Source organism: Roseovarius lutimaris (assembly GCF_900115165.1).
GTDB lineage: Bacteria > Pseudomonadota > Alphaproteobacteria > Rhodobacterales > Rhodobacteraceae > Roseovarius > Roseovarius lutimaris.
This window is the reverse complement of sequence record NZ_FOVP01000015.1, coordinates 57672-112267: the sequence shown is the minus strand read 5'-3', so window position 1 is coordinate 112267 and position 54596 is coordinate 57672. Positions and strand designations below refer to the sequence as shown.

The window sequence follows — 54596 nt, the reverse complement described above, 5'->3', positions numbered from 1 at the left end:
CCTAGTTCACCGAACATTGCGATCATAATCATCAGGCGCGGTCAGCGGGGCTGCCGGGCATCAGATCGTAGGGATGTTTCCAGCCCGGTGTGTGTTCGATATTGCCGAGCCAGCGGTCGATATTCGGCCAGTCTTTGCGCTCAAACCCGAAAGGTTCGGGGTAGAAAAGATAGCCGCAGCAGCTGAGATCGGCATTGGTCAGGCCGTCGCCCACAATCCAGTCGCGCCCCTCAAGGTGGGTGTTCAACGTGGTATAGGCCGCCTTGAGGCGGCCTTGGGTGAAGGCGATCACCTCGGCCGGGCGCTTGTCCTCGGGCAGAAAGTTCATCAGGAACCGAAGCATGCCGGTCTGGCTGGACAGTTTGTGATTGTCCCAGAACATCCAGCGCATCACTTCGCGCTCCTCAGCCTTGGTTGCGCCGCCGAATTTGCCGGTCTTCTCGGTGATATACATCTGCATGACGCCCGATTGGGTCAGGGTGAGATCGCCATCCACCAGCACGGGCGCCTCACCCATGACATTCAATTCGCGAAATTCCGGAGTACGCGCGGCCCCGCCGAAGAAATCGACGAATTCCGGCTCCCAGTCCAGCCCCGAAAGTTCAAGAGCAAGAGCCGCCTTATAGGCATTGCCACTTTCGCCAAAGCAATAGAGTTTTATGGTCATTTTCCGGCCCCTGATGCTGCGCCTGTGGTGGGCGGGGATTTTGAGTATTTTTGCCAAGAAGAAGCAGAGGATTCACCTGCCATTAACGTTAATGCGATTTGTTTGCGGGTGCGGTACAGGCTGGAGAGCCGATGACCGCCCAAGGAGAAGCCCCGCCCCCTCGCCGGTTTGTGCTGCGCCGGGGGGCGGGGTGGACTGGGCCTTTCTTCTTGGCGAAAATACTCTCGCCGAAGGCAATCCGACAGCAGGGCTTGGGACAGGCTCATACGGTTTTATCCGTCGTAAAGCCACGCGCGATCAGTTCTTTCATGATCTCGTTGGTGCCGCCATAGATGCGCTGCACGCGGGCATCGGCCCACATTTCAGCGATGTCATATTCAGCCATATAGCCATAGCCGCCATGCAATTGCAGGCAGTCATCCAGCACCTCGCATTGTGTATCTGTCAGCCAGTATTTGGCCATCGCCGCCTTTTCGACGCCCAACTCACCGCGCAGGTGTTCGGCGATGCAGTCGTCAAGAAAGGCGCGGGCGACGGCGGTTTTAGTCTGGCATTCCGCCAGTTTGAAACGGGTGTTCTGAAACTGGGTGAGCGGGCCGCCAAAAGCCTGGCGTTCGTTGCAATAATTGATGGTACGGCTCACGGCCCCCTCCAGCGCGCCCTGCGCGCCGCAGGCGATGATGAGGCGCTCTTGCGGCAGCTGTTGCATCATCTGGTAAAAGCCACGGCCCTCTTCACCGCCAAGGATGTTCTCGGGCGGGATTTCGACATTGTCAAAGAACAGTTCCGAGGTGTCCCCGGCATGCAGCCCGACCTTTTCAAGGTTGCGACCGCGGCTAAAGCCCGGCGCGGAGTCGGCTTCAACGACCACCAGCGATATGCCCTTGGCGCCGGCCCTGGGGTCGGTTTTGGCGGCGACGATGATCAGGTCGGCGTGCTGTCCGTTGGTGATAAAGGTCTTTTGCCCCGACAGACGATAGGCATTGCCGTCGCGCACCGCCTTGGTCTTGATGCCCTGCACATCCGAGCCGGCGGCGGGTTCGGTCATCGCAAGCGCGCCGACCATCTCGCCCGAGACCATTTTGGGCAGCCAGCGCTTTTTCTGTTCCTCAGAGCCATAGGCGAGAATGTAATGCGCGACGATGCCCGAATGGATCGGATTGCCCCAGCTTGCAAGATTGGCGCGTGACTGCTCGATACAGATCACCGCCTCATGGCCGAAATCACCGCCAGCGCCGCCATACTCTTCGGGGATCGAGGGGCACAACAGGCCAAGCTCGCCGGCCTGTTGCCAGGTCTCGCGATCCATCTGGCCCTGTTTGCGCCAGCGTTCAAAATGCGGCCCCCATTCATCGGTGATGAATTTCGCCGTCATGTCGGACAGCATCTGGTGCTCGTCGGTCATCCAGTGTGACATTGCCAGCCTCCCCGCTTAGCGTTTGCGCGCGTCCAGTTCTGAATTGAAGACCCGCAGGCGGTGACCAAAGGTATCCTCATTGATCACGCTGTCAAAATTCTCGAAGAGGAAGGACAGTGCCTCGCCCTCGTCCAACCCGGCCTCGGCGGCGAACCTACGCAGGCGGCGATAGCCGTCTTCGGTCATTGCCGCGTTAAAGCGTCGGGTCAGGCGAAAGCGTTTTGGCATCTGTGATCCCTCTCATCATACCGTAGGGTGGGTGAAACCCACGCTGGTTCAGAACTGTTCGGCGTCAAGCTCCATCACAGGGTCGGCCCCCGATTCAATCCGCGCCAGATGCATCGACGTCGCGGGCAGGCGGCGCTTCATGTAGAACCGTCCGGTCGCCAGCTTGGTTTTGTAGAACGCCTCATCCGACGCCCCACCTTCAAGCGCCGCATAGGCCGCCTTGCCCATCCGCGCCCACATCAGCCCAAGGCAGACATGGCCGAAAAGGTGCATGAAGTCATACGATCCTGCAAGGGCGGCATTGGGGTTCTTCATGCCGTTTTGCATGAAATACATCGCCGAGGCCTGAAGATGCTTTGAGGCCTCTTTCAGCGGATCAAGAAAATCGGCCTTAAGCGCCTCGTGGCCCTCGTTTTCCTTGATGAAGGTTTTCACCATCTCAAAGAAGGCCATCACGTGCTTGCCGCCATCCTGCGCAAGCTTGCGGCCGACAAGATCAAGCGCCTGAACACCATTGGCGCCCTCATAGATCATCGCGATGCGGGCATCACGAGTGAACTGCGACATGCCCCATTCCTCAATATAGCCATGTCCGCCGTAAACCTGCTGGGCCAGCACGGTCATGTCATAGCCCTCATCGGTGAGGAAGCCCTTGATCACCGGCGTCATCAGCGAGACCAGCCCCTCGGCGGCCTCGTCATCGCCGCGATGGGACTGATCGATAAGCTGGGCGCCCCAGAGCAGGAAGGCACGCGCACCCTCAATGAACGACTTCTGGTCCAGAAGCGAGCGGCGGATGTCGGGGTGCACGATCAGCGGATCGGCCGGGCCATCGGGGTTTTCAACGCCGGTCACGGCGCGCCCCTGAAGGCGGTCCTTGGCATAGGCGACAGCGTTCTGATAGGCCACATCGGCCTGCGCCAGCCCCTGCATGCCAACGCCGATCCGGGCCTCGTTCATCATGGTGAACATGGCGCGCATGCCCTTATGCTCTTCGCCCAAAAGATAGCCGGTCGCGCCGTCATAATTCATCACGCAGGTCGAGTTGCCGTGGATGCCCATTTTCTCTTCGATCTTGCCGCAGGTCACACCGTTGCGATCGCCAAGGCTGCCATCGTCCTTGACGATGAATTTGGGCACGATGAACAGCGAAACACCCTTGATGCCTTCCGGCCCGCCGGGGATCTTGGCCAGCACCAGGTGGATGATGTTTTCGGCCATGTCATGTTCGCCGGCCGAGATAAAGATTTTCTGACCGGTCAGCTTGAAGCTGCCATCGTCCTGCGGCTCGGCCTTGGTGCGCATCAGGCCAAGGTCAGTGCCGCAATGCGGCTCGGTCAGGTTCATCGTACCGGTCCAGTCGCAGGTGGCCATGCGCGGCAGGTAGGTGGATTTTTGCGCCTCGGTGCCATGCGCCAGAATGGCCGAGGCCGCGCCATGGGTCAGGCCGTGATACATGGTAAATGCCTGATTTGCGGCCGAGAACATCTCGCCCACCGCAGTGCCAAGAACATAAGGCATGTTCTGGCCGCCATATTCCTCGGGCAGGTCAAGCGCTGTCCAGCCGCCGTTGCGCACCTGATCAAACGCGGCCTTGAACCCCGTCGGCGTGCGCACGACACCGTTTTCCAGAACACAGCCCTCGGTATCGCCCACCAGATTGAGCGGCGACAGAACCTCGGATGAAATCTTGCCGGCCTCTTCCAGAACGGCCGAGGTAAACTCGGCGTCAAGCTCGGCGTAGCCGGGGGTGTCGGATGCCGACACATTCAGCACATCATGCAGAACGAATTGCGTGTCGCGGGTGGGGGCGGTGTAGCTTGGCATAGGTCTCTCTCCCTGAAACTATGGTCGCGGCGGTGTTACTCGGCGGCGTCTTTCGTGGTTCTGAGCGACGCGATCATGCGCGTCCCCCAGGTCATCTGTTCGCGAAGGTCGTCAATCGCGGCGTCAAGTTCCTCGCGTTGCTTTTCCATGTCGACCAGCCGTTCGCGGGCCACATCAATGGCGCGGCTGATCTGGGTGAATTGCTGATCGCCCTTGTCATAGAGGTCGAGCAGCTGGCGAATTTCCTCAAGGCTGAAGCCAAAGCGCTTGCCGCGCAGGATAAGCTTGAGCCGGGCGCGGTCACGGCGGGTGAACAGGCGCTTTTGCCCGATCCGCAGGGGAAAGAGCAGCTCTTTTGATTCGTAGAACCGCAGGGTGCGGGGCGTGACATCGAACGCCGTGCACATCTGGCGGATCGTTAGGGTTTCATCACTCATCGGCTTGCCTTTTGTCGCATCTGGTTTGCGGCAATCTGGGTCTCGTTTGTTCTGGTTACAACAGCGCGGCAGGTTTACGTAACCGATACGTCGCGTCACTTTCAGGTTGACGTAAGATCAAGCAAGGTAAGCTGGGGTGGCGGACAATTTTCTTGCGGGCACAACTGCGGATCGGGCGTTAGCCCAGGTTGGCGGCGGTGCTGTCGCGCAGCTTTTTCAGCTCTGCAATCGACTCGTCAAGCTGGGCGCGCTGCTCGGCCAGTTCTGCAAGCTGACGGTCGGCAAGCTCGATCCAGCTTTTCAATTGGGCCTCGGTGCCGTCGTTTTCATAGATTGATAGCCATTGACGGATATCTTCAAGGGCAAAGCCGAATTTGCGACCCCGCAGGATAAGGGTCATCCGGGCGCATTCACGCGGGCCGTAAAAACGCGACCGGCCTTCGCGCGTTGGTTGAAGCAATTCGATATACTCGTAATAGCGCAGGGTGCGCGGGGTCACCTCGTAGGTCGCGCACATTTCCTTGAAGGACAGTCGTTTTTCCGTCATCGTAAAGCCCCCTCTCGCGCCAAGGTTAGGATCAAGCCGGGCCAAGCGCAACCGCCGCCCTTGCAGGTCTTGCGGATTAAGGCCCATAAAGGGCGCAAGAGCATCCCAGAGGGCCAGAGATGAGTGTTGATATCAACAAGATCGCCAAACAGTTCATGGAGGCGCTGCCGCATGCGCGCGCGCTTGGGATGCGGTTACGTCATATGGGTGAGGGCATGGCGGAAATCGAAATGGATTACGATGAGCGCTTTGTCGGCGATCCCGAAACCGGGGTGATCCACGGCGGGGCGGTGTCGGCGCTTATGGATACCTGCTGTGGCGCGGCCGCGATGAGCCATCCCTCGTCGCCCGGCGGCACCGCGACGATTGATTTGCGGATTGACTATATGCGCCCGGCCACGCCGGGGCAAAAGATCAGGGCGCATGCCGAATGCTATCACATCACCCGCTCGGTGGCCTTTGTGCGGGCCCGCGCAATGGATGACGACGACGCCCGCCCGGTGGCGACCGCGACCGGCACCTTTACCGTGGAGGGCAAATAATGGCGCGGCCCCGTCCCGAACCCGTGCAGGTGGTCAAGCAACGCCGCGATGCGGCGCTCAAGGCGCTGGTAGATGGCGTGCCCTATATCCGCTTTCTGGGGGTTCAGTTTGACCGGCGCGGTGATGAGTTGACCGCGATCATGCCGTTCCAGGACAAGCTGATCGGCAACCCGCTTTTGCCGGCCCTGCATGGCGGCGCGACGGCGGCCTTCCTTGAGATCACGGCGATCATCGGGCTAAGCTGGGGCACGCTCTGGGAAGAGATCGAGCGCGGGGCGTTCGATGCCGAGACACTGGTCGGGGGCGATCTTCCGCGCCTGCCCAAGACGATTGATTTCACGGTGGATTACCTGCGCTCTGGTCTGCCGCGCGATGCCTATGCGCGGGCACAGATCAACCGCTCGGGGCGACGCTATGCGTCTGTGCATGTCGAGGCCTGGCAGGACAATCGCGGGCGGCCCTTTGCACAGGCAACGGGGCATTTCCTGATGCCGCGTCGGGATGGCTGACACAGCCGTGTCAATGACCCACAGGCGGGTTCTCAGGATCGCGCTTCCGATTGTGATATCCAATGCGACAGTGCCGATTTTGGGCGCGGTCGATACCGGCGTGGTGGGACAGCTTGGGCTGGCGGCGCCGATTGGCGCGGTTGGCATCGGCGCGGTGATCCTGACCGGCATCTACTGGATCTTCGGCTTTCTGCGGATGGGCACCACCGGCCTGACAAGTCAGGCGCATGGCGCCGGGCAGGTGGGCGAGGTTGCCGCGCTTTTGACCCGCGCCCTGATGATCGGCTTTGCCGGGGGCCTCGCGCTTATCGCGCTTCAGGTGCCGATTTTCTGGGGTGCGTTTCAGCTTTCCCCGGCCAGTGCCGAAGTCGAGGCGATGGCGCGCGACTATCTTGCGATCCGGGTCTGGAGCGCGCCTGCGATGATTGCCCTTTTCGGCATGACCGGCTGGCTTATCGCGCAGGAGCGCACGCGCGCCGTGCTGTTCATTCAGGTACTGATGAATGGCGCGAATATCCTGCTTGACCTGTGGTTCGTGCTTGGCCTCGACTGGGGGGTGGCCGGTGTCGCGCGCGCCACGGTGATCGCGGAATGGAGCGGCCTTGCGCTTGGCTTCTGGTTTTGCCGCGATGCGTTTGCGGTTCCCGCATGGCGCGATTGGCCACGGGTGTTTGATGGCGAACGCCTGCGCAACATGGCGGCGGTCAATAGCGACATCCTTTTGCGGTCCTTGATGTTGCAGGTGATTTTCGTGTCCTTCCTGTTCATGGGAAGCGGCTTTGGCGATGTGACGCTGGCGGCCAATCAGGTGTTGTTGCAGTTCCTGAGCATCACCGCCCATGCGCTCGACGGCTTTGCCTTTTCCGCCGAGGCGTTGGTGGGGCAGGCTTACGGCGCGCGCAACCGTGCGGTATTGCGGCGCTCCGCGATCATGGCAAGCCAATGGGGGCTGGTGGTCTGTGTCGCCCTCGCGATTGGCTTTGCGGTCTTTGGCGGAATGATCATTGATGTGATGGCCAAGGCCCCGGCGGTGCAGGAAACGGCGCGCATCTATCTTGTCTACATGGTGTTGGCGCCGGTTCTGGGACTGGCGGCCTATATGCTCGATGGGGTATTCATCGGCGCCACGCGCAGCCGCGACATGCGCAACATGATGGCGGTCAGCCTTGCAATCTATGGCATTGCGGTCGTCGTGCTCTTGCCGGTGCTGGGCAATCACGGGCTGTGGCTTGCGCTTTTGATAAGCTTTGTCGCGCGCGGCGTCACACTTGGGCTGCGCTATCCGGTGCTGGAGCAGGGGATGACTGGTGAAGGCAGCAACCGCTAGGCCAGCGGCAGGACCAGCGCCACCTGAAGCCCGCCCTGCGGCAGATTGCAAAGCTTTAGCCGCCCACCGGATTGTTCGGCAAACCCTTTCACCATCGACAACCCAAGACCCGGCCCTTCGCCGACCGGTTTGGTGGTGAAAAACGGTTCGGTCACGCGGCTTATCATATCCTCGTGCAGGCCAGGGCCGGTATCTTCGATCAGGATGGCAACCTCGCCGGCTGTCGCAGATGGCGTGGCGCGCAGGCGTATCGTACCACCCGTCGGCATCATCGCATCGCGGGCATTCAGCGCACAATTCAGCAAGGCGGCCTCAAGCAGGTGGCGATCCGTCCTGATCATCATGTCGTCACGCGGAATGGTGAACGCAATCGAAATGCTGTCGGGCAAAAGGCTTTGCAGGGACGCGCGGAATTCGGTCAGGAAGCTGCCAAGCTCAAGATCGCTGCGCATCATCTGGGATTTGCGCGAAAAGGCCAGAAGCTGACGCACCAGATGCGCGGCCCGGTCAACCGAATTGCGCGCCTCGTTCAGCATGACATCGCGGTCTTCGGCCTCTGGCAGCGCGGTCAGAAGGTCAAGATTGCCGCGGATCACGGTCAGGATATTGTTGAAGTCATGGGCGATGCCGCTGGTCAGTTGACCAACCGCGCGCATCTTTTGCGCTTCGGCCTCGGCCTCTTGCGCGAGGCGAAGCCTGGCGCGGGTGCGCATCATCTCAAAGAAGTTGAGAGAGTAATAGGCGTTGATGGCGAGCCCTGCAAAGGCGATGGCGATCATTTCCGAGGGCGTGCCGGATTTGCCGAAATAGGCCAGAACCGCCGCAAGGATGCTCAGGGAAACAAGCACATTGTCACAAATCGCCAGCAATGTAAGCTCGCTGTGGCGGCTAAGGCAATACAGCCCAAGCCCGATGATGCCACAGATCCCGAAGAATTCGTAAACCCTGTTGTCGAGGGTGATCAGATAGATCATCATCACCACGTACCAGCCGGACAGCAGCACGCTCACACACAGGAAAGCCGCATAGGTGCGCAAGCTTCCTGAAAGGCGTCGTGAGGCGAGGGCAAGGATATAAGCCCCGCTCATGCCGATATAGCCAAACCCCCAGATCAGCATGACCGGGTTTTCGGTCTTGATCCAAAGGATCAGGCTTGTCGCGGCAATAATAGCAAAGCGCAGGCCAATTTCGGTAACGGACGAAGCATCGGCACTGCGAAGGCCGTCGATCTGGCGGCTGTAACAGCGCGTCTTGATCATGAGGTGCCTGACGAATACATGAAATACGGAACCGGGTTTTACTAACCTTTAGGATAGGCCGGTTTATGCGCTGTAATCTACTGGCATTCTGTTAATGTGCCGCGATTTGAGCGGATCCACGCGTTTCTTGCAACTCTGGGTTGCGCTCAGTCCGGGGTACGCAAGCGTGAGTTTTGCACAAGCGCCACCGCGATCAGCGGCACGCCCACCGTGAGGGCCGTAACCAGGATAAGAAGAACCCCCAGATCGCTGTAATCGGCGGGTGTTGTCACCGCGCCGGTGACCGGATCGGTGACCTCGCGGGTGATCAGGAACACCTCGTTGAGGTATTTGGTAAACAGCGAGCTTGCCGACAGCGCCAGATTGGTGAACGATGCCATCACCGCAAAGAACGTCGCCTTGAGGTTCGGGGGCGCATTGCGCGCGATCCAGGCCAGCATCGGGATCATCGCGATTTGTCCCAGCGGCGATTCAATGGCGGTGTCGAGAATGGCGATAAAGCGGGCATCGACCACGCCCCCCGTCATCGCGGCGGTGATGTTCTGAATCCCATAGTAAAGCCCGATATTGGGGAGCGACAAAAGCCCCGCCGCCAGCGTCAGAAGCACGACGATATAGACAATCGGCCGGTTGGCCATCAGCGGGCGCAACACCACCATCCCGACCAGTGTCAGAACCGAGGTGATCAGTGACAGGATCGACAAGAATTGTTGATCGAATTTCAGCACGTCAATCTCGAACCAGGTAAGCCCGTCGCCGGGTCGCGGCGTGGCGCGAAAGATGAAGATCACGATGGCGGTGCCGATCAGGGCGCGCGCCGATGCCGGATCAAGCACCGACACCAGCTGACGCATGAGCAAAAGCACAATCGCCATTGATCCGGCAAAGATGATTTCCTGGCCATAGGGCACATTGCCAAGGCCGATGCTCAGCGACAGCGCGACAAACCCTGCGCCGCCGATGAAGTACCACGGGTTCGGGGTGGTTTTCTCGTCCGGGCGTTCAAACAGGGTGTCGGCCTCGGCGTCGCTCAGGCCCCGGCGCAACAGATTGCGGCGCAGGCGGATTTTCTGAACCGCGGCCAAAACCACGCCCGAGACAGACACCAGCGGGATCAAGAGCGCCGCAAGATAGATGTCGGCATAGGTTGCGGATTTCGCGGCAGCGTCCAGCGCCTCGATCCCGGAAAACATGTAGATGTTAAGCACCGCCACCGCGACCGTGCCGGAAATAAGCGCAAAGCGGCCAAGCGTCTGCATGGTGGTGTGCATCGCGCGCGCGTCTTCAAGCGGGATCGCGTCGCCATTGGCGTCAAAGCGGGGCACCGCCTCGACCGACATGGCGTCGGCCACCGCGTCCTGAATGACAAGCCCGCTTGGCGCCAGAAGGTATGAGGTGACGTACCACGCACTTGTCGGCATGACGGCGCGCATGATCTCGGGCTGGGTCAGCACGAGGTACATGATAAAGACCGACAATCCGATCAAGCCTGCGCCGAGATAGACCAAAAGCCATTTCCAGCGCCAGAAAATGTCAACCAGATGCCCCAGCGGCATCTTGAGCGCCCAGGGCAGGCCCGCCCAAAAGGCAAGCCCGGCAAGATAGGCCGCCGAGAGATCAAGGTATTCCTTCACAAAGAAGGTGCCGACAATCATCGTCAGCCCGGAAAATCCGGCGGCGAAATAGATCATCAGCGGCGGCAGGAAGGTCCAGCGCATCTGCCGCCCAAGATCAAAGACAACAGCGTCAATCCAGGTGCCGATAAGTTTTAGCGGGGCCATGCTCTATCTGTCCTGCCTGTGGTTTCCTCAATCTAACGCACGCGCGGGCCTGTGCAATCTCGCGGGCTCAGGGGCCGGGCCAGCGAGCGTTGCTGGCGATTAGGGCGCGGGCGGCTTCCTCTAGAGTGGATTGCGGCAGGATCACAAGCATCTTGGGCGCGGTCAGCGACAGATGCACCGGCCCAAGCGCGGTATTCGAGGTGCCGATTCGCCCGTCCGGGGCAAAGTTCAGCCCGCCGATCGGATAGGCAAGCCCGTCGGAGATGCCCTCGACCGCGCCCATCGGGAAAAGCGAAACCGGGCAGTCGGCCTCAAGGTTGATGTCAATCGACGGCGGCGCCAGAAATACCAGCTCCTCGCGGCCAAGCAGAATGCAGCGTTGCCAAGGGTGACGCACAAGGGTGTTATAGGCGGCAAGCTGATGATCAAGGCGATCCCCGGAAAACCCGATGCCGATGATCAGCGGGCTTGCGATATTGCCAAGGCATTTGTCAAAATCGGTGCTGTCCTGATCGGCAATGGGGTGTTGCGCGGTGCCGGGGATGCGGGCGCGCGCGGCTTCGGAAATGCTGTCAAAGTCGCCGATCACCGCCTGTGGCATGATATCATGGGCAAGGGCGGCATCCGCGCCGCCATCCGCAGCAACCACAATCGGGGCAAGTGCGCGGGCGCGGGCCAAAAGGGTTAACGTGACTGCCGCCCCGCCGATCAGGGTGATTGGTTCATTTTCGCGAACAATCATCGAATTATCACCTTATCGTTGCGCCTAAAGACCAGATGTCACATTCTGACCATGAAATGATACGGTAAAAATCTAGGAATCGGGCGTCTTTGGTCTTGGGTGTCATGGTAAACCCTATCTTTGCAGGCAAGCAAAGCGAGCAATTAATATGGTTGGTTCAAGCAAGATTCTAACAGTCTCCTACGGCACGTTCTCGTGCACGCTGGAAGGTTTTGAGGATTCATTTGATACAATGAAAGCGATTGCGGAATATTTCCGCGATCTGGCGGGGGATGACCGATATTTCGGTGCCGAACCGCCAACCCCGGATGCCGAGATGCTGGCGCGGATCGCCGAGCGGGAAATCGCACGGCGCGTCGAGGCGCATGAGGAGCGCGGCAAGATCGTGCTGCGGGCCGACGCCGAGCTGTCGCAGGCGGTTGCCGTGACCGACACGCCCGAGGAAAAAGCCCCGGTTCCCGAGCCTGAACCACGGCCCGAGGTCGACCAAACGGCCCCCGAAGCGAACGCGGACGAAGGCGAGGTTTCCAAAGACATCCCCCAAGAGATGGCCGCGCCCGCCGCCGTTGAGGTGCCCGAGGGTCTGGAAGAAGAGGCGGTTGCCGAGCCGGAGGCTGTTGACGAAGATCAGGCCGAGACTGAGCCTGTTGAAGAGGAAAAACCTGCCTTGGCCGAGGTTGAGGCCGAAGAGGTCGCGCCAGATCCGAAGCCGGTGCCGGTGCAAGAGCCGCGCGACAGTGAAAGCATCGCCGCCAAGCTTAGCCGGATCCGCTCCGTCGTTTCTAACGACGATCAGAGCTTTGGCGCGGATGAATATAATGAAGACGAGCACGCACAGGACTTTATCGACACAACCGCCGCCGATCTGAATGCGGCCCTGGCCGAAGAAGACGAGGCGCAAAGCCCTGACGACAGCTATTCCATGGTCGAGGTAGACGATGATGAGCTGGCCGCGATCATGGCCCGTGCGAATGCGGATGACGCCACCGATGAGGCGGGCGAAGAGCAAGGCGCGCCACAAGAGGATGAGGCGCAAGAGACGTCGCAAGCCGATGTCGCCGCCGAACCCCCAGCCGAATCCGACGATGACAACGCGTTCGAGGATACGCTCGCCAGTTTGCTGGCCGATGCCATGCCCGCAGAAACAGCAGAGGCCGAACCAGAAGCCGAAGAGACCGCCGAGATCGAAGAGATCCCCGCGCCGGAGGCCGATCTATCTGTGGCCGCCAGTGCAAAAGACGAGCCAACGGTGACACATGCGCGGGTGATCAAGATCAAGCGCACCGAATTTGAAGCGGCTGTGGCAAGTGGGCTTTTCCAGGAAGACGATGACGGCGACGCATCGGACGCAAGCGAAAGCAACCTCTTTGAAGAGGGCGAATCGTTCCTGAGCCCCGAGGAAGAGGCCGAGCTTCAGCGCGAATTGGCCGAGGTTGAAGCTGAGTTTGAAAACGCCCTTGGCGAAGATTTTGCCGATGTTGGTGACGAGGCCGATGATCATGAAGAGGCAGTGCAGGCGAATGCTGGCGATGCCGAGGATGACAGGGCGCCTGAAGAAGAAGCCGCCGTCGAATCCGAGCCTGAAGAGAACCTGGAAGAAGAGCCGCAACAGGGTCGGCGCAGGCTTGAGAATGTCGAAAAACCTTCGGATCTGACGCGGATTTTTGACGAAACGGACAATCAGCTCGATGCACCCGCGTCAAGCCAGCGTCGTAATGCGATCCAGCATTTGCGCGCCGCTGTTGCCGCAACCCGCGCCGAAACCGATGCGGGCGCAAAACTGGGCCGCGGTGTCGACGACACGGCCTATCGCGACGATCTGGCCAGTGTTGTGCGCCCGCGTCGCCCGCAAGTGGTGTCGGATGCCGGGCGCTCTGCCCGCCCCGAGGAAGCACGCCCTGCGCCGCTCAAGCTGGTTGCGGAACAGCGGATTGATACGCCGCGCGAGCCGATTCGCCCGCGCCGTGTCTCGACCACTGACATCGCACCCGATGTTGCCAGCGATGACAGCGATGGCGGATTTAGCGCCTTTGCAGAGGAAATGGGCGCAAGCCAGCTTCCTGAGTTGCTTGAAGCAGCGGCGGCCTATCTTGCCGATGTCGAAGGTCGCCCGCAATTCTCGCGCCCGATGCTTATGGGCAAGTTGAAAGAGGTCGAACAGGAAAGCTTTTCACGCGAAGACGGCCTGCGCTCTTTTGGCCAGCTGTTGCGTCAGGGCAAGCTGCAAAAGCTGTCAGGCGGACGGTTCTCTGTCACCAATGAGACCGACTATCGCGATCCGGGTGCCCGCAACGTCGGGTGATCCCGTTCGGAATATTGCAATTTGAAACCTCCGGCAGGCACTGCCGGGGGTTTTGTTTTGGTGTGCCTGCGGTGATTTGGCCCTTTCTTGCGCTTGCCCGGTCTATAGGATTGCCTGGGTAGTGACGAAAAGGGGCAAGACATGCGGGTGATCGCCCTGAGCGGGGTATTGGTGGTGCTGACGGCAGGCACGCTTTGGGCGCATGCCTCGGAGCAGGGGTTTGTCCTGCTTTTGCCAACGGATGCCTATATCGCGGCCGGTGGTGCCACCGTGGCGGTGACGATCGTGCTTTTGGCGCTCTTGCCCGGCGGATTGGCGGCGGCCTTGTTCCGGCCCGTCGCGGTGTTGGCAACGCGCGGCGTGACCCTGCGCCATCTGATAAGCGTTTTGGCGGCGCTGAGCCTTGGCGTGCTGGTCTGGCGCGGGTTGAACGGGTCACGCGATCCGCTGGTCAATCCGATGCCGCTTTTTGTCTGGGTGGTCTGGTGGATCGCGATGGTCTCGGCGCAGGGTCTGATCTGCAATCACTGGCGCTGGAGCAATCCATGGACCGGACCGGCGGCGATGATCGGGCGTCTGACGGGGATGCGCGCGCCGTTGCGCTATCCGCGCAGGCTTGGGGTTTGGCCGGGGGTGGTGGTTTTTCTGGCCTATGCCGGGTTTTTGCTGGCCGATCCGGCCCCGGCAGATCCGGGGCGACTTGCGGTGATCGTCGGGCTTTACTGGTATGTCACGCTGGCGGGCCTGTTGGTATTCGGACCGGCCTGGATGGTACGGGCCGAGCCGCTGACCGTTCTGATGCGGGCCTATGGGCGCATGTCGCTTCTGGGCCGCGCGCGCGGGCGGCTTGCGATTGGAGTCCCGGGCTGGAAGGTGCTTTGCGGGCCGAAGGAGGGGCTTGGGCTAGCGGTGTTCATCCTTTTGATGCTTGGCAGCGGCAGCTTTGACGGGCTGAACGAAACATTCTGGTGGATGGGTATTCTTGGGATCAATCCGCTTGAATTTCCGGGGCGCTCTGCGGTGATTGTCCCCAATCTGGTCGGGCTTCTGGTGGCCAACGCCGCGCTGATTGCGGGGTTCACCGGCTGTTTGTGGCTTGGCGAGCGGATTGCCGGGGGGACAGAGCCGCTGGCGCGCGTGTTTTGCCGCTATGCGCCGACGATCCTGCCGATTGCACTGGCCTATCATATTGCGCATTACCTGACCTCTTTGCTGGTGGATGGGCAATATGTACTCAAGGCGCTCAACGATCCGCTGGGGCGGGGGGCTGATCTGTTGGGCCTTGCCGATTACCATGTGACCACCGGGTTCTTGAACACGCCCGACACGGTCAAAATGATCTGGCTGGCGCAGGCGGGCACGGTGGTGGCGGGGCATGTGATTGCCATCCTTCTGGCCCACGCCGTGGCGATGCAGCACATTCACAGCACCCGGCGCGCGGTTCTGGGACAGGCCCCATTGGCGTTGTTCATGGTGCTCTATACCGTCTTTGGCCTGTGGTTATTGGCCTCGCCGCGCGGCGCGTGATGCGCAAAAGGCTGGACAAGGGACGGATTGCTTCGCAGACTTGGCCGCAGTCGGCAGATTTGCCGTGTGTTTCAAGATCAGCGCAGAGGACCCCGCCATGAGCACCCCGAACACCCGCCCCGAGACCAGACCTGTCGGCACCACCCGTCGCGGCGCGATGAAAACGCTGGCGGCGGGCCTTGGCGCGGCCAGCCTTCCGATGTGGGCGCGCTATACCAACGCACAGACCGCCGAGCCGATCAAGATTGGCTTTCAGGTGCATCGCACCGGCATCGGCGCGGCCTATGGGCGCTGGTACGGGCGCACCACAGAGGCGGCGGCCAAGTTGATCAATGAGGGCGGCGGCATCAATGGCCGCATGGTAGAGATCGTGGCCGAAGATGATGGCACCGACCCCAAGCGCGGCGCCGAAGTGGTCGAAAAATTCGCCAATCAGCACGGCTGTGATATCGCCTTTGGGACGCTGTTCAGCCATGTGGTCATCGGCTCGGCACCGCGTGCAGGCGAGCTCAAGATGCCTTATTTCGTGGTCTCTGAGGGGCATCACGTCGCCAGCGGCATGTTGAACCGCTATACATTGCAACCCGGCATCACCGATGTCAAAAGCCAGGTGCAGGCGATGGCACCCTACGTGGCGCAGAATTTGGGCAAAAAGGTCACGATGGTGTTCCCGGATTTTGCCTTTGGCCATGATCACCGCGATTTCTTCACTCAGGCGATCGAGGCGCAGGGCGGTGAGGTGCTGGCGCATATCGCCATTCCGCCATCCGAGACGTCTTTTACCAAATACTTCCCGAAAATCCCGCGCGAAACAGAGGTGCTCTATCATGTGATGGTCGGGCCTGCGGTTCTGACCTTCGTGAAAGAGCTTGGCGAGTTTTTCGGCCCCTCGCGCCCGGAAATGTTCGGCTTTATCGACAGCCTTGAAGCGGTGGCCATCGACAGCCCCGGTCTGGAATATCTGGAAGGCACCTATTTGTGGGAGGGCAACCCGCGCCACGCGCAGGTGGATCAGTCAGAGCATGACAAGTTTTTCCGCGCTGCGGTGGGGGTGAATGATGAAGGTGCGTCGATCAGTGATCCAAGCGATGTGTCGACCTATGCGCATATGTTCGGGTGTTGGGAAACGCTTTATGTGGTCAAGGCCGGGATGGAAGCATCCGGGTATCAGGGCACGCAGGACCGCGCCGCTTTGATCGAGGCGGTCGAGGCAATGACCGATATGCCGGAAAGCCGCGCGCACCCACAGGGCGCCAAGCTGTTTAATGGCAAGACCCACCAGGTTTTTGGGCATCAGTATATTTCCAAGGTCACGGGCGGTAAATTGCTTCGCGTTCACAAGACATCCATTGAGGACACGCTTTACCCCGATGAGACCGATTACACGACGCAATCGTTCTGAGGTGGCATTTTCTTTTGTGAAGAAAATGATCCAGAAAATTAGGCGAATTTTCTGGGGCGTTGCGCTTGTTGCCGTGGCGGGCTGTGGTGCGCCGCCACCCCCACCCGAGGCAAGCGATGTAACGCGGCTTGCGGTCGGGATCGGCGCATTGGGTCCCGAGGTTGACCCCGAAGAGGCGCGGCGCGCGGCACAGGTGGCCTATTCGTATTCTCATCAGCTTGCGCAGGAATATGAGATCACCGATCCGCCGATCATCCACAACACCAAGGTCAATATGGGGCTAAAGCCGCGCGGGCTCTGCTGGCATTGGGCACGCGATATCGAGGCGCGCCTCAAACAAGAGAATTTTCAGACGCTGGAACTGCATCGCGCCGTTGCCAATAGCGATAATGCCTTTCGCCTTGAGCATAGCACCGCAGTGATCAGTCGGCGCGGCGATACCTTTGCCCAAGGCATCGTGCTTGACCCCTGGCGCAAGGGCGGAACGCTGACCTGGATGCCCACCAAAGACGACGCTTGGTATAACTGGGAGCCGCGCAACGAGGTGGTCGCCCGCCAACTTGAGCGTAAGCACGGTCAGATCGTCACCGTGACCAAGGATCAGCGCATCGTCATGGGCCAAACCGAGTTTCGCGCGCAATAATCGCATGTCTTGCGTGGAACGGGCTTGCCCCCTGCGGCGATGCCGGGCAATCCTTGCGCCAGAATGGATTTGGGCCCTTACATAGTGCTTGCCTCGCTTGAAGGCGCGATCACGGCGGCGGTGCTTGCGCTGACGGCGGTCGGGCTGTCGCTGGTGTTTGGTGTGATGCGGGTCGTCAATATCGCGCATGGCGAGTTTTTCATGCTGGGCGCGGTCATTGCCTGGTGGATCGCGCATAGCCTTGGCGGACATCCGGCGATCGGGTTTGCCGTGGCGCTTGTCGCCGCACCGCTGATTGTCGGGGCGCTTGCGGTGGCCGCCGATATGACGATCCTCAAGCGGCTGAACTATGATCCCGAGCGCACCATCGTGGCCACCATCGGTGTGCTTTATATCATCCAGCAAATGACCCTGATGGGCTATGGTCCCGATGCGCGCCCGGTCGAGCCGCCGTTCAACACGCGGCTTGCGATCCCGTGGTTTGAGCATGGCGCCGACGGCTGGGCGATGATCTGGCCCTGGGGGCTTGGGACGACAAGTTACAAGCTGGCGGTGATCGGCGCGGCCGTGGTCCTGCTGTGCGGCGTGTGGCTTTTGATGTCGCGCACGCGCTTTGGGCTGGTGATGCGCGCCACGCAGGCGGATCGCGACATGGCGCAGGCCTTTGGCATCCCGGTCGAGCGGGTCTATGCGCTTGTCTTTGGTCTTGGCGCGGCGCTGGCGGCGCTGGCCGGGGTGTTGATCGTGCCCATTCAGCAGGCGCATTACCTGATGGGGGCCGATCCGCTTTTGCTGTCGTTCATCGTGGTGATCATCGGCGGGCTTGGAAGCCTGCCGGGCACCGTGCTTGCCGCCGTGTTGATCGGGTTGAGCGATGGCATCATCTCGGTGTTCTTCTCGCCCACATTGGCGAAAATCCTGGCGACATTGCTTGTCGGGCTTGTGCTTGTGTTTCGCCCGCAGGGCCTATTTGGGGCGCGCTCCGGATGAGTGGCGGCGCGCGGGCGTTTGCGCTTCATGGCGGTTTGATCGTGCTGCTGTTTGTGTTGCAATTCGTTTTGCCCGCCTATCACCACGGCAATCTTGCGCGGATCATGGTGCTGGCCAGTTATGCGGTCGGATATAATATCCTGTTTGGCTATACCGGGTTGCTAAGCCTTGGGCATGCGCTGTTCTTTGCGGCGGGCATGTATGGCATGGGCCTTGGGATCCAGCATCTTGGCCTGACACCGGCACCCGCATTATTGCTTGGGCTTGTGGCGGGCGCGGTGGTTTCGGGCGGGCTGGCGCTTTTGGCGCTGCGCACCACCGGGGTGGCCTTCATGATCGTGACGCTGATGTTTGCGCAGGCCGGTTACCTGACGATCCTTTATTTTGGCGAATATACCCGTGGCGACGAAGGTTTCGTGATCCAGCAGGCACAGCGCGTGCTCTGGGGGATTGATCTTAGCGATGCGGGCAATCGCTATTTCGCCGCGCTGATCCTGTTTGGCACCTGCCTGATGGCAAGCCTCTGGCTGGTGCGGGTGCCCTTTGGCAAGGTTCTGGTGGCGATCCGCGAGAATGAGGAGCGCGTGCGCATGCTTGGCTATGACATCTTCGTGCACAAGCTGGCGGCGATGATCATATCGGGCACCATCGCGGCGGCGGCGGGGGCGTCCTACGGGTTGTTGTTTGGCTATGCGGGGGCAAGTTTTGCGAGCGTTCAATATTCGATCTTTCCGCTTTTGTGGGTCCTGCTTGGCGGTGCCGGCACGGTTCTGGGCCCCTTCATCGGCACGCTTTTCATGTTCTATCTGATTGACCTTAGCTCGGGTGTGACCACCGCCTATATGCTGATTGCCGGTGTGGCACTGGTGCTTTTGACGTTGTTCGCGCCGCAGGGGTTGATGGGCGAATTGCGCCGCCGGGTCTGGCGGGGCTTGCCATGACGCTTTTGACGACGCGGGGATTGTCCAAGCATTTCGCCGGGTTGTGCGCGGTCGAGGGGGTGAATTTCGATTTGCCCCAGGGCGAGGTGCGCGCCCTGATTGGCCCCAACGGGGCGGGCAAGACCACGCTGGTGAGCATGATTTGCGGGCGCATTGCCCCCTCGGGCGGGCAGGTGATCTTTGAGGGGCGCGATATCACCGCGCTTCCGGCGCATAAGCGGATCATGCTGGGCATGGCCTATACATTTCAGATCACCTCGGTCTTTGCCGGGCTGAGCGTTGGCGAAAACGTCGCCCTTGCCGCGCGCCGCCGCCTCAAGGGGGCCGATGTCGGCCTGGCGGTGGATGATGCGCTTGCGCGGGTCGGCCTGTTGGATCGCAAGGCGCAGGAGGCGGGCGATTTGTCCTATGGCCATCAGCGCTTGTTGGAGATCGCCATGGGGTTGGCACAATCGCCGCGCCTATTGATCCTCGACGAGCCGACGCAGGGTTTGGCCGAGGGCGAGATTGCCGAATTCAAGGCGCTGATCCGCGAGCTGGCGGGCAAGACCACGATCCTTTTGATCGAGCACAACATGAGCGTGGTGATGGAGCTTGCAGACCGGATCACGGTGCTGAATTTCGGCGAGATTCTGGCCGAGGGCACGCCCGATGAAATCCACGCCAATGGCGAGGTTCAGACCGCCTATCTGGGGAACGGGTGATGCTGCGGTTGGAGCGAATAAACGCCGGATATGGGCGCGCGCAGGTGCTGCGCGATCTTAGCCTTGAGGTGGCGCCCGGTGAAATCCTGTGCCTCTTGGGGCGTAATGGGGCGGGCAAGACCACCACCATGCAGGCAATCATGGGGCTGGTGCCGTTGATGTCGGGCCGGGTGATGCTTGCGGGACAGGAGATAAGCCGCCTGCCGGCCTACCGCGTGCCGCGCGGCGGTATCGGCTATGTCCCGCAGGGGCGGCGCTTGTTTGCGGAACTGACCGTGGCGCAGAACCTTGAAATCGGGCTGCGCGCGCGCAACAGCGGGCCAGAGGTTCTGGACGAGGTTCTGCAACTTTTCCCGCGTTTGCGCGAACGCTATGGCCAACGGGCGCAGACCCTCTCGGGCGGCGAGCAACAGATGCTGGCGACGGCGCGCGCGCTGTGCCTGCGGCCCAAGGTGCTTTTGCTGGACGAGCCGACCGAGGGGCTTCAACCCTCGATGATCGAGGCGATCCGTCAGGTGATCGTCAAGATGCGCGACGAGGGGGTCGCGATCCTGTTGGTGGAACAGCGGGTCGATGCGGTTTTATCGGTGGCTGACCGGGTGGCGTTTATTGAAAACGGCCGCAACACCGAGACCTTGCCCGCCGAGGCGCTGCGTGCGGATCATTCGATCGTGGATCGTTATATCGGGGTTTAACGCCAGAATTATCGGCTGTATTTGATGAAGGGCGTCAGGGTGCCGATCCGGTCATACAGCTTGCGCGCCTCTGCGTTGAACTCCTGCGTCAGCCAATAGACCGACGGACAGCCATCGGCATCGGCCTGCGCATAGACCGCCTCGATCAGCTTGCGACCCACCCCCATGCCGCGCACTTCCGGGGCGACATAGAGATCCTGTAGGTAACAGGCTTTTTCAATCCGCCAATTGTGCGGGTGATAGATATAGTGAACAAGGCCGACCGGGTTGCGATTGTTCAGCGCCAGAAACCCGTTTTGATCCGGGTGATCGGGTGAGCAGAGCCGCGAAAACGTGGTTTTGTAGATCGTATCGGGCAGGGCGGTTTCATAGAACGTCAGATAGTCACGCCAAAGAGACGTCCATTTCGGTTTATCACCGGTCTGAATGGGGCGGAGTGTGATGGTCATATGCGGCCTGATCATTTGGAACTGTCCAAAGATCAGTCTGTGCCCAAATGCCCGTCAGGACCAGCAAAATCTTGCCTGTTCGTTCGGCATTCGCTGGTCCTTTGGTCGGATTTATTGGGCGGCAACCGCCTTGGGATCGGCGAGGGTCACGATATCCATCATGATGGTGTTGAGTTCGAAATCCTTCGGGGTATAGACCCGCGCCACGCCCATTTCGCGCAGGCGCCTGGCGTCATCCTCGGGGATGATGCCGCCGACGATCACCGGCACATCGCCAAGACCCGCCTCGCGCATGCGTGCCATAAGGTCTTCGACAAGTGGTATATGGCTGCCCGACAGGATCGAGAGGCCGACAACATGGGCCTCGTCCTCAAGCGCTGTGCGCACGATTTCTTCGGGCGTCAGGCGGATCCCGGCATAGCCGATATCCATGCCGCAATCGCGGGCGCGAAAGGCGATCTGTTCGGCGCCGTTGGAATGGCCGTCAAGCCCCGGTTTGCCAACCAAAAACTTGAGTCGACGCCCAAGGCGGTCGCTGACGGTGTCAACGGCGGCGCGGAGATCCTCAAGGCCCTCAGTCTTGTTCGACGGGTTCGCCGATACGCCGGTGGGGCCGCGATATTCGCCAAAGACGGCGCGCATCTGGGCGGCCCATTCGCCGGTGGTGACGCCGACACGGGCACAGGCAATCGAGGGCTCCATCACGTTGCGCCCTTCGGCGGCGGCGGCACGCAAATCGGCTAGTGCCTGTTTCACGGCCCCCGCATCGCGGGCATTGCGCCAGTCGTTCAGCCGGTTGATTTGTTCGGCCTCGACCGCCGGGTCAACCACCATGATGCCGCCATCCTCGGTCTGAAGCGGCGAGGGCTCGCCCTCCTGCCAGCGGTTGACGCCCACAACGACGGTTTCATTGCGCTCGATCCGGCCAAGGCGTTCGGCGTTGCTATCGACAAGGCGGGCCTTCATGTACTCAATCGCATCGACCGCGCCGCCCATGCTGTCGATATTGGCCAGCTCGTGGCGCGCGCCATCCTTGAGCGCCTCGACCTTGGCATCGACCGCCGGGTTGCCGTCAAACAGGTCGTCGAACTCCAGAAGGTCGGTCTCATAGGCCAGAATCTGTTGCATGCGCATCGACCATTGCTGATCCCAGGGGCGCGGCAGGCCAAGCGCCTCGTTCCAGGCAGGAAGCTGCACGGCGCGGGCGCGGGCCTTTTTGCTCAGGGTCACGGCCAGCATTTCAATCAGGATGCGATAGACGTTGTTTTCGGGCTGCTGCTCGGTCAGGCCAAGCGAATTGACCTGCACGCCATAGCGAAAGCGGCGAAACTTCGGGTCGCTCACGCCATAACGGGTTTCAAGGATTTCATCCCAGAGATCGACAAAGGCGCGCATCTTGCACATCTCGGTGACAAACCGGATGCCGGCATTCACAAAGAAGGAAATCCGCCCGGCAAGCGCCGGAAAATCCTCGGGGGCGACGCGCGGTTTCAACTCATCAAGCACGGCGGTGGCGGTGGCAAGGGCAAAGGCCAGTTCCTGTTGCGGTGTCGCGCCGGCCTCTTGCAGATGATAGGAACAGACGTTCATCGGGTTCCATTTAGGCACGTTCTTATAGCAATATTCGGCCACGTCGCCGATCATCTTAAGGCTGGGTTTGGGCGGGCAGATATAGGTGCCGCGCGACAGGTATTCCTTGATCAGGTCGTTTTGAACGGTGCCTTGTAACTTGGTGGTATCGGCGCCCTGTTCCTCGGCGACGGCGATATAAAGCGCCAAAAGCCAAGGCGCGGTGGCGTTGATCGTCATCGAGGTGTTCATCTGATCCAGCGGGATATCGGCAAACAGCGCGCGCATATCGCCAAGGTGACTGACCGGCACGCCGACCTTGCCGACTTCGCCGCGCGCCAGAATATGATCGCTGTCATAGCCGGTCTGCGTCGGCAGATCGAAAGCCACCGACAGACCGGTCTGCCCTTTGGCAAGATTGGCGCGGTAAAGCGCGTTCGAAGCCGACGCAGTGGAATGGCCCGCATAGGTCCGGATGAGCCAGGGGCGATCGGCTTGGCGATCGGACGGTTTGTCGTTCTGCGTCTGCGACATGGTGGGACCTCGTGAATCAGTTTGCGTAATTTTGTTACGTTCCGCTTTGGTTATAGGCAATAAAATGCCACTGTCAATTCGCTGCATTGCGGCATGGACTCATTTACACAGGCATTTACGCGGGGTGCAAACCCTGCTTTCCTGCGCGCATGGGGAATGTGGTGGAAATGCCCGTCTGGGCGCTGATTTTGCTTATTGCGTTTGCGGGGGTCACCTTTGCCTCGCATTTTCTGTTTCCCTCGGTGCGCTGGTTTTTCCGACGGCGGATGGAGCGGGTGGTTGCCAAGCTCAATACCCGGCTTGAGCGTCCGATTGAGCCGTTCAGGCTTGCGCGGCGCCATGACATGATTCAGCGGCTGATCTATGACCCCGAGGTAAGCCGCGCGATTGTCGTCCATGCCAAGGCCGAGGGTATCCCCGAGAACGTCGCCTTTGAAATGGCCCGCCGATATGCACGCGAGATCGTGCCAAGCTTTAGCGCCAGTGCCTATTTCGGTTTTGCGATCCGCGCCGCCAAATGGCTGAGCTGGTCATTGTACCGGGTGCGGCTTGGCCATTTCGACGCCGCCGCCCTGAGCGCGGTGGACAAGGGATCGACGGTGGTTTTTGTAATGAACCACCGCAGCAACATGGATTACGTGTTGGTGACCTGGCTGGCGGCAGAGCGCTCGGCGCTCAGCTATGCGGTGGGCGAATGGGCGCGGGTCTGGCCGCTTAGCCGGTTGATCAGGGCGATGGGGGCCTATTTCATCCGCCGCAAGTCGCGCGATGATCTCTATCGCAGGGTTCTGGCGCGCTATGTCGGCATGGCCACCGATGGCGGCGTGACCCAGGCGATGTTCCCCGAAGGCGGGCTAAGCCTTGATGGCGCCCTGGCCCCGCCCAAGCTTGGGTTGCTGAAATATCTTGTCGAAGAACGCACCCCCGGCGCACGCGATGTGGTGTTCGTGCCGGTCGCCCTGAATTACGACCGGGTGTTTGAAGATCGCCTTTTGGTGGCGGCGCGGCAGGCCGGCGGTCGCAAGTTTCCGGCGCGCATCAGTGTGATCGGGCGCTTTATCCTCAAACAGGTCTGGCTGCGGCTGCGCGGGCGCTATCATCGGCATGGCTATGCGGCGGTAAGCTTTGGCGCGCCGCTGTCGCTTGCGGAATTTGAGCGCGATCATCCGGCGGCGGGGATCGAAGGGCTTGCACAGCTCTTGATGGAGCGGATCGGCCAAGAGGTGCCGGTGCTGCCTGTGCCACTTGTGGCGCGCGCATTGTTGCAGGCCAAAGCGCCGCTGAGCATGGCCGAACTGGAGAAGGCCGTGGCCGACATGGCGGCGGATCTGGATGTGAGCAACGCCTATCTGCACCTGCCGCGCGAGGATATCGGCTATGGCGCGCGGTTCGGCCTTCAGGTCTTGACCAAGCGCGAGATGGTGCAAGAGGTTGGCGGTGCGTATTCGGTGGTCGAGTGCGAGCGGCCTATCGTTGAATTCTACGCGGCCTCGATCGCCCATCTTTTTCGCGATTGCAGCGCGAATTAGCCGAAATTCTGCGCTCGCTCGGTCATAAAGTTACAAAAATGTATCCTTTGGCATTGCATTGTTGCGCATCGCTAGATATTTCAAGGTCAGAGAGGCGCGATTCTGCGTCGCGGCAATTTTGTGACAGGAGGCTTATCATGGCTTTGGATACAGAACCGGGTATTGCGCCCTACGAGGCACCCGAAAAAGACCTGTACGAGGTCGGTGAAATGCCCCCCTTGGGCTATGTTCCCAAGCAGATGTATGCTTGGGCGATCCGGCGCGAGCGCCACGGCGAGCCCGATAAGAGCTTTCAGATCGAGGTGGTCGATACCCCGGTTCTGGACAGCCACGAAGTGCTTGTTCTGGTGATGGCGGCAGGCGTTAACTATAACGGCGTCTGGGCCGGTCTTGGTGTCCCGATCAGCCCGTTTGACGGTCACGGGGCCGAGTATCACATCGCCGGCTCAGATGCCTCTGGCATTGTCTGGGCCGTGGGCGACAGGGTCAAGAACTGGAAGGTGGGCGACGAGGTTGTCATCCACTGTAACCAGGATGACGGCAACGACGAGGAATGCAACGGCGGCGATCCGATGTTCTCGCCCAGTCAGCGGATCTGGGGCTATGAGACGCCCGATGGGTCGTTTGCCCAGTTCACCAATGTGCAGGCACAGCAATTGCTGCCGCGCCCCAAGCATCTGACGTGGGAAGAAAGCGCCTGCTACACCCTGACGCTGGCCACGGCCTATCGGATGCTGTTTGGCCATCACCCGCACGAGCTTAAGCCCGGTCAGAACGTTCTTGTCTGGGGCGCCTCGGGCGGTCTTGGGTCGTTCGCGATCCAGCTTATCAATGCGGCGGGCGGTAATGCCATCGGCGTGATTTCGGACGAAGACAAGCGCCAGTTCGTCATGGATCTGGGCGCCAAGGGCGTGATCAACCGCAAGGACTTTAGCTGTTGGGGGCAATTGCCTACCGTGAACACGCCCGAATATGCCACATGGTTCAAGGAAGCCCGCAAATTCGGCAAGGCGATCTGGGATATCACCGGCAAGGGCAACAACGTTGATATCGTGTTTGAACACCCCGGCGAGGCAACCTTTCCGGTGTCCAGCCTGGTGTGCAAAAAGGGTGGCATGGTGGTGATCTGCGCGGGCACCAGCGGGTTCAACTGTACCTTTGACGTGCGCTATATGTGGATGCACCAAAAGCGTCTGCAAGGCTCGCATTTTGCCCATCTCAAACAGGCGGCATCGGCCAACAAGCTCATGATCGAGCGCCGGATTGATCCCTGCATGTCCGAAGTGTTCCCCTGGGATGAAATCCCCGCCGCGCACCTCAAGATGCTGCGCAACGAGCATAAGCCGGGCAATATGGCGGTTCTGGTTCAGGCCCCGCGCACCGGATTGCGCACGGTCGAAGACGTGGTCGAGGCAGGGCGTTCATAATCAGCATTGAGTTTAGCGACCCGACACCGCCCGCGAATCGTTGGATCGATTCGCGGGCGGTTCGCGTTTAATGCGATTCAATGGTGCCAATCGCTTAGCAAAGCGAGGCCCCGCTATTTCTGGGGAGTTGTTATTCGCGAATAACACTGGATTTCGACGCATGTTATAGTTGTGTTAACCTTTTGTTAACCAATGCTACGCGAGGCTGATAGATGCGAAACGAATGGATACTCGACGTTCTTGCCGATCTACAAACATTCGCCCATGAAAATGGGTTGAGTGTTTTGGCCGAACAGCTGGATGATACACGGCTGGTGGCCGCGACCGAGCTTGCGTTGACTGGGGAAGGACATTCCGCGAATGAACGCGATCCCGCCCGTGCGGTTGGAACAGTTATTGGAGGCTTTGGAACATGCCTCTGACCTGACCGATTTGCAGAGGCTTATCGAGCAATTTCGCGATCTTCTACGCGTTGATCACATGGTCTATCACTGGGTCAGCGGCGCCGGTGACCAATACGGGTGTGGCACCTATTCGCCGACCTGGGTGCAACGCTATCTCGATCAGGATTATGTGCGCGTCGATCCGGTTATTCAGGGATGCTACAAGCTTTTTCATCCGGTCGACTGGAAGCGGCTTGACTGGTCTGGCAAGGCCGCCCGTGCCTTTCAGGTTGAAGCGATCAAATACGGCACCGGAAACCAGGGCTATTCGGTGCCCGTGCGCGGCCCGAACGGCCAGTTTGCCTTGTTCACGGTCAGCCATACCTGCGATGACGCGAAATGGGCGGCCTTTACCGAAGAGCATCGGCGCGACCTGATCCTGATCGCGCATTACTTCAATCAGAAGGCGCTTGATTTCGAGCCTGACCGCAATCCCGGTCAGGTGCAATCCCTGTCGCCGCGCGAGGTTGACGGGCTTACCCTTTTGGCGATGGGCTATAGCCGGGCCCAGGTGGCACAAACGCTGAGCATTTCCGAACATACCCTGCGGGTTTATGTTGAATCGGCGCGCTTCAAGCTTGGGGCGGTCAATACCATCCATGCGGTCGCCCGCGCCACCAGCCGCGGGTTGATCGTGGTCTGAACCCACAAAAAGGGGCGCACAGGGCGCCCCTTTCTATCGGTTTGAGATTGCCCTCAGACCTTGAGATTGGGGATGATCTGTTTCTTGCGGCTCATGATGCCGGGCAGAACAACAGCGTCGCCCGAGACGGTCGCGCCAAAGGATTTTTCCGCCAGGGTTTTCACCAGATCGTTGGGCACCAATAGCGTGGCTTCCTCGTTGAGGATGTCGACCACGAACAACAGAACCTGATCAACGCCATCTTCGGCGGCAACGGCTGTCATGGTGTTCATCAGGCTGGCCTTGCGATCCAGCACCGTCGCGGGGGCTGTGGTTTCAAGAACGCTGACGCGGAACTTGGTGTCGCCAACGCCATATTCTTTTGAATCCATCCGCAGCAATTCGGCGTCTGAAAAGGCCGAGACATCGGATTTCGCGGCGAACATTTCGGCGGCGTAATCGGCGATCACGATACCGAGATCTTCGGCAAGCGCATGGGCGATGGCCTTGTCTTCCTGCGTCGTCGTGGGCGAGCGGAATTCAAGCGTGTCGCTCAGGATACAGGTCAGCATCGCGCCTTTGATGGCGGTCGGCATTTGCGCCATGTCCTTGCCGATCATCTTGTACATGATCGTCGCGGTGCAGGCCAAAGGCTCGATCCGGATGTCGATGGGGCCCTTGGTCTCAAGCCCGCCAACAAGCTTGTGATGGTCGATGATGCCGCGGATATCGGCGGCATTGATATCGGCCGGAAGCTCGGCCGGGTTGTTGGTGTCGACGATCACGACGGGCGCATCGGCGGCAACGCCCTCGATGATCTGGGGCTTGTCCAGCTTCCAGCGGTCCAGCATGAACAGCGCCTCGGTGTTGGGTTCCCCCAACAGGGCAGGGGCAGCAGGGATGCCCTGCACGTCGTTCAGATACCAGGCCCAGATGATGGGCGAGCCGGTGGAATCGGTGTCGGGCGATTTATGGCCGAAAACAAGTGTTGTCATTTGGGGTCAATCCTGTGGGTCTGTCTGATTTGCGCGCTTTATAGGGGGGGACGGATGGTTTGTCACCTGTAATGCTGCACTGCGGCATAATTTCCATATGCAAGGGCGGGCGAAAGTGCTGAATTTTATGGATCAACGGTGTTGACTCCGTTTCGCGTGATCCCTAGCTATGCATCGTTAGCACTCGGGGTGACTGAGTGATAACGACCCCCGTGTAGGGGTCATCGGAAGAAACTTTGAGCCAAGGAGAGCCTCAGAGATGGCATTTAAACCGCTGCATGACCGCGTGCTTGTACGCCGCGTTGAAAGCGAAGAAAAAACTGCTGGCGGATTGATCATTCCCGACAGCGCAAAAGAAAAGCCCAGCGAGGGTGAAGTTGTGTCCTGCGGCGACGGCGCGCGCAAGGATAACGGCGAGCTGATCGAGATGGCTGTAAAAGCCGGCGACCGCATCCTGTTCGGCAAATGGTCGGGCACCGAAGTTACGGTTGATGGCGAAGAGCTGTTGATCATGAAAGAAAGCGACATTCTGGGTCTGATGGCATAAGGCCCGGTTTTCAAACCGCGCTTTTACCTCATCAACACTAGATTATCAAAAAACGGGAGCACCTGAAAATGGCTGCAAAAGACGTACGTTTTTCCACCGACGCCCGCAATCGCATGCTCAAGGGCGTCAACATCCTGGCCGATGCGGTCAAGGTGACACTCGGCCCCAAAGGCCGCAATGTGGTTCTGGACAAATCCTTCGGCTCGCCGCGGATCACCAAAGACGGTGTATCGGTTGCTAAGGAAATCGAACTGGAAGACAAGTTCGAAAACATGGGCGCGCAGATGGTGAAAGAAGTCGCCAGCCGCACCAATGACGAAGCAGGCGACGGCACCACCACCGCCACCGTTCTGGCCCAGGCCATCGTCAAGGAAGGCATGAAATCGGTTGCCGCCGGCATGAACCCGATGGACCTCAAGCGCGGTATCGACCTGGCCACCAACAAAGTGGTCGCTGCCATCCGGGCCGCCTCGCGCCCCGTCAATGACAGCGCGGAAGTTGCCCAGGTCGGCACCATCTCTGCCAACGGCGAAGCGGAAATCGGTCGTCAGATCGCAGACGCGATGCAGAAAGTCGGCAACGAGGGTGTGATCACCGTCGAAGAAAACAAAGGCCTGGAAACAGAGACCGATGTTGTCGAAGGTATGCAATTCGACCGCGGCTACCTGAGCCCCTATTTCGTCACCAACTCGGACAAGATGATTGCCGAGCTTGACGACTGCATGATCCTGCTGCACGAAAAGAAACTGTCGTCGCTGCAAGCCATGGTTCCGCTGCTTGAGCAAGTGATCCAGAGCCAGAAGCCGCTTTTGATCATTGCCGAAGACGTTGAAGGCGAAGCCCTGGCGACCCTCGTGGTCAACAAGCTGCGTGGCGGTCTGAAAATTGCTGCGGTCAAGGCCCCCGGTTTTGGCGACCGTCGCAAGGCGATGCTTCAGGATATTGCCATTCTGACCGGCGGTCAGGTGATCAGCGAAGACCTTGGCATGAAGCTTGAATCCGTCACCATGGATATGCTCGGCTCGGCCAAGACCGTGAACATCACCAAAGACGAAACCACCATCGTCGACGGTCACGGTGACAAGGCAGAGATCGAAGCGCGGGTCACTCAGATCCGTCAGCAGATCGAAGACACCACAAGCGATTACGACCGTGAAAAACTGCAAGAGCGCGTGGCCAAACTGGCCGGTGGTGTTGCTGTTATCCGCGTCGGCGGCATGACCGAAACCGAGGTGAAAGAGCGTAAAGACCGCGTCGATGACGCGCTGAACGCCACACGTGCGGCCGTGCAAGAAGGTATCGTTGTGGGTGGCGGTGTTGCCCTCGTTCAGGGGGCCAAGACCCTCCTGGACCTGCAAGGCGCCAACAGCGACCAGAACGCCGGTATCATGATCGTTCGCAAGGCGCTCGAAGCGCCGCTGCGTCAGATCGCCGAGAACGCTGGTGTTGACGGTTCGGTTGTCGCGGGCAAAATCCGCGAGAGCGAAGACCTCAAGTTTGGCTATAACGCGCAGACCGATGAATATGGCGACATGTTCAAATTCGGTGTGATCGACCCGGCCAAAGTTGTGCGCACCGCTCTGGAAGACGCAGCCTCGATCGCGGGCCTGCTGATCACCACCGAAGCGATGGTTGCCGACCAGCCCGCCAAAGAAGGCGCTGGAGCCGGTGGCGGCATGCCCGACATGGGCGGCATGGGCGGCATGATGTAATCTGCGCCACATCTGTGCTAACGTATTGGGGTCGCCTTCGGGCGGCCCCTTTTTCATGACCGGGTATAGGCTTTGACTTTGCGCCGGCACGCGCGACAAATGTAGAGCATATTTTTATCAAAGGAGATTTCAGATGAACCTGCCAACCATGGTAAAAAGTGCCATATCGGCCTGTGCGATGGGCCTTGCGGGGATGCCTGTTGGTGCCGCCGATGTGCCGGTGCCGCCCGCGCGGGTGAACAACCCCGACATCACGCAAATTGAGCTTTTGGCGGCCTGGACGCAGATCACGCCCGACCAATTGCCGGGCCGGGTGGTCGGCGCGCGCGTGCCGGGCGTTGAGCTGCGCTATGTGGTGACGCTGCCCTCGGGCGATGCCAATGCGGCCTGTGCGACATATCAGGTGGCTGGCGCCCAAAGCGGGACCACGGTCAAGGCCCGCGCCACGCTGAGCGGGCACACCCGCGACGCGGATGGCAAGAGTGGCTTTATAAGGGGCGATGCCTACAAGGTTGCGGTGTGCCAGATCGCGCTGGACCAGAGCGCACAGACCGTCAAAATCAACCGCAATGGCAAGGTTGCCGAACTTTATCAGGGCACGCCGGGCAGCACTGCGAAGGCCAGGGCGCAACTGGCAGGGCCTGCGCAACTGGGTGCGCGCACCGACGCGGGCAAGACGCTGAGCGCGGTTTTCATGTCCGACACCGGCTGTCGCGGAAAGTACGAGACCCCGAAGCACAAGAAATTCAGTCGCTACTGGCAGGATTGCCTGAGCAAGGACCCAAACACCTATCCGGATCATCCTGGGGTGATTTACGGATTTGGCGATCTGGCGGGCCGCGTGGCCGGCAAACGGCCCGATTTCATAATGCATGGCGGCGATCATCATTATTTCTATGAGGATGCCGATTACTGGTTCGGCGCGCCCAATCGGTTTGAATACTGGTTGCAGGAATTTCTGGTGCCCGCACAGCCGATGCTGCTGGTGTCACCATTCGTCTTTGTGCGCGGCAATCACGAACGCTGCGATGCGCAATGGTCGGGCGAGGGCTGGTACGAGCTGTTCGGCCCGGGCGATCAGGCCACTTGCCCGACGGGCGGTGTGGGCCCCTGGAGCGCGCCGTGGTCGTTCAGCATCGCGCCGCGCAATGATCAGAGCGTGGACGAGTACACCATCTATGTGATCGACTCCTCGCAGCCCGGACTGGCGCAGGCCAATGGCGCCTTTGGCCCAACCCGGCAAGGCCAGCACTATGTTGCCAACCCGTCAGGCGCCGGGCGTAACAAGCTATGGCTGACCCATTACCCCCCGGTGAAAGAAGAGTATTACAGCGGTGGCACACATGACATTGGCGATCGTTCGATCAGGCATGCGGTGGCCGACGCGCTGTCGAAGGGCTGCGCTGACACGTCCTGCTGGCCCAACGCGGTACTGGCCGGACACCAGCACCTGTTTCAGCATCTGCAAATCTTTGAGGATCAAAGCGATGTTCTGATGGATGTGGTGATTGCAGGCCATGGCGGCACCCGCTGGGACCGGTCCTATATGCCCGGCATCGACGGTGGCTCGGGGCCGTACCTCAAAACCCTGAAATGCGGCACCGATTATACGGGGCGCACGGCAATCTTGCCCTCGTCATCGGGCAAAACGATCAAGGCGGATGTCACGACCGTTACGCAATACGGCTTTGTCACCCTGACCCGCCACAAGAACAGCCAAAAGACACCTATGGGCTGGAAGATGGGGCTGGAATGGTATCCGCAAGACAGCGCGCCGACCGAGGTGCTGAGCGCCAATAGCTGTGACTAGCTGCATGATGCGCGGCCCGCAATTCAGCCGCGAGATGCGGCGTGGCGAAGAACCGGAGGTGGCCGCCTTGTTGCAGCGCGCCTTTGACGGGCAGGCCGAGGCGCGGCTTGTCGACAGGCTGCGCCGGGCAGGCGATATCGCAGGTGAAACCGTGCTGCCTTCGGGCGATGGCATCGTTGGCTATTATGCCATCTCGAAGATGCGCAGCCCCAAACACTGGTTCTGCCTTGCCCCGGTGGCGATTGATCCCGACTGGCAAGGGCAGGGGCATGGCCGCCGGATGATCGGCCTTCTGTCGGAATGGGCGCGCCTGAGCGGATGTTATGTGGTCGTTCTGGGCCAGCCCGGATTTTACCAACGCGCCGGGTTCAGCCTTGAGCGCGCCGTCAGGCTAGGCTCGCCCTATCTGATCACGAATACGTTGCTGGCAGGTCCGGGAACAGATGTGCCAGAACGGACCCTGATCTATCCCAAAGCCTTCGAGAGCCATTGATGCCGCTGTTCTTGCTGACCACTGCCACCATGATCGCCTTTGCCGCCAATTCGGTGCTGAACCGTTTGGCGCTTGCCGGGGGGGGCATTGACGCCGCAAGTTTCGGCGCGATCCGCCTTGTGGCAGGCGCGGTGATGCTGGCGGGGCTTTGCCTTGTGCTGCGCGGGCGGATCAATTTGCGCGGTCCGGGGCGGATCGCCGGGGTGCTGTCGCTTCTGGTCTATATCTACGGCTTTTCAGGGGCTTACACTGCGCTGGATGCCGGGCTTGGCGCGCTGATCCTGTTTGGCGTGGTTCAGATCACCATGTTCGTCGGCGGGCTTTGGGCGCGCGAGGCGATGCCACCGCGCCGTTGGATCGGGGCGATCATGGCCTTTGGCGGCTTGGCCTGGCTGCTCTGGCCCGGCGTCGGCCCGGCGATTAGCCCGCTGCATGCGCTCTTGATGGCACTGGCCGGGGTTGGCTGGGGCATCTATTCGCTGGCAGGGCGGCTCAACCGCGACGCGCTTCAGGCGACGGCGGCGAATTTCATTCTGGCCGCCCCGGCCGGGGTGCTGATTACCCTGGTCTGGCCCGCCGGGCCGGGCGGTGCAGAGATCGGCCACGACGGGATTTTGCTGGCGATTGCCTCGGGCGCGCTGACCTCGGGGGTCGGCTATGCGATGTGGTATTCGATCGTGCCACGGATTGGCGCAAGCGTGGCGGCGGTGGCACAGCTGACCGTGCCGGTGATTGCCATGGCGGGCGGCATGATCTTTCTCGCCGAGGCGCTTGACCTGCAATTCGTGATGGCGACGGTTTTGGTGCTGGGCGGTGTTGCGATCTCGGTCCTGCCGTTTGGGCGAGGCTAATCGCGATAGGTGACGCGCAGCACCTCAAGCTCGACCAGACCGCTGGGTTTGGGCCATTCGACAATATCCCCGACATGCGCCTCGATCAGGGCGCGCGCCAGCGGAGAAAACCCCGCGATCAGGTGCCGCTCGGGATCGGATTCATCCTCGCCGACGATAGTATAGGAGGTCTCGCGCCCGTCTTCATCGGCCACCGCAACGGTTGCGCCAAAGAGCACCTGATCGCATGGTCCCTCGGGCGGAGGCACAAGGATCGCGGTGTTCAGCCGCGCCTCGACATAGCGCAGATCGCGTTCCGCTACGGCCAGCGGGTGCAGGTCATCCAGGAAATCGCGCGCCTCGCGCAGGCGGCTTACCTCGGTCTCAAGGCTGGCGTGACGCGCCTTGAGCGCGGCCAGGCCCTGCGGTGTGACATGGTTGGGGTGGTTGCTGATCGGCAGATCAGGCAGGCGTTCCGGCGTGCTGCCGTCATCCTCTTTGGTAAAGGCCTTGTTCATCGCGCTACCTTACCAGAACTTCGAGTGGATCATACCCCATGCCCCGCGCCCAGGCGACATGCGCAAGGCTGTCGGGCTTGACGCGCAGGCCGGTAATTTCCTCCTCGGTCACAAAACGGCGGCGGTTGACCACCGCCTCGGGGTCTTGCCAATCGTCGCTCAGCGTGCCGTCGGTGATGGTGCAGCGAAAGAAAACCTCGACCTGATGAAAGCCGGTTTCCGGCTGGTGAAATTCGTTCACAAGACAGGGCGGGCCGACGCGGATACGCAGCCCGGTCTCTTCAAAAACCTCGCGCTTTAGGTTGTCGGGAAGCGAGGCGCCCACCTCGGCACCGCCACCCGGCGCGCACCACAGATCGCTTTGATGGCCCGGAAAGGCATTGACCAGCAAAAGCCGATTGTCGTGAAGGATAACGGCGCGCGTGGCAAGGCGTATGGTCACACTGGTATCTCCGGGTGGGAAAAGGGCTGTTCAGCAGGGTCAAATATACCTATCTGAACCACATGAAACAGATGCTTTTCGCCCTTGGCCTTTGTGTCGGCCTGATCGGAGCGCCCGCGCGCGCGGATTGCGTGGTGCTGCTGCATGGGCTGGCGCGGTCCGATACCTCGTTGCTGGTGTTGCAGGAGGCGCTTGAACTGGCAGGCTATGATGTCTTCAGCCCGGATTACCCCTCGACCGAAGAGCGCATTGAGCAGCTCGCCGAAGAGACCCTGCCATTCGGGGTACGGGTGTGCGGCGATACCAAGGTGCATTTCGTGACCCATTCGATGGGCGGCATCCTGTTGCGGCTCTGGCTCAAGGATAATCGGCCCGCTGACATGGGCCGCGTGGTCATGCTTGCGCCGCCCAATCACGGCAGCGAACTTGTTGACGAATTGGGCGGGCTTGAGCTTTTTCAATGGCTCAACGGCCCGGCCGGCGCAGAGCTTGAGACCGGACCGGAGGGCCTGCCGGAACAGCTCCCGCCAGTGGATTTCGAGCTTGGGGTGATTGCCGGTACGCGCTCGCTCAACCCCTATTATTCAAGCGTGATCGAGGGGCCGGATGACGGCAAGGTGTCGGTCGCCTCGACGCGGGTCGACGGCATGGCCGATCACCTGAGCCTGCCGGTGACGCATACCTTCATGATGAACAACCCGCTTGTGATCGCGCAGGTCGAGAACTTTCTGCGCGACGGGGCGTTTGATCATGATCTCACGCTTGGCGATGTCCTCTGGGGTTGGGTCGAGGAATGAGCGCGCTTAGCCTGACGTTGACCGGCGCACAGGTTCTGCGCCCCGGGGGGCTATCCGATGAGCCGCTCGGCATAAGCGATGGCGTGATCGGGGATAGGACGATTGGGCGCGAGGTTGATCTGAGCGGTTATCTGGTGCTGCCGGGGATTGTCGATGTGCATGGCGACGGGTTCGAGCGCCACCTTGCCCCGCGGCGCGGTGCGATGAAGGACCTTGGCGAGGGGTTGATCGCCGCCGAAGCGGAACTGGCCGCAAACGGCATCACCACCGCCACGCTGGCGCAGTTCTATAGCTGGGAAGGCGGCATGCGGGGGCCGGAGTTTGCCGAGCGTGTGTTTGACGCGATTGCACGTCTGCGCGATCAGGTGGCGACAGATCTGCGCGCGCAGCTTCGCTTTGAAGTGGCGATGCTGGACGATTACGCGGCAATGGCCGAGATGGTCGCGCGCCATGGCATCCCTTATGTGGTGTTCAACGATCACCTGCCGCATGAGGCGCTCGACAAGGGCAAGCGCCCGCCACGCCTGCACGGTCAGGCGCTTCGGATCGGGCGCAATCCCGAGAAACATCTGGAATTCATCCAAGGTTTGCATGCCGCCATGGGCGAGGTGCCCGACGCACTTGACCGGCTGAGCGCCGATCTTGTCGCGCGCGGGGTGCGCCTTGGAAGCCATGATGACCGCCACGTTGATCAGCGCCGCGCGGCGCGCGCGCGCGGTGTGAGGATTGCCGAATTTCCCGAAACGCGCGAGGCCGCCGAAGAGGCGCAAAGCGGCGGCGATGCGGTGATCATGGGCGCACCAAATGTGGTGCGGGGCAATTCGCATAACGGCAATGCCAGCGCGATCGAACTTGTGGCGATGGGTCTGGTGGATGCGCTTGCCTCGGATTATCACTATCCGTCGCTCAAGCGCGCGGCGTTTTTGCTGGCCGATGGGGGGCTGCTTGATCTGGCAGGCGCCTGGGGGCTTGTTTCGGCCGGGCCTGCGCGGATTTTGGGGCTTGCCGACCGGGGGCTGCTGCGCGCCGGATTGCGGGCCGATCTTGTGGTGCTTGAGGCGCGTAGCCGCAAGGTGACGGCGACCATGGCCGCCGGGCGCATCAGCTATATGTCCGGCGAGGCGGCGGCGCGTTTTATCGGTTAACCGCGTCGCAAGGGGCCTGCGTCGCGGTTCTGAGTATTTATGGAAAGATGAAAGACGGGGGCTGCCTTATTTGACGATGCGGTTCACATGGCCCATCTTGCGGCCCGGTTTGACCTCGGCCTTGCCGTAAAGGTGGATCGCGGTATTGGCGGTTTTGGCCAGATCCGGCACGCGGTTCATATCGGCGCCGATCAGGTTTTCCATCACCACATCGGCATAGCGCGTGCCATCGCCCAAGGGCCAGCCCGCGACGGCGCGAATATGTTGTTCGAACTGATCAATGGCGCAGCCCTGTTGCGTCCAATGGCCGGAATTATGCACCCGAGGGGCGATTTCATTGACGATAAGGCCGGTGTCAGTCACGAAAAGTTCGACCCCCATCACGCCGACATAGCGCAGTTTGTTGAGGATCTTGGCCGCCAGAAGCACCGCATCGGTTCGCTGAGCGCTGCTCAGGCGGGCGGGCACGGTGGTGGTGCGCAGGATGCCGTCCTGATGGACGTTCTCGCCGGGATCGAAGCAGGCGATATCGCCGGTCTCACCCCGGGCGGCAATCACCGAAACCTCGTGCGAAAACGCGATGAAGCCTTCGAGAATAGCCGGCTGTCCGGCCATATCGGCGAGCGCGGCTTCGGCGTCGTCACGGGTCGTGATCCGTGCCTGTCCCTTTCCGTCATAGCCAAGGCGGCGGGTCTTGAGGATCGCGGGCAGGCCGATTTCGGCCATCGCCTCGAAGAGATCCTCGGCATCGTCAACGCCGGCAAAAGGCGCGGTTTGCAGGCCAAGATCGCTCAGGAAGGCCTTTTCGACAAGGCGGTCCTGACTGACGCGCAGGGCCTTGCGTCCGGGGCGGACGGGTTTGATCTTTTCCAGGATATCGAGGGCCGAGGTCGGGATATTCTCGAACTCATAGGTGATGACATCAACGTTTTGGGCAAAGGCGCGCAGGGCGTCCTCATCGTCGTAACCGGCGGTGGTGACGGCATGGGCCACGTCGCCCGCAGGCGGGTTGGCGCCGGGTTCAAAAATATGACAGCGCAGGCCAAGGCGCGCAGCGGCCACCGAGAGCATCCGGCCCAATTGGCCACCGCCCAGAATGCCGATGGTTGCGCCGGTGGGAAGGGGATCAGTCATCGGTTGGTTCATCCGGAATTGAGGCCGAGAGGGCATTGCGCCATTGATCCAGCCGCGCGGCAAGATCGGCGTCGCCATTGGCGAGGATCGCGGCGGCCATCAGGCCGGCGTTGGCGGCACCCGCCCCGCCGATGGCCATGGTCGCCACCGGAAAGCCACGCGGCATCTGCACGATGGAATAGAGGCTATCGACACCCGAGAGGGCCCTGGTCTGAACCGGGACGCCGATCACCGGCACGCGGGTTTTGCTGGCCATCATGCCGGGCAGATGCGCGGCCCCGCCGGCGCCTGCGATGATCACCTGCAGCCCGCGCGCGACGGCGGTTCTGCCATACTCCCAGAGCCGATCCGGCGTGCGATGCGCCGAGACGATTTTCGTCTCATAGGCGACACCCAGTTCATCGAGAATTTGAGCGGCTTCGCGCATGGTCGACCAGTCCGACTGACTTCCCATGATGATGCCGACTTTGACCACTGTCATATCACGCCCCTTGCAATGAAGCGCGCACTATACTGATCGGCAGGCGTTACGCAATGATGTCCGGATAAAGCCGGTCTTCGATGCGGGCGATGATGTCGCGCAGGTAAAGTTTCTTCTTTTTCAGGCGTTGCAAGGTTAGCTGATCGGCGGTTGCGTTCAGTTGAAGCGCACGAATGGCCTCATCCAGATCGCGGTGCTCACGGCGAAATTCCTCAAGCTCGACCCGCAGGACGTCTTCGGATTTCATCGAAAGATCGCTATAGGCATTCATGGCTGGCGATTCCCTTGCACCGTTGAACCCATAAGATACTGAGTTTACGCCGTTTCGCAAAGCCCTTGCACGCGCGCATCGCAATCCCCATATTTCGGGGGCAGGTTGCCATAACGGGGCCTGCGTAACGGACGGTCGCTTAGAATCAAGGACATGTCGATGACAAAGCTTACACTGGGGTCGCACCCCTACATGCTCGGGTTTGAACAGCTTGAGCGCATGTTGGAACGCAGTGCGAAATCCGGCAATGAGGGTTATCCGCCTTTCAATATCGAACAGACCTCGAACAATTCCTATCGGATCACGCTTGCCGTGGCCGGGTTTGGCGAGGATGACCTGTCGATCACGGTCGAGGATCGCCAATTGGTGATCCGGGGCCGTCAGAATGACGATGCCGAGGCCCGCCTATACCTGCACCGCGGGATTGCCGCGCGGCAATTCCAGCGTTCTTTCGTGCTGGCCGATGGGGTCGAAGTCGGCGAGGCGATCATGGAAAACGGTCTGTTGCATGTTGACCTGACCCGTGCCCAACCCGAACCGGTTGTGCAGAGGGTCAAGATAAACAAGGGGTAAGCCAGGATGGATACCAAATACGACTTCGAGATCAATGAGGCACCTGCGATCGTCTATGTGCGGCCGGTCAAAGTCAAAGACCTGCCCGAGGAGATGCGCGAGCAGGCGGGCGATCTGACCACGCTTTACGCGGTTCACACCGTTGATGGTGAGCGGCTGGCGCTTGTGGGCGACCGCAAGCTTGCCTTTATGCTGGCGCGTCAGAACAACATGAACCCGGTCACGGTTCACTAATCTTCAAGAGAGGCAGGCCCGGCGATGACCAGCTATGTGTTTGACTGGGTCGATGCCTTTACCGATCAGGCGTTCGGCGGCAATGGCTGTGCGGTGGTGCATGATGCTGGGACCCTGACGGGCGAGACCTGTCAGGCCTTTGTGCGCGAAACCTCGCTTGTGGAATGCACCTTTCTCGAGCCCTCCGAGGTGGCCGATATCAAGGTGCGCTATTTTCTTGCCAGCCGGGAAATTCCCTTTGCCGGGCATCCGACGATTGCGACGGTTGCCTCTTTGGTGGCGCGCGGATTGACGCGCGGGCGCGAGCTTATGCTGGAGACCGGCGCGGGGCTTGTACCAATCACGATTGACGCGCGCGAGGACGTGCCGCGCATCACCATGACACAGGTTGCCCCCGTGTTCGGACCGGACCTGCCGCGCGATCTTGTGGCGGCTGTCGGCGGGATCGCGGCGGATGATATCATCGCCACGCCGCAGGTGGTTTCAACCGGTTTACCGTTTTGCATTACGGTTCTGCGCGATCACGACGTGCTGCGTCGGCTCGTGCTTGATCAGGGTGCCCTGGCGCGGTTGGCGACGCATCTAGGGCATGGTGATAGTGATATGATGGAGCCGTTCTGGGTTACTCTGGAGGGCGCAACAGCGGCGGGGGATACGTTTTCACGCCTGCTTATTGCGCCGCCAAGCCCGCCCGAGGATGCCTTTACCGGATCGGCCAGCGGGGCGATGGCGGCTTATCTCTGGCGGCATGGGTTGATTGAAAGCCCGCGTTTCGTGGCCGAACAGGGCCATTGGATGGGTCGACCGGGCCGCGCCGAGATCGAGGTGCTTGGCCCGCCCGATGCCATCACCGGCGTGCGGGTTTCTGGTCAGGGCCGGGTGCTTATGTCTGGGCAATTACATCTGTGAGCAAATCAAAAGGGCCGCCCCGATGGAGCGGCCCTTTGGCGATCACTGTGGGGTGGGGCAATCAGCCCGCGATAAGGCCCATCTGTTCAAGCTTGAGGATCACCTGATGCGCGCAGTTGTCGACATCTGCACCTTCGGTTTCAACGCGCAACTCGGGCGTCTCTGGAACATCATAGGGGTCTGAAATCCCGGTGAATTCCTTGATCTTGCCTTCGCGTGCCAGCTTGTAGAGACCTTTGCGGTCGCGGCGTTCACATTCCTCGATAGTGGTGGCGACATGCACCTCGATGAAGGCGCCGAAGGCTTCGACGTCTTCGCGCACGGCCCGGCGTGTGGTCGCATAGGGCGCGATCGGCGCGCAGATCGCGATGCCGCCGTTCTTGGTGATTTCCGAGGCGACATAGCCGATCCGGCGGATGTTCAGGTCGCGATGTTCCTTGGAAAATCCAAGTTCCGAGCTGAGGTTCTTGCGCACGATATCGCCATCAAGCAGGGTTACCGGGCGACCGCCCATTTCCATCAGCTTGACCATGAGGGCGTTGGCGATGGTGGATTTCCCCGACCCCGAAAAGCCGGTGAAGAACACGGTAAAGCCCTGTTGCGAGCGTGGCGGACGGGTGCGGCGCAGCTCGCTCACCACTTCGGGGAAAGAGAACCATTCCGGAATCTCAAGCCCCTCTTGCAAACGACGGCGCAACTCGGTGCCCGAGATATTCAGGATGGTCACGTCATCCTTGTCTTCGATCTCGTCCATCGGTTCGTATTGGGCGCGTTCCTGCACATAGACCATGTGTTTGAAATCGACCATCTCGACGCCGATTTCATCCTGATACTTGCGGAACAGATCCTGGGCATCATAGGGGCCATAGAAATCATCACCGGCCGAGTTTTTGCCGGGGCCGGCGTGATCGCGACCGACGATGAAATGGGTGCAGCCGTGATTGGCGCGGATCAGCCCGTGCCAGACCGCCTCGCGGGGGCCGCCCATGCGCATGGCAAGGTTCAAAAGGCTCATCGTGGTGGTCGAGCCCGGATATTTGTCAATCACCGCCTCGTAACAGCGCACGCGGGTAAAGTGATCGACATCGCCCGGCTTGGTCATACCCACGACCGGGTGGATCAACAGGTTCGCCTGCGCCTCCTTGGCGGCGCGGAAGGTCAGCTCCTGATGCGCGCGATGCAGCGGGTTGCGGGTCTGAAACGCCACAACGCGACGCCAGCCGAGTTTGCGGAACAGCGCGCGCAATTCGTTCGGGGTGTCGCGGCTGCCGCGGAAATCGTAATGCACCGGTTGCTGAATGCCGGTGACCGGCCCGCCAAGATAGACCGAACCGGCCGTGTTATGCAGATAGTTCACCGCCGGGTGCGCAGAGTCGTCGGCGCCGAATACCTTTTCGGCCTCGCGCGCCTTGTTCGGGGTCCAACGGTCGGTCACCGTCATCGTGGCGAGGATCACGCCCTCCTGGTCGCGCAGCGCGATATCCTGCCCAAGCTCCAGCGCCTCGGCGAATTTTTCGCTGACATCAAGGTTGATCGGCATCGGCCAGAGTGCGCCATTGGCGAGGCGCATGTTGTCGACGACACCGTCATAATCGGCTTCGCTCAGAAACCCCTTGAGCGGGTTGAACCCACCGTTCATCAAAAGTTCGAGGTCGCAAATCTGACGTGGGTTCAAATCCCAACTGATAAGGTCCGCAGCCTCAACTTTCAGTTTCTGTGCGCTTTCGTGCGAGACGTAAAGCTCGGGAATGGGGGCAAGATTTTGGTGTTGCATGGAAACCCTCGGGCAAATTGCAAAGTTAAATTTGGTTGCCGCATGCAACCGTGGTTGCGCGCGAAATAGACCCGCAAAAGGGCAAGTTTCAAGTTAAACAGGCAGCGTTTGGTGAAAAGAGGCGAAAATGCCGCGAATTTATCGCAGTTCAGCATAAAACCGCTACAGAAGATGAGGACGTAGGACGTGCGTTTGACCGCTGCTATGGCAAGCAGTCAAACGCGCGCCTTGTTCAGCCGTCCTGCTCGGCCAGAAAGCGTTCGGCGTCAAGCGCGGCCATACACCCCATGCCGGCGCTTGTAACGGCCTGACGGTAGATGTGGTCGGTCAAATCGCCCGCCGCGAACACGCCGGGCACGCTGGTGCGGGTGCTGCCGGGCTCAACCTTGACGTAGCCGCCGTTATGAAGCTCAAGCGTATCGCTCACAAGCTCGCTTGCCGGGGCGTGGCCGATGGCGATGAACACGCCCTTGCAGGGGATTTCGGTGATCTCGCCGGTGTCCACATGTTTCACGCGCACCCCTTCGACGCCCTTGGGATTGTCGGTGCCGGTTACTTCGTCGAGCGTGTGATGCCAGAGGGTTTCGATCTTCGGGTTCTTGAAAAGCCGGTCCTGAAGGATCTTTTCGGCGCGCAATTCGTCGCGGCGGTGGATCAGCGTCACCTTGGAGGCGAAATTGGTCAGGAAAAGCGCCTCTTCCACGGCGGTATTGCCGCCGCCGATCACGACAATCTCTTGTCCGCGATAAAAGAACCCGTCGCAGGTAGCACAGGCCGACACGCCGAAGCCTTTGAACGCTTCTTCACTGGGCAGGCCAAGCCATTTGGCGCGCGCGCCGGTCGACAGGATCACCGCATCGGCGGTATAGACCGTGCCGCTGTCGCCACGTGCGGTGAAGGGGCGGGACTTGATATCAAGCTCGGTGATGATATCGCCGATAATCTCGCAGCCCATCGCCTTGGCATGCGCCTCCATCCGAAGCATGAGATCGGGGCCCTGCACCTCGGTGTCGCCGGGCCAGTTTTCAACCTCGGTCGTGGTGGTAAGCTGGCCGCCCGGCTCGATGCCCTGCACGAGGATAGGTTCAAGCATGGCGCGGCTGGCATAGACGCCGGCGGTATAGCCAGCGGGGCCAGACCCGATGATAAGGCATTTGGTGTGACGGGTTTCGGACATGGGATATCTCTTTGATGTGCGGTTGCATTTCGTTTGGCCAGAGATATAGCGGCGCCTTGCGCGGCATGTAACCCCTTGCAACTCGGCTTTGCCGTTCCATCTGCCATGGGCGTGCCGGGGAAATGATCTTGCGCAGATGCGAAACATTATTGCGCGCGCCAACCGGCGTGGTATAACAATCGCGAAATCTGAGGGGGATGAGGCATGGCGGTTTCCCGTCTTGATCCGATTGATCGCAAAATACTGGCAGAGTTGCAGGCAGACGGTCGCATGACCAATGTCGAACTGGCCAAACGCGTCGGTATTTCCGCGCCGCCCTGTTTGAGGCGGGTGCGCACACTGGAAGAATCGGGATTCATCCGCGGTTATCACGCCGAGGTGGACGCCCGCGAGCTTGGATTCGAGGTTCAGGTGTTTGCCATGGTCGGTCTGCAAAGTCAGGCCGAGGCCGACCTCAGCGCCTTCGAGACCCGCTGTCGCAACTGGCCGCTTGTGCGCGAATGTCACATGCTGAATGGCGAGGTGGATTTCATCCTCAAATGCGTGGCCCCCGATCTAAGCACCTTTCAGCGCTTTTTGACCGAGGAATTGACCGCCGCCGATAATGTGGCGAGCGTCAAGACCTCGCTCGTCATTCGCGTTGCCAAGGATGACCCCGGCGTGCCGTTCGATATTCTTGAGGCGCGGCTGACCCAATCGGCCTAGCCGCGCGTCGATCAGGCGATTTCCAGACCCTCGGGCGATGACAGCGGCAGGCGCAGATGCGCCATGCTTCCAAATTGGTGCGGCTCGCGGATATGCGGGAACAGCCCCAGAAAAAGCCGGAGCATGTTTGGCCCCAAGCTACGTTCGAACCCCGGCGCGGGATGAAAGCTTTCAACCTCAAGCCCGTTCGCGGTGATCGTGGCATGCCGCCGCAGGCAGAGGTGATAGACGGTTACCGGGCGCTGTGGCCGGATCTCGATGGCGTGGATACCATCCGAAAGATTGCGCGCCGGAGTCAGTACCTGATCGCCACCGATATTGGCCCGCATGTTGCGCGGACGGGTCAGGATGCGCGCGCCGGGCCCGGCGAGAAAATCCGCCATCGGGCGGCCAATGCCAAAGGCATCGGCCATGATCCGGGTCAGGATTGTCGGCTCGAACCCTTGGCTGTCATGCGCGGGGGTGAGGGACATGGACCCGATCCAGGCCACCGGCATCGGTCCGTGCTCTGCGGTCACAAGCTTGGCGCCGGGGGTCAGATCCTCGATCGCCACGGGGCCGCGTGTGGTGGTGATCAGGGTGCCACGGGCAAAGGCGGAGAACGCGGATTCAAACAACGGCAGCGCCGGGCCGACCTGTTCGTCCTGCATGATCTGGCCATCTTCGGCCTGCCAGGATGTGCGGTATTTGCGCATCATCATGGGTTTGCGCTCGGACGGGGCGGCATTGCGGGTTGGCATGCGGGAAACGTCAGAGTTCCGCGCAGGTTGCGCAGTCCAGCGGGGTATCGTCATGTTGTGTCACCTTACTTAGGTCGTCACAACCGCGTCGGCCCCCACCGACAACGACAGAAGGACAAGTTCTGTTTACGTTATCAGGATAGTATGCCGCACGCCGCTAATTTGGGTCAAGTTTTGGCGGTTATTGTCCCGGTTTCGCGGGCAATCACGGATCTGTGCGGGCTTTGTAGCCGATTGATTTTCAGCTTTGCCACATTCTGACTGTCGCCCGCCGAATCGCAGGGCGCATAAGAAACGGCCACCCTCTGGATGCGGGTGGCCTTGGTGTCGCACCGGGTCACTGGGCGACTGGTCTTTTGACACGGGCCATACCGGCGGTCATGGTGACCTAAGCCGTTTTCACCGCCGCTGGCAGCGCCACGATGCGGGCGCGCTTGAGCGTCTGACGTACGCTGCGCTGAAAAGGCAGGGTCGGGGCCTGTTGCTTGCTGTTGTCCACGACCGATTTCAACCATCGTTTCTTCATTGTTCTCTCCTCGGGGCGTCTCGCGGCGCTTGGGCGCATTGTTTCGTTATCTGCAACTATGCTCCCGGTTTGGGGCCAAGTTTTGACAGGGACAAATAAAACTGGAAAAACCTGAGATGTATTGAATGCGCCCGGTGAAAGTGGTTTCATTTTTAATTAAAGTATTGAAAAATTGTGGAATTTTTAAATATCAGTGAGCCAGTTGCGACGCGCGTTGCGGCTTGCTTTCGCTAAATGCGGCGAAAATCTGCGCGCCCTTGCCTGGGTGCTGCCCCAATCAGAGCCGGATCACCGAAATCAACCGACCATAGTCGGCCTCGCCTGCATGGGTGCTCCGGCGATAGGAATAAAACCGGTCTGGATCGCCATAGGTGCAATGGCGTGTCCATTCAGCCTGTCCCACCCCGGCGCGGCGCAAACGGTGCAATCCATAGGCAGGCAGGTCGAATTGATAGTGGCCATTCAGCCCGTTGGCGAAAAACTGGCTGTTTTGGGGGTCTTCGGCGATGAAATCGTCAATAAACTCGGGGCCGACCTCATAGGCGGCCTGGCTGATCGAGGGGCCGATGACGGCGCAGATATCCTCGCGTTTGGCGCCAAGCGCCTCCATCGCGTCAAGCGTGGCCTCAAGCACACCGTCAAGCGCCCCGCGCCATCCGGCATGGGCGGCCCCGATGACCCCGGCCCTGGCATCGCCAAACAGCACCGGCTGGCAATCGGCGGTCAGTACCGAGAGCGCAAGCCCCGGCGTCGCCGTGACCAGGCCATCGGCGCGCGGGCGCTCGGCCAATGGGCCGGTCGCGGCGATGACATCGGCGGAATGCACCTGATGCACGCCAAGCATCTTGTCGGGCTCGACCTGCATCGCCTCGGCGACGCGGGCGCGGTTGATGCTGACGATCTCGGATTGATCCGACGATCCCGCGCCACAATTCAATCCCGAGAAAATGCCCGAAGACGCGCCGCCGCGCCGGGTGAAAAACCCGTGGCGAAATTTGGCCAGACTATCGGCGGTCAGAATTTCGAGCGTCATGTTTCAAGTCCCGGTGGCGGGTTGGCGGTTTTGGGAAAAAGCCCCAGCACTTTGAAGAGCGTCCCCATTTCCGTCGCATGGGTCAAGCGCCGATGTGCGGCGATATGATTTTCAAGGGCCTCACCGTCAAGATTGCGGGCGAGCGCCTGTGCCCTTTGGGTGATGCCGAGGCGTTCCAAAAACACGCCCTGCGCGGTCAGGCGGGAATGCGCGGCCGGGGCGGCGGATCTGGCCAGAGCCTCGAAATCCACATGCGCTGTCAGATCGGCCCCGCCGGGATTGGCCAGCGGATCGGTTGCGGCATGGTCTTTCAACGCCTGAAACGTATCGCCAAGCGAGCGCCAGTCACCATAGTCGATAATCAACCCCGCGCCGCCATGGGCATGGATGCGCGCGCCGATCACGGCAGTGGCGGCCTCGGCGGGGGCGCAGGTCTCGACAAGGTCACCGGGTTTCGTGTCGCTCAGCCGATGCGCAAGCTGTGGCAAAGCGGTCGGCCCGCCAAGGCCAAAGGCAAGCTGGCCGTCGGTTAGCCCGATCAGGCGCTCGCGCCAACCGTCGTCATCGCGCTCGAACTGGCGGATCGGCAGGGCGTCAAAGAATTCGTTGGCGACAAGGTAAAGCGGCAACTCGGGCAGGGTATCTACGCGCTCGTGAAAGGTAATGTCGGGGCGGGCAATCGTCTTGCTCTGGGCCTTGCGCAGGATTGGCGAGGTCTCAATCAGATGAAGTTCTGCGGCGGCATGAAAGCCGGGCACGCCCTTTGTGGCGCGCAGGATATCGGCCATCAGCGTGCCGCGCCCCGGCCCGGCCTCGGCCAGGGCAAACGTATCGGGCGCGCCCTGATCCAGCCAGCATTGCGCAAGGCAGAGGCCGATCAACTCGCCGAACATCTGGCTGATTTCCGGCGCGGTGATGAAATCGCCCGCCACACCAAACGGATCGCGGGTGGCGTAATAGCCATACTCGGGATGCATCAGGCAGGCCGCCATGTAATCGGCCAGCGTGATTGGCCCGCCCTCGCTGATCCGGGCGATCAGGTGGTCCCGCAGCCCTTTCATGCAGGGCGGGACCGTTTTGCCCAGGCGACCATGGCCAGACCAAAGGCGATCATCGGCAGCGACAGCAATTGCCCCATGCTCAGCCCGAACCCACCCATCTGCACCGCATAACCCATGGGATTGTCGGGTGTGATGAACTGCGCGTCGGCCTGGCGGACAAATTCGACGATAAAGCGCGAGACGCCGTAGCCGATAAAAAACAGACCGGTGATCCGACCCGGCTCTTTCAGGGCACCGCGACGATAGGCGAGAAAGACCAGCACTGCGCCAAGGATAAGTCCTTCGAGCGCTGCCTCATAAAGCTGTGAGGGATGGCGCGCGCAAATCCCGATCACATCCGGGCAATCCTGTGCCGCCGCGCCGGGAAAGGCCACGCCCCAGGGCAGGCTGGTCGGGCGGCCCCAAAGTTCTGCATTGATGAAATTGGCGATCCGGCCCAGCAAAAGACCGATCGGCGCCACCATGCAGAGAACATCACCCACCGAGAGCCAGGCAATGCCCTGGCGTTTGGAGTAGAGGAGACAGGCCGTCACAACCCCCAAAAGCCCGCCATGAAACGACATGCCGCCCTGCCAGACCTGAAGGATCTGCATCGGGTTTTGCAGGTAATAGCCCGGCTGATAGAACAGCACGAAGCCAAGCCGCCCGCCGAGGATGACGCCAAGGATCACCCAGGTCAAAAGATCCTCGACCTGCGGCGGGGTCATCGGGGCGCTTGCATCGCGCCACAGATGCGGGCGCTTGACGCTGGCCACCACAAGCCGCCAGCCCAGAAGAATGCCGACGATATAAGACAGCGCATACCAACGCAGCGCGAATTCCATCCCGAAGAGGGACAGGGTGAAAATCTCGGGTGAGATATCGGGAAAGGGGATCATGGCGTGCATGTGCGTCTCTGTGCCTCTGGTCGCCGGGGGAAGTCAACCTTGTGATGGGCGGGTTTAGGCCCATATAAGAGCAGAAGTGTAACGCCGGAGAACCCCATGCAAACCCGTAACAAAGTCCTCGACGATATTTCGCAACTGATGACCAACGCCATGGGCGTGGCGCAGGGGGCCAAGACCGAGGCCGAAACCGCGATGAAGTCGATGATCGACCGCTGGCTTGCGGATCGTGATTTCGTCACCCGTGAAGAATTCGACGCCGTCCGCGCCATGGCCCAAAAGGCGCGCGAAGAAAACGAGGCTCTCAAGGCGCGGCTTGATGCGCTGGACAAGTCGGGAAAATAGGGCGATTGGCGGACGCAGCCGACATGCAGGCTGATCATGATCGTCAACGCCATCATCAAAACCGGCACGCCCTGGCAGGTTCAGCCCGGCGAATAGACACAGTTGCTAGTCGGGCGACAGCATATAGCCCTCGCCGCGCACGGTCTGAAGATAGCGCGGCTGTTTGGGGTCGGATTCAATCTTGCGGCGCAGGCGGGTGATCTGCACGTCAACGGCACGTTCCTGTGCCTGGCCGCCATCGCGCCCCAGATCCTCGACAAGCTTGGTGCGCGTCACCGGCTGGCGCAGGTTCTCGGCAAAGATGCGCATCAGCTGAACCTCGGTCGCGGTCAGCCGGATCGGCGTGCCGCCGCGGCTAAGCTCGGCGCGTTCGATGTCATAGCGCACGGCGCCCATTTGCACGACCTTGAGGGTCGTGGTCTCGGGCTCTGGTTCGGGCACCCGCCGCAGGATCGCATTGATCCGAAGCAAAAGCTCTTTTGGTTCGAACGGTTTCGAGAGGTAATCGTCGGCCCCCGCCTCCAGCCCCTCGATGCGATCCGGGGTTTCCCCGCGCGCCGTCAGCAGAAGGATCGGTGTGCTGTGGGTCTCGCGCAACGCGCGCGTGAGGTCGATCCCGGTTTCGCCGGGCATCATCACATCCAGCACGATCAGATCGAAATCAAGACCGCCAAGAACCCGCCGCGCATGGCCCGCATCGCGCGCGACAGAGACAAGAAACCCGTGCCGCATCAGATACTTTCGCAGCAGGCCGCGAATACGTTCGTCGTCATCGACAATCAGCAGATGCGGGGCTGGATCACTCATACCTCATTCTCCCTGATGCCATAATATCGGCGGCGCAACTCCGGCTCCATCATCGCTTCCAGCACCTGACGAAAGCCCGCGACCGCCTCGGGGCCCGCGGCGCGGTATGCCGCGCGCATCCGGGCGCGTTGGGCATCCGAGAGCTTGCGCTCCAGCGCCTCGCCCGCATCGGTCAGAAACAGATGGCGTTCGCGCTTGTCGGCCTTGCCCACGCGGCTGTCGACCAGGCCGTCCTCGACCAGCGTGCGCAGCACCCGGTTCAGCGATTGTTTGGTCACACCCAAAATATTCAGCAGATTGTTCACCGTCGTCCCCGGACTGCGCGAAATAAAGTGGACCGCCCGGTGATGCGCGCGACCATAGGCCATGGTGGCCAGAATGCGATCAGGATCGGCGGTAAAGCCGCGGTAGGCAAAGAACATTGCCTCGATCCCTTGGCGCAGCTGTTCATCGGTCAGAAACAAAAGGTTTTCGCCACCCTGAAATTCGGCCATGACCAGTCTCCGTTCACAATACTCACGCGATATGTTTCATATTAAGTCAGCTTTGTTGACATTCCAAGGTCAAACTGGTAGCGAATCTCAGTTTTAACGCAATTTAATGTCCGCAACGGCCATAAATTGCGCAACAAATGCAAAGAATGCCAAAAGGAGACGTATGATGTCTGGCTATGATGATCGCGACGGAAAGATCTGGATGGATGGGGGCCTTGTCGATTGGCGTGATGCCAATGTCCATATTCTGACCCATGCGCTGCACTATGCCAGTTCGGTTTTCGAGGGCGAGCGCTGTTATGATGGCAAGGTGTTCAAGAGCCGTGAACATTCGGCGCGGCTTTTGAAGTCGGGCGAGCTTATGGATATGGCGATCCCTTATACCGTGGATCAGATCGAAGCCGCCAAGCGCGAGGTGCTGGATGCCAACAACCTGACCAATGCCTATCTGCGCGTGGTCGCGTTTCGCGGCGCGGGCGAGGATATGGGTGTCGCCGCATCGCGCAACCCGATCCGCATGGCGGTGACCGCCTGGGAATGGGGCAATTATTATGGCGACGCCAAGATGAAGGGGGCCAAGCTTGATATCGCCAAGTGGAAACGCCCCAGCCCCGAAACCATCCCGGTGGCGGCCAAGGCGGCCGGTCTTTACATGATCTGCACCATGTCCAAGCACGCGGCCGAGGCCAAAGGCTGTTCGGATGCCATGTTCCTGGATTATCGCGGTTACGTGGCCGAGGCGACCGGCGCCAATATCTTCTTTGTCAAGGATGGCGAGATCCACACGCCGCTGGCGGATTCGATCCTGAACGGTCTGACCCGCCAGACGGTGATCGGCATGCTGCGCGACCGTCAGATTAAGGTCCACGAGCGCCACATCATGCCGGAAGAGCTTGAAGGCTTTGAACAGTGTTTCCTGACCGGCTCTGCCGCCGAGGTCACCCCGGTGGGTCAGATCGGCGATTATACCTTCGAGGTGGGCGCCCTGACCCGCGAGGTGTCTGAGGGCTATGAGGCGCTTGTGCGCGCCTGACGCGGCTTTTCAAACTCAAGGCTCACGCGCCGTCCGGGAGACCCCCGGGCGGCGTTTTTAGCTGTGCTACAGCCCTCGATCCCGGGTGGCGACCCTGTTTGAACGGGGTGATTCGGGGCGAATTCCGCAACGGCGTCAGACGCCCGCGTTTTTGAGCGTTTTCGACGCTCTCTTTAAACGTGTCGGAAATGTGGCGCCGATGCGGCGGGCTGTTGCGGGTGTATTTTTGCTTTGCGAAGGCTGACCTTAGCCTCAATGCCCGTTTCCCAATCGGCGACAGTAATTCCCTGTTTCGCCGAAGTTTATGGGACCACCGACCGTATTTTCCCCTTTTACAAGAGGTAATGCTCGGCTTACACATTCACTGTTTCTAATATGGCGATAATTGCGGGCGTGACCATGGTTGAGCGGCGCAGCTGCGGCAACAGTATCTCGTTGTGTTTGAGGCCGAAATGCGGCGAAAATTAGATCGACGCATGGGAAATCGAAGGGTCACGAACAGGGCGAAATTGAGGCGTTGGCGGGGGTGGCTAATGGCCAATCTGTCAACTCATTTCGACGTAACTATCGTTAAAGTTGTGTTTTTTCAGTGTTCTTGACTTGCTGTGCCATTATAGGCGATCTTTGATAAGTTAGCTTAAAAGCTGAATAATTTCCCGGCGAGATAGATGTGGGGGCATCTGTTTATCTGCCGAGAAGGCTGCCGAGTAAACTTGATGTCATATGCACTACGGTCGGATTGCGTGCAATCCGGGGCGTCGTAATTCGGTGCAGTTTGCGCCGTAATTCGGCCGTATTTGGAAAGCGTTGGCCGGGCTGTCCGGCCGTCAACGGGTGCAAGGGGTGCTCGTAAGCGTGACGGTTATGAGTTTGTGGATCGTGTACTATTGGGGAGTGCCAAGTATGACTTTTAGAATGCTTCGGGCAGAACCACGCCTGAATACTAAAGATTTTATTCAAAACCCTGCCGTTCTGGTTGACCGGCCACAGGTTTACACCGGCTTTTTCAAGCGGCTCATGGACATTTTGATCGTCCTTGCAGTGGCCTTGCCGGTTGCAGCCGTTGTTGCGGTGGTAGCGGCACTGGTCGCCCTGGACGGGAAGTCGCCCTTCTTTACGCAAAACCGCGTTGGTCGGAATGGCAAAAATTTCCGCATGTGGAAATTGCGCAGCATGGTCGCCGATGCCGAGGCACAGCTTGAAACCTATCTGAATGCGAACCCCGAGCACCGCCGTGAATGGGACGAGCATCAGAAGCTGCGCCATGACCCCCGGATCACCACCATCGGGCGGATCATCCGCAAGACTTCGCTGGACGAGCTGCCGCAGCTTTTCAACGTGCTCAAGGGGGATATGTCGATTGTCGGCCCTCGTCCGATGATGCCGTCACAGCGCGGGATGTATCCGGGCCTTGCTTATTATGCCATGCGTCCGGGCATTACCGGTTTCTGGCAAATCTCGGTGCGCAACGAAAGCAGCTTTGCCGAGCGCGCCGAATTCGACAACAGCTATTTCAAGGAACTGTCGCTGGTGACTGATCTGATGGTGATGATGCGCACCTTCCGCGTGGTGCTTTGCGGCACCGGCTGTTGATCGTCTGAAAGATCACCTTACCCCGGTGCGCGCCGCCAACAGCCGCTCGTGCACCATGCTTCCCCAGGCGCGCCAGTTCAGCCGCGTCTCGTATTCCTGCCGGGTCGTGGCGCGCAACGCGCCATAGGTGGCAGGGTCTTGCAGATAGCCGGTGATCAGCGTCGTGAAGGCCGCCACAGTGTCGCCCTCGGCGGCGATGGCATGACCGTTCACGCCGTCGCGCACCGGCACCCCGCCGACATTCAGACAAAGCGACGGAAGCCCATGCGCCGAAGCCTCGCAAAAGGCGAAGCCGTAGGATTCAAACGATGCCATCACCATGAAATGTGCCGATTTGAGACAGGCGTCGAGCGTCGCACGCTCGTCGGGTCTGGATTTGTCCAGATGCGGATGCACGGTGACGTGGGCATTGCGGTGAAACGCGGGCGGGGTACAGCCGATCACCGTGAGCCGCGCATCATGGCCCAGGGCGCGCAACCGTTGCATGGTTTCAAACGCCACCGGGCCGCCCTTGGCAAACCAGTCGCGCCCCAGAACCAAAAGGTGCAGAGGCGCGCCGGGCGCCAATTTTGGCGGTGCCGCTGCCGTGCCTGGGTCGGCGATATTGGCCCCCCAGGGCACGACCAGCGACTTTGCCGGATCAAGGCCGTAAAGCGCATCGGCCTCTGACTTGAGCCATTCACTCGGCCAGAACAAAAGGTCGGTTGCCTGAAACACCTGTCGTTCGGTCCGCTGGATCAGCGGATCAACAAGGCGCGACACCTTGAGGAATGATCCAAAGGCCGCCCCCACCTCGGAGCGTTTGTAGACCGTCGGTGTCGCATCAGAGGTATAGGCCGTGATCATCGGGTAGGGCAGGCGCAACCTGTGCAGCGACTGAAAGCTATAGGCGCAGAACAGAACGTCATACTGTCCCTGTCGCAAGTCATTGGCCACACCGCGCGCGATCACCCGCCCAAGGGCAAGATGCGCGCGCCAGCGGGCGCGGATCGCTACAGGGTCGGGCAGGCCTTCGATCGCCCGTCGGACGGGCTGTGCCGCGTGCCAGCCAGTGCCAAGCACGCTGACCTCGCCGACATGATCGCGCAACGCCGCCAGAAGCCGGGCATTGCCGCCGGAATAGCTTTGGCGGTCCTCAGGGCTTTGATCGCATAAATAGGCGATCCGAAGGGGCCGTGCCTGCGCCATGCTGTGGCGATCCTTGCCCTTGTCAAAACAATTGGCCCGATACGCGGGCATTGATGCATGCCGCGCGCGAAATAAGACGCTAGCACGTTGAATTTGTTGATATCTGACCCTTTTGGAGCATAGAGTGAACCTGAAATCAACCCCGCGTTGGGGCTGAGCAGGAATAAGGGCGCGGGTCAGGCAAACGAATTTGCCCGCGCTTTGATCAACGACAGATGACGTGGTTGTAAACAAAACGAGGTGCCCGGCGCATTATGCCGAATGGTTTGGCCTATCTCATGCTGGCGGTCTGGCCGCTTGTAACGCTGGTGATGTTTCGTCGCTGGCCGATTGAGCGTGCGCTGATCTGGTCGCTTTTGGGGGCCTATATGTTCCTGCCGCCGCCACCCGCCGCGTTTGACTTTCCGCTGATGCCGCCGCTGACCAAGGAATCGCTGCCAAGCGTTGTCACCTTTGCGATCTGCCTTTACCACTATGGCCGACAGGCGCCGCTCTTGCCGCGCGGACGGGTGGCACGGGTGCTTGTTCTGCTGTTCATTTTCAGCCCCGTCGCCACCGTTCTGGGCAATATGGAACCGGTGTTTTACGGCAGCATCGGCCTGCCGGCCTTGGGCCTCAAGGATATGGTCGCGCTCGTCCTGTTGCAGTTCATCCTGATCCTGCCGTTCCTGATGGCGCGTCAGATTCTGGCCTCGCCGCAGGGCTTGCGCGAACTGGTCGGCGCGCTGTTTGTGGGCGGAATGATCTATTCGTTACCGATGCTGCTTGAGGTGCGCCTGTCACCACAGCTTAACATCTGGATTTACGGCTATTTCCAGCACAATTTCGAACAGATGATCCGCGATGGCGGCTTTCGCCCGATCGTGTTCATGTATCACGGGCTTTGGGTGGCGTTCTTTACCGTCATGGCGATCACCTGTGCGATTGCCCTCGCGCGCGAGGCCGATGGTCGCCGTCGGATCATCCTGATCGGGGCGGCGCTTTACCTGGGCCTGGTGCTGGTGCTGTGCAAATCGCTTGGCTCGCTAATCTATGGCATCTACCTCGCGCCGCTGGCGCTTTTGCTGCCGGTGCGAATGCAGCTTCGCATCGCGGCACTGATGGCGCTTGTCGCGATAAGTTATCCGGTGCTCAAGGGTGCCGGGCTTGTCCCGGTTGACTGGATTCTGGAGCAGGCGGGGCGCGCCAGCCCCGAGCGCGCCAATTCGCTGCGCTTTCGGCTTGATAACGAAGATATCCTGATGGAGCGCGCCTATCTCAAGCCGCTTTTCGGCTGGGGAAGCTG

The 54596-nt window shown here is 60.5% G+C and carries 57 protein-coding genes (2 of these 57 cut by a window edge); 29 read left to right on the top strand and 28 right to left on the bottom strand.

The window, feature by feature from the left end; translation table 11 throughout:
- From BMZ91_RS13915 to BMZ91_RS13885, 7 genes are all read right to left on the bottom strand, one after another.
- Positions 1–32, bottom strand: the 5' portion of a protein-coding gene (locus tag BMZ91_RS13915; RefSeq protein WP_092840086.1) for a hypothetical protein. Its footprint begins 382 nt before the window's first position; 32 of the gene's 414 nt are visible here — the first part of the coding sequence; the start codon lies at positions 30–32; the stop codon falls past the left edge of the window.
- A complete protein-coding gene (locus BMZ91_RS13910; RefSeq protein ID WP_092840083.1) occupies positions 32–667 on the bottom strand; it encodes a glutathione S-transferase family protein in 636 nt (211 codons plus the stop codon). The genes BMZ91_RS13915 and BMZ91_RS13910 overlap by 1 nt, the downstream gene beginning before the upstream one ends.
- A 262-nt stretch (positions 668–929) precedes the next feature.
- Positions 930–2084 (bottom strand): acyl-CoA dehydrogenase family protein, encoded by a 1155-nt coding sequence (locus BMZ91_RS13905; protein WP_092840080.1) that lies wholly within the window; start codon positions 2082–2084, stop codon positions 930–932.
- A 15-nt stretch (positions 2085–2099) separates the two neighbouring features.
- Positions 2100–2312 (bottom strand): hypothetical protein, encoded by a 213-nt coding sequence (locus BMZ91_RS13900; RefSeq protein ID WP_092840077.1) that lies wholly within the window; start codon positions 2310–2312, stop codon positions 2100–2102.
- Between the two features lie 48 nt (positions 2313–2360).
- Positions 2361–4139: an acyl-CoA dehydrogenase C-terminal domain-containing protein gene (locus BMZ91_RS13895; protein ID WP_092840074.1), complete on the bottom strand. Its 1779-nt coding sequence runs from the start codon at positions 4137–4139 to the stop codon at positions 2361–2363.
- 35 nt (positions 4140–4174) lie between these two features.
- Positions 4175–4576, bottom strand: a complete 402-nt coding sequence (locus BMZ91_RS13890; protein ID WP_092840071.1) for a MerR family transcriptional regulator — start codon at positions 4574–4576, stop codon at positions 4175–4177.
- 178 nt (positions 4577–4754) lie between these two features.
- Positions 4755–5123, bottom strand: a complete 369-nt coding sequence (locus tag BMZ91_RS13885) for a MerR family transcriptional regulator (protein ID WP_092840166.1) — start codon at positions 5121–5123, stop codon at positions 4755–4757.
- A gap of 119 nt (positions 5124–5242) precedes the next feature.
- Here BMZ91_RS13885 and BMZ91_RS13880 point away from each other — a divergent pair, with 119 nt between their 5' ends.
- Genes BMZ91_RS13880 through BMZ91_RS13870 form a run of 3 tightly spaced genes read left to right on the top strand, consistent with a single transcriptional unit; the run spans position 5243 to position 7501 of the window.
- Positions 5243–5665 (top strand): PaaI family thioesterase, encoded by a 423-nt coding sequence (locus BMZ91_RS13880; protein ID WP_092840068.1) that lies wholly within the window; start codon positions 5243–5245, stop codon positions 5663–5665.
- Entirely contained in the window at positions 5665–6174 is a 510-nt protein-coding gene (locus tag BMZ91_RS13875; RefSeq protein ID WP_092840066.1) for a PaaI family thioesterase, read from the top strand. Before BMZ91_RS13880 ends, BMZ91_RS13875 begins: the two co-directional genes overlap by 1 nt.
- The gene (locus BMZ91_RS13870) at positions 6167–7501 is read left to right on the top strand and encodes an MATE family efflux transporter (protein WP_092840063.1); all 1335 of its coding nucleotides are present in this window, start codon (positions 6167–6169) and stop codon (positions 7499–7501) included. The genes BMZ91_RS13875 and BMZ91_RS13870 overlap by 8 nt, the downstream gene beginning before the upstream one ends.
- Here the strand turns inward: BMZ91_RS13870 and BMZ91_RS13865 are convergent.
- From BMZ91_RS13865 to BMZ91_RS13855, 3 genes are all read right to left on the bottom strand, one after another.
- The gene (locus BMZ91_RS13865) at positions 7498–8760 is read right to left on the bottom strand and encodes a sensor histidine kinase (protein ID WP_092840060.1); all 1263 of its coding nucleotides are present in this window, start codon (positions 8758–8760) and stop codon (positions 7498–7500) included. The two genes, BMZ91_RS13870 and BMZ91_RS13865, sit on opposite strands and share 4 nt — an antisense overlap.
- 146 nt (positions 8761–8906) lie before the next feature.
- A complete protein-coding gene (locus BMZ91_RS13860; RefSeq protein WP_092840057.1) occupies positions 8907–10541 on the bottom strand; it encodes an MFS transporter in 1635 nt (544 codons plus the stop codon).
- Between the two features lie 67 nt (positions 10542–10608).
- Complete coding sequence (locus BMZ91_RS13855) at positions 10609–11283, bottom strand: thiamine diphosphokinase (RefSeq protein WP_092840053.1); 675 nt, start codon at positions 11281–11283, stop codon at positions 10609–10611.
- Between the two features lie 232 nt (positions 11284–11515).
- Between BMZ91_RS13855 and BMZ91_RS13850 the strand changes: the two genes are divergently transcribed.
- From BMZ91_RS13850 to BMZ91_RS13815, 8 genes are all read left to right on the top strand, one after another.
- Complete coding sequence (locus BMZ91_RS13850; RefSeq protein WP_092840050.1) at positions 11516–13585, top strand: prolipoprotein diacylglyceryl transferase; 2070 nt, start codon at positions 11516–11518, stop codon at positions 13583–13585.
- 141 nt (positions 13586–13726) lie between these two features.
- Complete coding sequence (locus tag BMZ91_RS13845; protein ID WP_092840047.1) at positions 13727–15112, top strand: hypothetical protein; 1386 nt, start codon at positions 13727–13729, stop codon at positions 15110–15112.
- 97 nt (positions 15113–15209) lie between these two features.
- Positions 15210–16514: an ABC transporter substrate-binding protein gene (locus tag BMZ91_RS13840; RefSeq protein WP_092840163.1), complete on the top strand. Its 1305-nt coding sequence runs from the start codon at positions 15210–15212 to the stop codon at positions 16512–16514.
- A 25-nt stretch (positions 16515–16539) separates the two neighbouring features.
- Positions 16540–17157 (top strand): hypothetical protein, encoded by a 618-nt coding sequence (locus BMZ91_RS13835; RefSeq protein WP_092840160.1) that lies wholly within the window; start codon positions 16540–16542, stop codon positions 17155–17157.
- Positions 17158–17220: 63 nt separating this feature from the next.
- Positions 17221–18147, top strand: a complete 927-nt coding sequence (locus BMZ91_RS13830; RefSeq protein ID WP_092840044.1) for a branched-chain amino acid ABC transporter permease — start codon at positions 17221–17223, stop codon at positions 18145–18147.
- Complete coding sequence (locus BMZ91_RS13825; RefSeq protein ID WP_092840041.1) at positions 18144–19088, top strand: branched-chain amino acid ABC transporter permease; 945 nt, start codon at positions 18144–18146, stop codon at positions 19086–19088. The genes BMZ91_RS13830 and BMZ91_RS13825 overlap by 4 nt, the downstream gene beginning before the upstream one ends.
- Positions 19085–19792, top strand: a complete 708-nt coding sequence (locus BMZ91_RS13820) for an ABC transporter ATP-binding protein (protein WP_092840038.1) — start codon at positions 19085–19087, stop codon at positions 19790–19792. Before BMZ91_RS13825 ends, BMZ91_RS13820 begins: the two co-directional genes overlap by 4 nt.
- On the top strand, positions 19792–20487 hold the full coding sequence (locus BMZ91_RS13815) for an ABC transporter ATP-binding protein (protein ID WP_092840034.1): 696 nt from the start codon (positions 19792–19794) through the stop codon (positions 20485–20487). The genes BMZ91_RS13820 and BMZ91_RS13815 overlap by 1 nt, the downstream gene beginning before the upstream one ends.
- Positions 20488–20495: 8 nt before the next feature.
- Here BMZ91_RS13815 and BMZ91_RS13810 read toward each other — a convergent pair whose 3' ends face one another.
- Together BMZ91_RS13810 and BMZ91_RS13805 are read right to left on the bottom strand one after the other, a co-directional pair.
- Positions 20496–20936, bottom strand: a complete 441-nt coding sequence (locus BMZ91_RS13810) for a GNAT family N-acetyltransferase (protein WP_092840157.1) — start codon at positions 20934–20936, stop codon at positions 20496–20498.
- A 111-nt stretch (positions 20937–21047) separates the two neighbouring features.
- Positions 21048–23039 carry a protein meaA gene (locus BMZ91_RS13805; protein WP_092840031.1) on the bottom strand — a complete coding sequence of 664 codons (1992 nt, stop codon included), beginning with the start codon at positions 23037–23039 and terminating at the stop codon, positions 21048–21050.
- Positions 23040–23188: 149 nt separating this feature from the next.
- Between BMZ91_RS13805 and BMZ91_RS13800 the strand changes: the two genes are divergently transcribed.
- From BMZ91_RS13800 to BMZ91_RS13790, 3 genes are all read left to right on the top strand, one after another.
- Entirely contained in the window at positions 23189–24568 is a 1380-nt protein-coding gene (locus BMZ91_RS13800) for a 1-acyl-sn-glycerol-3-phosphate acyltransferase (protein WP_092840028.1), read from the top strand.
- A gap of 137 nt (positions 24569–24705) precedes the next feature.
- A complete protein-coding gene (gene ccrA, locus BMZ91_RS13795; protein ID WP_092840025.1) occupies positions 24706–25995 on the top strand; it encodes a crotonyl-CoA carboxylase/reductase in 1290 nt (429 codons plus the stop codon).
- Between the two features lie 360 nt (positions 25996–26355).
- Positions 26356–27081 (top strand): helix-turn-helix transcriptional regulator, encoded by a 726-nt coding sequence (locus tag BMZ91_RS13790; protein WP_092840022.1) that lies wholly within the window; start codon positions 26356–26358, stop codon positions 27079–27081.
- A gap of 53 nt (positions 27082–27134) precedes the next feature.
- Here the strand turns inward: BMZ91_RS13790 and BMZ91_RS13785 are convergent, their stop codons facing one another.
- Positions 27135–28055, bottom strand: a complete 921-nt coding sequence (locus BMZ91_RS13785; RefSeq protein ID WP_092840019.1) for a manganese-dependent inorganic pyrophosphatase — start codon at positions 28053–28055, stop codon at positions 27135–27137.
- A 259-nt stretch (positions 28056–28314) separates the two neighbouring features.
- On the opposite strand from BMZ91_RS13785, the gene BMZ91_RS13780 reads away from it, so the two are divergent.
- The 5 genes from BMZ91_RS13780 (at position 28315) to BMZ91_RS13760 (ending at position 33468) form a co-directional block, all read left to right on the top strand.
- The gene (locus tag BMZ91_RS13780) at positions 28315–28602 is read left to right on the top strand and encodes a co-chaperone GroES (RefSeq protein WP_092840015.1); all 288 of its coding nucleotides are present in this window, start codon (positions 28315–28317) and stop codon (positions 28600–28602) included.
- 68 nt (positions 28603–28670) lie between these two features.
- Positions 28671–30314 (top strand): chaperonin GroEL, encoded by a 1644-nt coding sequence (groL, locus tag BMZ91_RS13775; protein ID WP_092840012.1) that lies wholly within the window; start codon positions 28671–28673, stop codon positions 30312–30314.
- Between the two features lie 133 nt (positions 30315–30447).
- A complete protein-coding gene (locus tag BMZ91_RS13770; protein ID WP_092840009.1) occupies positions 30448–32124 on the top strand; it encodes a metallophosphoesterase family protein in 1677 nt (558 codons plus the stop codon).
- Between the two features lie 4 nt (positions 32125–32128).
- Complete coding sequence (locus tag BMZ91_RS13765; protein WP_245736386.1) at positions 32129–32617, top strand: GNAT family N-acetyltransferase; 489 nt, start codon at positions 32129–32131, stop codon at positions 32615–32617.
- Complete coding sequence (locus BMZ91_RS13760; protein WP_092840006.1) at positions 32617–33468, top strand: DMT family transporter; 852 nt, start codon at positions 32617–32619, stop codon at positions 33466–33468. The genes BMZ91_RS13765 and BMZ91_RS13760 overlap by 1 nt, the downstream gene beginning before the upstream one ends.
- On the opposite strand, the gene BMZ91_RS13755 is transcribed toward BMZ91_RS13760, so the two are convergent.
- Complete coding sequence (locus BMZ91_RS13755; protein ID WP_092840003.1) at positions 33465–33965, bottom strand: GreA/GreB family elongation factor; 501 nt, start codon at positions 33963–33965, stop codon at positions 33465–33467. The genes BMZ91_RS13760 and BMZ91_RS13755 overlap by 4 nt on opposite strands.
- A 4-nt stretch (positions 33966–33969) precedes the next feature.
- Positions 33970–34407, bottom strand: a complete 438-nt coding sequence (locus BMZ91_RS13750) for an NUDIX domain-containing protein (RefSeq protein WP_092840000.1) — start codon at positions 34405–34407, stop codon at positions 33970–33972.
- 62 nt (positions 34408–34469) lie between these two features.
- On the opposite strand from BMZ91_RS13750, the gene BMZ91_RS13745 reads away from it, so the two are divergent.
- A complete protein-coding gene (locus tag BMZ91_RS13745) occupies positions 34470–35204 on the top strand; it encodes an alpha/beta hydrolase (protein ID WP_425441579.1) in 735 nt (244 codons plus the stop codon).
- Positions 35201–36349, top strand: coding sequence for an alpha-D-ribose 1-methylphosphonate 5-triphosphate diphosphatase (locus BMZ91_RS13740; RefSeq protein ID WP_092839997.1), 1149 nt, complete (start codon positions 35201–35203; stop codon positions 36347–36349). Before BMZ91_RS13745 ends, BMZ91_RS13740 begins: the two co-directional genes overlap by 4 nt.
- 66 nt (positions 36350–36415) lie before the next feature.
- On the opposite strand, the gene BMZ91_RS13735 is transcribed toward BMZ91_RS13740, so the two are convergent.
- The 3 genes from BMZ91_RS13735 to BMZ91_RS13725 are packed head-to-tail and all read right to left on the bottom strand — an operon-like array spanning position 36416 to position 38235.
- A complete protein-coding gene (locus tag BMZ91_RS13735) occupies positions 36416–37483 on the bottom strand; it encodes a 5-(carboxyamino)imidazole ribonucleotide synthase (RefSeq protein WP_092839994.1) in 1068 nt (355 codons plus the stop codon).
- Complete coding sequence (gene purE / locus BMZ91_RS13730) at positions 37476–37964, bottom strand: 5-(carboxyamino)imidazole ribonucleotide mutase (protein WP_092839991.1); 489 nt, start codon at positions 37962–37964, stop codon at positions 37476–37478. Before purE ends, BMZ91_RS13735 begins: the two co-directional genes overlap by 8 nt.
- A 46-nt stretch (positions 37965–38010) precedes the next feature.
- Positions 38011–38235 carry a YdcH family protein gene (locus BMZ91_RS13725; protein WP_092839988.1) on the bottom strand — a complete coding sequence of 75 codons (225 nt, stop codon included), beginning with the start codon at positions 38233–38235 and terminating at the stop codon, positions 38011–38013.
- A 159-nt stretch (positions 38236–38394) separates the two neighbouring features.
- Here BMZ91_RS13725 and BMZ91_RS13720 point away from each other — a divergent pair, with 159 nt between their 5' ends.
- From BMZ91_RS13720 to BMZ91_RS13710, 3 genes are read left to right on the top strand one after another with little or no spacing between them, the layout of a single operon-like run.
- Entirely contained in the window at positions 38395–38808 is a 414-nt protein-coding gene (locus BMZ91_RS13720) for an Hsp20 family protein (protein WP_092839985.1), read from the top strand.
- A 6-nt stretch (positions 38809–38814) separates the two neighbouring features.
- Complete coding sequence (locus BMZ91_RS13715; protein WP_092839982.1) at positions 38815–39042, top strand: DUF1150 family protein; 228 nt, start codon at positions 38815–38817, stop codon at positions 39040–39042.
- 24 nt (positions 39043–39066) lie between these two features.
- On the top strand, positions 39067–39951 hold the full coding sequence (locus BMZ91_RS13710; protein ID WP_092839979.1) for a PhzF family phenazine biosynthesis protein: 885 nt from the start codon (positions 39067–39069) through the stop codon (positions 39949–39951).
- Between the two features lie 61 nt (positions 39952–40012).
- Here the strand turns inward: BMZ91_RS13710 and BMZ91_RS13705 are convergent, their stop codons facing one another.
- Both BMZ91_RS13705 and trxB read right to left on the bottom strand, forming a co-directional pair.
- Positions 40013–41725, bottom strand: coding sequence for a bifunctional sulfate adenylyltransferase/adenylylsulfate kinase (locus tag BMZ91_RS13705; RefSeq protein WP_092839976.1), 1713 nt, complete (start codon positions 41723–41725; stop codon positions 40013–40015).
- 232 nt (positions 41726–41957) lie between these two features.
- Positions 41958–42902 carry a thioredoxin-disulfide reductase gene (gene trxB, locus BMZ91_RS13700; RefSeq protein WP_092839974.1) on the bottom strand — a complete coding sequence of 315 codons (945 nt, stop codon included), beginning with the start codon at positions 42900–42902 and terminating at the stop codon, positions 41958–41960.
- 204 nt (positions 42903–43106) lie between these two features.
- Here trxB and BMZ91_RS13695 point away from each other — a divergent pair, with 204 nt between their 5' ends.
- Complete coding sequence (locus BMZ91_RS13695; protein WP_092839971.1) at positions 43107–43607, top strand: Lrp/AsnC family transcriptional regulator; 501 nt, start codon at positions 43107–43109, stop codon at positions 43605–43607.
- A gap of 11 nt (positions 43608–43618) precedes the next feature.
- On the opposite strand, the gene BMZ91_RS13690 is transcribed toward BMZ91_RS13695, so the two are convergent.
- The 5 genes from BMZ91_RS13690 to lgt form a co-directional block, all read right to left on the bottom strand.
- Complete coding sequence (locus BMZ91_RS13690) at positions 43619–44401, bottom strand: Hint domain-containing protein (RefSeq protein WP_092839968.1); 783 nt, start codon at positions 44399–44401, stop codon at positions 43619–43621.
- A gap of 334 nt (positions 44402–44735) precedes the next feature.
- The gene (locus BMZ91_RS21485) at positions 44736–44873 is read right to left on the bottom strand and encodes a hypothetical protein (protein ID WP_177193872.1); all 138 of its coding nucleotides are present in this window, start codon (positions 44871–44873) and stop codon (positions 44736–44738) included.
- 277 nt (positions 44874–45150) lie between these two features.
- Positions 45151–45906, bottom strand: a complete 756-nt coding sequence (gene pgeF, locus BMZ91_RS13685) for a peptidoglycan editing factor PgeF (protein WP_092839965.1) — start codon at positions 45904–45906, stop codon at positions 45151–45153.
- Complete coding sequence (locus BMZ91_RS13680) at positions 45903–46967, bottom strand: class I SAM-dependent methyltransferase (protein WP_092839962.1); 1065 nt, start codon at positions 46965–46967, stop codon at positions 45903–45905. Before BMZ91_RS13680 ends, pgeF begins: the two co-directional genes overlap by 4 nt.
- Positions 46964–47854: a prolipoprotein diacylglyceryl transferase gene (gene lgt, locus BMZ91_RS13675; protein WP_092839957.1), complete on the bottom strand. Its 891-nt coding sequence runs from the start codon at positions 47852–47854 to the stop codon at positions 46964–46966. The genes BMZ91_RS13680 and lgt overlap by 4 nt, the downstream gene beginning before the upstream one ends.
- 96 nt (positions 47855–47950) lie before the next feature.
- Here lgt and BMZ91_RS13670 point away from each other — a divergent pair, with 96 nt between their 5' ends.
- Complete coding sequence (locus BMZ91_RS13670) at positions 47951–48196, top strand: accessory factor UbiK family protein (protein ID WP_092839954.1); 246 nt, start codon at positions 47951–47953, stop codon at positions 48194–48196.
- A 105-nt stretch (positions 48197–48301) separates the two neighbouring features.
- Here the strand turns inward: BMZ91_RS13670 and BMZ91_RS13665 are convergent, their stop codons facing one another.
- Positions 48302–49003 carry a response regulator gene (locus BMZ91_RS13665; protein ID WP_092839951.1) on the bottom strand — a complete coding sequence of 234 codons (702 nt, stop codon included), beginning with the start codon at positions 49001–49003 and terminating at the stop codon, positions 48302–48304.
- Positions 49000–49497: a MarR family winged helix-turn-helix transcriptional regulator gene (locus tag BMZ91_RS13660; protein WP_092839948.1), complete on the bottom strand. Its 498-nt coding sequence runs from the start codon at positions 49495–49497 to the stop codon at positions 49000–49002. Before BMZ91_RS13660 ends, BMZ91_RS13665 begins: the two co-directional genes overlap by 4 nt.
- A gap of 166 nt (positions 49498–49663) precedes the next feature.
- On the opposite strand from BMZ91_RS13660, the gene BMZ91_RS13655 reads away from it, so the two are divergent.
- Together BMZ91_RS13655 and BMZ91_RS13650 are read left to right on the top strand one after the other, a co-directional pair.
- A complete protein-coding gene (locus tag BMZ91_RS13655) occupies positions 49664–50530 on the top strand; it encodes a branched-chain amino acid aminotransferase (RefSeq protein WP_092840149.1) in 867 nt (288 codons plus the stop codon).
- A 903-nt stretch (positions 50531–51433) separates the two neighbouring features.
- Complete coding sequence (locus tag BMZ91_RS13650) at positions 51434–52123, top strand: sugar transferase (RefSeq protein WP_092839945.1); 690 nt, start codon at positions 51434–51436, stop codon at positions 52121–52123.
- Positions 52124–52135: 12 nt separating this feature from the next.
- On the opposite strand, the gene BMZ91_RS13645 is transcribed toward BMZ91_RS13650, so the two are convergent.
- Positions 52136–53362 carry a glycosyltransferase family 4 protein gene (locus BMZ91_RS13645; RefSeq protein WP_245736384.1) on the bottom strand — a complete coding sequence of 409 codons (1227 nt, stop codon included), beginning with the start codon at positions 53360–53362 and terminating at the stop codon, positions 52136–52138.
- 203 nt (positions 53363–53565) lie between these two features.
- Here BMZ91_RS13645 and BMZ91_RS13640 point away from each other — a divergent pair, with 203 nt between their 5' ends.
- A protein-coding gene (locus BMZ91_RS13640; protein WP_092839942.1) for a hypothetical protein crosses the window boundary here: on the top strand, positions 53566–54596 show its 5' portion. The gene runs 364 nt beyond the window's last position; 1031 of the gene's 1395 nt are visible here — the first part of the coding sequence; it begins with the start codon at positions 53566–53568; its stop codon lies off the right edge, out of view.

Excerpts from the sequence above, each read along its gene's own strand:
- BMZ91_RS13780 (WP_092840015.1), top strand. The coding sequence starts at position 28,315 with ATGGCATTTAAACCGCTGCATGACCGCGTGCTTGTACGCCGCGTTGAA.
- BMZ91_RS13910 (WP_092840083.1), bottom strand. The coding sequence starts at position 667 with ATGACCATAAAACTCTATTGCTTTGGCGAAAGTGGCAATGCCTATAAG.
- BMZ91_RS13855 (WP_092840053.1), bottom strand. The coding sequence starts at position 11,283 with ATGATTGTTCGCGAAAATGAACCAATCACCCTGATCGGCGGGGCGGCA.
- BMZ91_RS13825 (WP_092840041.1), top strand. The coding sequence starts at position 18,144 with ATGAGTGGCGGCGCGCGGGCGTTTGCGCTTCATGGCGGTTTGATCGTG.
- BMZ91_RS13660 (WP_092839948.1), bottom strand. The coding sequence starts at position 49,497 with ATGGCCGAATTTCAGGGTGGCGAAAACCTTTTGTTTCTGACCGATGAA.
- BMZ91_RS13645 (WP_245736384.1), bottom strand. The coding sequence starts at position 53,362 with ATGCCCGCGTATCGGGCCAATTGTTTTGACAAGGGCAAGGATCGCCAC.
- BMZ91_RS13705 (WP_092839976.1), bottom strand. The coding sequence starts at position 41,725 with ATGCAACACCAAAATCTTGCCCCCATTCCCGAGCTTTACGTCTCGCAC.
- lgt (WP_092839957.1), bottom strand. The coding sequence starts at position 47,854 with ATGCACGCCATGATCCCCTTTCCCGATATCTCACCCGAGATTTTCACC.
- BMZ91_RS13900 (WP_092840077.1), bottom strand. The coding sequence starts at position 2,312 with ATGCCAAAACGCTTTCGCCTGACCCGACGCTTTAACGCGGCAATGACC.
- BMZ91_RS13755 (WP_092840003.1), bottom strand. The coding sequence starts at position 33,965 with ATGAACAAGGCCTTTACCAAAGAGGATGACGGCAGCACGCCGGAACGC.
- BMZ91_RS13745 (WP_425441579.1), top strand. The coding sequence starts at position 34,470 with ATGAAACAGATGCTTTTCGCCCTTGGCCTTTGTGTCGGCCTGATCGGA.
- BMZ91_RS13710 (WP_092839979.1), top strand. The coding sequence starts at position 39,067 with ATGACCAGCTATGTGTTTGACTGGGTCGATGCCTTTACCGATCAGGCG.
- BMZ91_RS13850 (WP_092840050.1), top strand. The coding sequence starts at position 11,516 with ATGAAAGCGATTGCGGAATATTTCCGCGATCTGGCGGGGGATGACCGA.
- BMZ91_RS13880 (WP_092840068.1), top strand. The coding sequence starts at position 5,243 with ATGAGTGTTGATATCAACAAGATCGCCAAACAGTTCATGGAGGCGCTG.
- BMZ91_RS13835 (WP_092840160.1), top strand. The coding sequence starts at position 16,540 with ATGATCCAGAAAATTAGGCGAATTTTCTGGGGCGTTGCGCTTGTTGCC.
- trxB (WP_092839974.1), bottom strand. The coding sequence starts at position 42,902 with ATGTCCGAAACCCGTCACACCAAATGCCTTATCATCGGGTCTGGCCCC.
- BMZ91_RS13805 (WP_092840031.1), bottom strand. The coding sequence starts at position 23,039 with ATGTCGCAGACGCAGAACGACAAACCGTCCGATCGCCAAGCCGATCGC.
- BMZ91_RS13840 (WP_092840163.1), top strand. The coding sequence starts at position 15,210 with ATGAGCACCCCGAACACCCGCCCCGAGACCAGACCTGTCGGCACCACC.
- BMZ91_RS13735 (WP_092839994.1), bottom strand. The coding sequence starts at position 37,483 with ATGACTGATCCCCTTCCCACCGGCGCAACCATCGGCATTCTGGGCGGT.
- BMZ91_RS13785 (WP_092840019.1), bottom strand. The coding sequence starts at position 28,055 with ATGACAACACTTGTTTTCGGCCATAAATCGCCCGACACCGATTCCACC.
- BMZ91_RS13895 (WP_092840074.1), bottom strand. The coding sequence starts at position 4,139 with ATGCCAAGCTACACCGCCCCCACCCGCGACACGCAATTCGTTCTGCAT.
- BMZ91_RS13810 (WP_092840157.1), bottom strand. The coding sequence starts at position 20,936 with ATGACCATCACACTCCGCCCCATTCAGACCGGTGATAAACCGAAATGG.
- BMZ91_RS13740 (WP_092839997.1), top strand. The coding sequence starts at position 35,201 with ATGAGCGCGCTTAGCCTGACGTTGACCGGCGCACAGGTTCTGCGCCCC.
- BMZ91_RS13865 (WP_092840060.1), bottom strand. The coding sequence starts at position 8,760 with ATGATCAAGACGCGCTGTTACAGCCGCCAGATCGACGGCCTTCGCAGT.
- BMZ91_RS13695 (WP_092839971.1), top strand. The coding sequence starts at position 43,107 with ATGGCGGTTTCCCGTCTTGATCCGATTGATCGCAAAATACTGGCAGAG.
- BMZ91_RS13765 (WP_245736386.1), top strand. The coding sequence starts at position 32,129 with ATGATGCGCGGCCCGCAATTCAGCCGCGAGATGCGGCGTGGCGAAGAA.
- BMZ91_RS13890 (WP_092840071.1), bottom strand. The coding sequence starts at position 4,576 with ATGAGTGATGAAACCCTAACGATCCGCCAGATGTGCACGGCGTTCGAT.
- pgeF (WP_092839965.1), bottom strand. The coding sequence starts at position 45,906 with ATGACGCTCGAAATTCTGACCGCCGATAGTCTGGCCAAATTTCGCCAC.
- BMZ91_RS13770 (WP_092840009.1), top strand. The coding sequence starts at position 30,448 with ATGAACCTGCCAACCATGGTAAAAAGTGCCATATCGGCCTGTGCGATG.
- BMZ91_RS13670 (WP_092839954.1), top strand. The coding sequence starts at position 47,951 with ATGCAAACCCGTAACAAAGTCCTCGACGATATTTCGCAACTGATGACC.
- BMZ91_RS21485 (WP_177193872.1), bottom strand. The coding sequence starts at position 44,873 with ATGAAGAAACGATGGTTGAAATCGGTCGTGGACAACAGCAAGCAACAG.
- BMZ91_RS13760 (WP_092840006.1), top strand. The coding sequence starts at position 32,617 with ATGCCGCTGTTCTTGCTGACCACTGCCACCATGATCGCCTTTGCCGCC.
- BMZ91_RS13815 (WP_092840034.1), top strand. The coding sequence starts at position 19,792 with ATGCTGCGGTTGGAGCGAATAAACGCCGGATATGGGCGCGCGCAGGTG.
- BMZ91_RS13680 (WP_092839962.1), bottom strand. The coding sequence starts at position 46,967 with ATGAAAGGGCTGCGGGACCACCTGATCGCCCGGATCAGCGAGGGCGGG.
- groL (WP_092840012.1), top strand. The coding sequence starts at position 28,671 with ATGGCTGCAAAAGACGTACGTTTTTCCACCGACGCCCGCAATCGCATG.
- BMZ91_RS13715 (WP_092839982.1), top strand. The coding sequence starts at position 38,815 with ATGGATACCAAATACGACTTCGAGATCAATGAGGCACCTGCGATCGTC.
- ccrA (WP_092840025.1), top strand. The coding sequence starts at position 24,706 with ATGGCTTTGGATACAGAACCGGGTATTGCGCCCTACGAGGCACCCGAA.
- BMZ91_RS13690 (WP_092839968.1), bottom strand. The coding sequence starts at position 44,401 with ATGACGATACCCCGCTGGACTGCGCAACCTGCGCGGAACTCTGACGTT.
- BMZ91_RS13665 (WP_092839951.1), bottom strand. The coding sequence starts at position 49,003 with ATGAGTGATCCAGCCCCGCATCTGCTGATTGTCGATGACGACGAACGT.
- BMZ91_RS13845 (WP_092840047.1), top strand. The coding sequence starts at position 13,727 with ATGCGGGTGATCGCCCTGAGCGGGGTATTGGTGGTGCTGACGGCAGGC.
- BMZ91_RS13860 (WP_092840057.1), bottom strand. The coding sequence starts at position 10,541 with ATGGCCCCGCTAAAACTTATCGGCACCTGGATTGACGCTGTTGTCTTT.
- BMZ91_RS13885 (WP_092840166.1), bottom strand. The coding sequence starts at position 5,123 with ATGACGGAAAAACGACTGTCCTTCAAGGAAATGTGCGCGACCTACGAG.
- BMZ91_RS13650 (WP_092839945.1), top strand. The coding sequence starts at position 51,434 with ATGACTTTTAGAATGCTTCGGGCAGAACCACGCCTGAATACTAAAGAT.
- BMZ91_RS13720 (WP_092839985.1), top strand. The coding sequence starts at position 38,395 with ATGACAAAGCTTACACTGGGGTCGCACCCCTACATGCTCGGGTTTGAA.
- BMZ91_RS13655 (WP_092840149.1), top strand. The coding sequence starts at position 49,664 with ATGTCTGGCTATGATGATCGCGACGGAAAGATCTGGATGGATGGGGGC.
- BMZ91_RS13905 (WP_092840080.1), bottom strand. The coding sequence starts at position 2,084 with ATGTCACACTGGATGACCGACGAGCACCAGATGCTGTCCGACATGACG.
- BMZ91_RS13820 (WP_092840038.1), top strand. The coding sequence starts at position 19,085 with ATGACGCTTTTGACGACGCGGGGATTGTCCAAGCATTTCGCCGGGTTG.
- purE (WP_092839991.1), bottom strand. The coding sequence starts at position 37,964 with ATGACAGTGGTCAAAGTCGGCATCATCATGGGAAGTCAGTCGGACTGG.
- BMZ91_RS13830 (WP_092840044.1), top strand. The coding sequence starts at position 17,221 with ATGGATTTGGGCCCTTACATAGTGCTTGCCTCGCTTGAAGGCGCGATC.
- BMZ91_RS13870 (WP_092840063.1), top strand. The coding sequence starts at position 6,167 with ATGGCTGACACAGCCGTGTCAATGACCCACAGGCGGGTTCTCAGGATC.
- BMZ91_RS13725 (WP_092839988.1), bottom strand. The coding sequence starts at position 38,235 with ATGAATGCCTATAGCGATCTTTCGATGAAATCCGAAGACGTCCTGCGG.
- BMZ91_RS13875 (WP_092840066.1), top strand. The coding sequence starts at position 5,665 with ATGGCGCGGCCCCGTCCCGAACCCGTGCAGGTGGTCAAGCAACGCCGC.
- BMZ91_RS13800 (WP_092840028.1), top strand. The coding sequence starts at position 23,189 with ATGGGGAATGTGGTGGAAATGCCCGTCTGGGCGCTGATTTTGCTTATT.
- BMZ91_RS13790 (WP_092840022.1), top strand. The coding sequence starts at position 26,356 with ATGAACGCGATCCCGCCCGTGCGGTTGGAACAGTTATTGGAGGCTTTG.